Annotated in this window: 53 protein-coding genes (1 of these 53 running past the window's edge); 27 read left to right on the top strand and 26 right to left on the bottom strand. The window is 59.9% G+C overall.

All coding sequences use genetic code 11. The features are described from left to right. Nucleotides 1-425, bottom strand: partial view of a hypothetical protein gene (locus ACIPIZ_RS18275; RefSeq protein ID WP_401166494.1) — the start only. It extends 2914 nt beyond the left edge of the window; 425 of the gene's 3339 nt are visible here — the first part of the coding sequence; it begins with the start codon at nt 423-425; the stop codon falls past the left edge of the window. A 304-nt stretch (nt 426-729) separates the two neighbouring features. On the opposite strand from ACIPIZ_RS18275, the gene urtA reads away from it, so the two are divergent. The 11 genes from urtA (at nt 730) to ureC (ending at nt 11455) form a co-directional block, all read left to right on the top strand. Then, on the top strand, nt 730-1995 hold the full coding sequence (gene urtA, locus ACIPIZ_RS18270) for an urea ABC transporter substrate-binding protein (RefSeq protein WP_064388716.1): 1266 nt from the start codon (nt 730-732) through the stop codon (nt 1993-1995). 373 nt (nt 1996-2368) lie between these two features. Continuing rightward, entirely contained in the window at nt 2369-3871 is a 1503-nt protein-coding gene (urtB, locus tag ACIPIZ_RS18265; RefSeq protein ID WP_064388714.1) for an urea ABC transporter permease subunit UrtB, read from the top strand. Further along, nucleotides 3871-4950 carry an urea ABC transporter permease subunit UrtC gene (urtC, locus tag ACIPIZ_RS18260; protein WP_064388712.1) on the top strand — a complete coding sequence of 360 codons (1080 nt, stop codon included), beginning with the start codon at nt 3871-3873 and terminating at the stop codon, nt 4948-4950. Before urtB ends, urtC begins: the two co-directional genes overlap by 1 nt. Next, nucleotides 4947-5816: an urea ABC transporter ATP-binding protein UrtD gene (urtD, locus tag ACIPIZ_RS18255; protein WP_007918913.1), complete on the top strand. Its 870-nt coding sequence runs from the start codon at nt 4947-4949 to the stop codon at nt 5814-5816. The genes urtC and urtD overlap by 4 nt, the downstream gene beginning before the upstream one ends. 135 nt (nt 5817-5951) lie before the next feature. Continuing rightward, complete coding sequence (gene urtE, locus ACIPIZ_RS18250; protein ID WP_064388710.1) at nt 5952-6650, top strand: urea ABC transporter ATP-binding subunit UrtE; 699 nt, start codon at nt 5952-5954, stop codon at nt 6648-6650. 43 nt (nt 6651-6693) lie between these two features. Next, the gene (locus ACIPIZ_RS18245) at nt 6694-7533 is read left to right on the top strand and encodes an urease accessory protein UreD (protein WP_253480462.1); all 840 of its coding nucleotides are present in this window, start codon (nt 6694-6696) and stop codon (nt 7531-7533) included. A 330-nt stretch (nt 7534-7863) separates the two neighbouring features. Continuing rightward, nucleotides 7864-8166 carry an urease subunit gamma gene (gene ureA, locus ACIPIZ_RS18240; protein WP_016984788.1) on the top strand — a complete coding sequence of 101 codons (303 nt, stop codon included), beginning with the start codon at nt 7864-7866 and terminating at the stop codon, nt 8164-8166. Between the two features lie 9 nt (nt 8167-8175). Beyond that, nucleotides 8176-8709, top strand: coding sequence for a GNAT family N-acetyltransferase (locus ACIPIZ_RS18235; protein ID WP_401166487.1), 534 nt, complete (start codon nt 8176-8178; stop codon nt 8707-8709). A 5-nt stretch (nt 8710-8714) separates the two neighbouring features. Then, nucleotides 8715-9248 (top strand): GNAT family N-acetyltransferase, encoded by a 534-nt coding sequence (locus ACIPIZ_RS18230; protein WP_064388704.1) that lies wholly within the window; start codon nt 8715-8717, stop codon nt 9246-9248. Continuing rightward, the gene (locus ACIPIZ_RS18225; RefSeq protein ID WP_085685038.1) at nt 9248-9553 is read left to right on the top strand and encodes an urease subunit beta; all 306 of its coding nucleotides are present in this window, start codon (nt 9248-9250) and stop codon (nt 9551-9553) included. The genes ACIPIZ_RS18230 and ACIPIZ_RS18225 overlap by 1 nt, the downstream gene beginning before the upstream one ends. Before the next feature lie 201 nt (nt 9554-9754). Then, nucleotides 9755-11455 (top strand): urease subunit alpha, encoded by a 1701-nt coding sequence (gene ureC / locus ACIPIZ_RS18220; RefSeq protein WP_064388701.1) that lies wholly within the window; start codon nt 9755-9757, stop codon nt 11453-11455. 143 nt (nt 11456-11598) lie between these two features. Here ureC and ACIPIZ_RS18215 read toward each other — a convergent pair whose 3' ends face one another. Together ACIPIZ_RS18215 and ACIPIZ_RS18210 are read right to left on the bottom strand one after the other, a co-directional pair. Beyond that, complete coding sequence (locus ACIPIZ_RS18215; protein WP_053116834.1) at nt 11599-11904, bottom strand: chaperone modulator CbpM; 306 nt, start codon at nt 11902-11904, stop codon at nt 11599-11601. 23 nt (nt 11905-11927) lie between these two features. Further along, complete coding sequence (locus tag ACIPIZ_RS18210) at nt 11928-12878, bottom strand: DnaJ C-terminal domain-containing protein (RefSeq protein WP_064388699.1); 951 nt, start codon at nt 12876-12878, stop codon at nt 11928-11930. A gap of 291 nt (nt 12879-13169) precedes the next feature. Between ACIPIZ_RS18210 and ACIPIZ_RS18205 the strand changes: the two genes are divergently transcribed. Further along, the gene (locus ACIPIZ_RS18205; protein ID WP_064388696.1) at nt 13170-14444 is read left to right on the top strand and encodes an Hsp70 family protein; all 1275 of its coding nucleotides are present in this window, start codon (nt 13170-13172) and stop codon (nt 14442-14444) included. A 135-nt stretch (nt 14445-14579) separates the two neighbouring features. On the opposite strand, the gene ACIPIZ_RS18200 is transcribed toward ACIPIZ_RS18205, so the two are convergent. The 3 genes from ACIPIZ_RS18200 to ACIPIZ_RS18190 form a co-directional block, all read right to left on the bottom strand. Continuing rightward, nucleotides 14580-15593 carry an AI-2E family transporter gene (locus ACIPIZ_RS18200; protein WP_064388695.1) on the bottom strand — a complete coding sequence of 338 codons (1014 nt, stop codon included), beginning with the start codon at nt 15591-15593 and terminating at the stop codon, nt 14580-14582. Between the two features lie 306 nt (nt 15594-15899). After that, the gene (locus ACIPIZ_RS18195) at nt 15900-16205 is read right to left on the bottom strand and encodes a PsiF family protein (RefSeq protein WP_064388692.1); all 306 of its coding nucleotides are present in this window, start codon (nt 16203-16205) and stop codon (nt 15900-15902) included. 63 nt (nt 16206-16268) lie between these two features. After that, nucleotides 16269-17063 (bottom strand): helix-turn-helix transcriptional regulator, encoded by a 795-nt coding sequence (locus tag ACIPIZ_RS18190; protein WP_105705832.1) that lies wholly within the window; start codon nt 17061-17063, stop codon nt 16269-16271. 96 nt (nt 17064-17159) lie between these two features. On the opposite strand from ACIPIZ_RS18190, the gene ACIPIZ_RS18185 reads away from it, so the two are divergent. Continuing rightward, nucleotides 17160-18047, top strand: a complete 888-nt coding sequence (locus ACIPIZ_RS18185; protein ID WP_122855508.1) for a DMT family transporter — start codon at nt 17160-17162, stop codon at nt 18045-18047. 109 nt (nt 18048-18156) lie between these two features. Here ACIPIZ_RS18185 and ACIPIZ_RS18180 read toward each other — a convergent pair whose 3' ends face one another. The 3 genes from ACIPIZ_RS18180 to ACIPIZ_RS18170 all read right to left on the bottom strand — a co-directional run bounded on the left by ACIPIZ_RS18180 (nt 18157) and on the right by ACIPIZ_RS18170 (nt 20071). Beyond that, a complete protein-coding gene (locus ACIPIZ_RS18180) occupies nt 18157-19035 on the bottom strand; it encodes an esterase/lipase family protein (protein WP_401166478.1) in 879 nt (292 codons plus the stop codon). Nucleotides 19036-19126: 91 nt separating this feature from the next. Continuing rightward, a complete protein-coding gene (locus ACIPIZ_RS18175) occupies nt 19127-19432 on the bottom strand; it encodes a multidrug efflux SMR transporter (RefSeq protein WP_064388685.1) in 306 nt (101 codons plus the stop codon). Further along, a complete protein-coding gene (locus ACIPIZ_RS18170) occupies nt 19433-20071 on the bottom strand; it encodes an FMN-dependent NADH-azoreductase (protein ID WP_401166475.1) in 639 nt (212 codons plus the stop codon). A 120-nt stretch (nt 20072-20191) separates the two neighbouring features. Here ACIPIZ_RS18170 and ACIPIZ_RS18165 point away from each other — a divergent pair, with 120 nt between their 5' ends. Beyond that, nucleotides 20192-21127, top strand: coding sequence for a LysR substrate-binding domain-containing protein (locus ACIPIZ_RS18165; protein ID WP_122661051.1), 936 nt, complete (start codon nt 20192-20194; stop codon nt 21125-21127). Nucleotides 21128-21225: 98 nt separating this feature from the next. Further along, nucleotides 21226-21759 carry a bacterioferritin gene (locus tag ACIPIZ_RS18160; RefSeq protein ID WP_034151608.1) on the top strand — a complete coding sequence of 178 codons (534 nt, stop codon included), beginning with the start codon at nt 21226-21228 and terminating at the stop codon, nt 21757-21759. A gap of 93 nt (nt 21760-21852) precedes the next feature. Here the strand turns inward: ACIPIZ_RS18160 and ACIPIZ_RS18155 are convergent, their stop codons facing one another. Beyond that, nucleotides 21853-23928 (bottom strand): AsmA family protein, encoded by a 2076-nt coding sequence (locus ACIPIZ_RS18155; protein WP_401166472.1) that lies wholly within the window; start codon nt 23926-23928, stop codon nt 21853-21855. 385 nt (nt 23929-24313) lie between these two features. Here ACIPIZ_RS18155 and ACIPIZ_RS18150 point away from each other — a divergent pair, with 385 nt between their 5' ends. The 7 genes from ACIPIZ_RS18150 (at nt 24314) to ACIPIZ_RS18120 (ending at nt 29623) form a co-directional block, all read left to right on the top strand. Beyond that, nucleotides 24314-24820, top strand: a complete 507-nt coding sequence (locus ACIPIZ_RS18150) for a hypothetical protein (protein ID WP_105705851.1) — start codon at nt 24314-24316, stop codon at nt 24818-24820. A 155-nt stretch (nt 24821-24975) separates the two neighbouring features. Next, on the top strand, nt 24976-25608 hold the full coding sequence (locus ACIPIZ_RS18145; protein WP_064117221.1) for a TetR family transcriptional regulator: 633 nt from the start codon (nt 24976-24978) through the stop codon (nt 25606-25608). 301 nt (nt 25609-25909) lie between these two features. Further along, nucleotides 25910-26410: an urease accessory protein UreE gene (gene ureE, locus ACIPIZ_RS18140; RefSeq protein WP_064388675.1), complete on the top strand. Its 501-nt coding sequence runs from the start codon at nt 25910-25912 to the stop codon at nt 26408-26410. Then, nucleotides 26407-27081 carry an urease accessory protein UreF gene (locus ACIPIZ_RS18135; RefSeq protein WP_064388673.1) on the top strand — a complete coding sequence of 225 codons (675 nt, stop codon included), beginning with the start codon at nt 26407-26409 and terminating at the stop codon, nt 27079-27081. Before ureE ends, ACIPIZ_RS18135 begins: the two co-directional genes overlap by 4 nt. Before the next feature lie 11 nt (nt 27082-27092). Further along, nucleotides 27093-27707, top strand: a complete 615-nt coding sequence (ureG, locus tag ACIPIZ_RS18130) for an urease accessory protein UreG (protein WP_007915910.1) — start codon at nt 27093-27095, stop codon at nt 27705-27707. A gap of 27 nt (nt 27708-27734) precedes the next feature. Next, on the top strand, nt 27735-28307 hold the full coding sequence (locus tag ACIPIZ_RS18125; protein WP_105705855.1) for a HupE/UreJ family protein: 573 nt from the start codon (nt 27735-27737) through the stop codon (nt 28305-28307). 182 nt (nt 28308-28489) lie between these two features. Next, entirely contained in the window at nt 28490-29623 is a 1134-nt protein-coding gene (locus ACIPIZ_RS18120; protein WP_401166466.1) for an AGE family epimerase/isomerase, read from the top strand. Between the two features lie 122 nt (nt 29624-29745). Here ACIPIZ_RS18120 and ACIPIZ_RS18115 read toward each other — a convergent pair whose 3' ends face one another. The 9 genes from ACIPIZ_RS18115 to ACIPIZ_RS18075 form a co-directional block, all read right to left on the bottom strand. Continuing rightward, the gene (locus tag ACIPIZ_RS18115; protein ID WP_122661055.1) at nt 29746-30651 is read right to left on the bottom strand and encodes a cation diffusion facilitator family transporter; all 906 of its coding nucleotides are present in this window, start codon (nt 30649-30651) and stop codon (nt 29746-29748) included. Between the two features lie 174 nt (nt 30652-30825). Further along, nucleotides 30826-31590 carry an SDR family oxidoreductase gene (locus ACIPIZ_RS18110; RefSeq protein WP_007915905.1) on the bottom strand — a complete coding sequence of 255 codons (765 nt, stop codon included), beginning with the start codon at nt 31588-31590 and terminating at the stop codon, nt 30826-30828. An 839-nt stretch (nt 31591-32429) separates the two neighbouring features. After that, nucleotides 32430-33146, bottom strand: coding sequence for an ABC transporter ATP-binding protein (locus ACIPIZ_RS18105; RefSeq protein WP_064388664.1), 717 nt, complete (start codon nt 33144-33146; stop codon nt 32430-32432). Further along, nucleotides 33143-34015 carry an ABC transporter ATP-binding protein gene (locus ACIPIZ_RS18100; RefSeq protein ID WP_401166462.1) on the bottom strand — a complete coding sequence of 291 codons (873 nt, stop codon included), beginning with the start codon at nt 34013-34015 and terminating at the stop codon, nt 33143-33145. Before ACIPIZ_RS18100 ends, ACIPIZ_RS18105 begins: the two co-directional genes overlap by 4 nt. Further along, nucleotides 34012-35313, bottom strand: coding sequence for a high-affinity branched-chain amino acid ABC transporter permease LivM (gene livM / locus ACIPIZ_RS18095; RefSeq protein ID WP_064388662.1), 1302 nt, complete (start codon nt 35311-35313; stop codon nt 34012-34014). Before livM ends, ACIPIZ_RS18100 begins: the two co-directional genes overlap by 4 nt. Nucleotides 35314-35316: 3 nt before the next feature. After that, nucleotides 35317-36231: an ABC transporter permease subunit gene (locus ACIPIZ_RS18090; protein WP_064388660.1), complete on the bottom strand. Its 915-nt coding sequence runs from the start codon at nt 36229-36231 to the stop codon at nt 35317-35319. 240 nt (nt 36232-36471) lie between these two features. After that, nucleotides 36472-37605 carry an ABC transporter substrate-binding protein gene (locus ACIPIZ_RS18085; RefSeq protein WP_007915892.1) on the bottom strand — a complete coding sequence of 378 codons (1134 nt, stop codon included), beginning with the start codon at nt 37603-37605 and terminating at the stop codon, nt 36472-36474. A 368-nt stretch (nt 37606-37973) separates the two neighbouring features. Further along, complete coding sequence (locus ACIPIZ_RS18080; protein ID WP_401166457.1) at nt 37974-39257, bottom strand: NAD(P)/FAD-dependent oxidoreductase; 1284 nt, start codon at nt 39255-39257, stop codon at nt 37974-37976. A gap of 147 nt (nt 39258-39404) precedes the next feature. Beyond that, nucleotides 39405-40895 (bottom strand): aldehyde dehydrogenase family protein, encoded by a 1491-nt coding sequence (locus ACIPIZ_RS18075; RefSeq protein ID WP_008078287.1) that lies wholly within the window; start codon nt 40893-40895, stop codon nt 39405-39407. Nucleotides 40896-41059: 164 nt separating this feature from the next. Here ACIPIZ_RS18075 and ACIPIZ_RS18070 point away from each other — a divergent pair, with 164 nt between their 5' ends. From ACIPIZ_RS18070 to nadE, 3 genes are all read left to right on the top strand, one after another. Further along, on the top strand, nt 41060-41956 hold the full coding sequence (locus ACIPIZ_RS18070; protein WP_401166454.1) for a LysR family transcriptional regulator: 897 nt from the start codon (nt 41060-41062) through the stop codon (nt 41954-41956). Nucleotides 41957-42154: 198 nt separating this feature from the next. Beyond that, nucleotides 42155-43378, top strand: coding sequence for a nicotinate phosphoribosyltransferase (gene pncB, locus ACIPIZ_RS18065; protein WP_401166451.1), 1224 nt, complete (start codon nt 42155-42157; stop codon nt 43376-43378). Between the two features lie 4 nt (nt 43379-43382). After that, the gene (gene nadE / locus ACIPIZ_RS18060) at nt 43383-44210 is read left to right on the top strand and encodes an ammonia-dependent NAD(+) synthetase (protein ID WP_122661059.1); all 828 of its coding nucleotides are present in this window, start codon (nt 43383-43385) and stop codon (nt 44208-44210) included. Between the two features lie 147 nt (nt 44211-44357). Here the strand turns inward: nadE and azu are convergent, their stop codons facing one another. Beyond that, nucleotides 44358-44801, bottom strand: a complete 444-nt coding sequence (gene azu / locus ACIPIZ_RS18055) for an azurin (RefSeq protein WP_122661060.1) — start codon at nt 44799-44801, stop codon at nt 44358-44360. 340 nt (nt 44802-45141) lie between these two features. On the opposite strand from azu, the gene ACIPIZ_RS18050 reads away from it, so the two are divergent. Beyond that, complete coding sequence (locus ACIPIZ_RS18050) at nt 45142-45729, top strand: TIGR00730 family Rossman fold protein (protein WP_064117208.1); 588 nt, start codon at nt 45142-45144, stop codon at nt 45727-45729. A gap of 67 nt (nt 45730-45796) precedes the next feature. After that, nucleotides 45797-45994 carry a hypothetical protein gene (locus tag ACIPIZ_RS18045; RefSeq protein WP_064388648.1) on the top strand — a complete coding sequence of 66 codons (198 nt, stop codon included), beginning with the start codon at nt 45797-45799 and terminating at the stop codon, nt 45992-45994. 209 nt (nt 45995-46203) lie between these two features. On the opposite strand, the gene ACIPIZ_RS18040 is transcribed toward ACIPIZ_RS18045, so the two are convergent. From ACIPIZ_RS18040 to ACIPIZ_RS18015, 6 genes are all read right to left on the bottom strand, one after another. Next, nucleotides 46204-47094 carry a transglutaminase family protein gene (locus tag ACIPIZ_RS18040; protein WP_064388647.1) on the bottom strand — a complete coding sequence of 297 codons (891 nt, stop codon included), beginning with the start codon at nt 47092-47094 and terminating at the stop codon, nt 46204-46206. Continuing rightward, on the bottom strand, nt 47094-49580 hold the full coding sequence (locus tag ACIPIZ_RS18035; protein WP_253480672.1) for a circularly permuted type 2 ATP-grasp protein: 2487 nt from the start codon (nt 49578-49580) through the stop codon (nt 47094-47096). Before ACIPIZ_RS18035 ends, ACIPIZ_RS18040 begins: the two co-directional genes overlap by 1 nt. Nucleotides 49581-49668: 88 nt before the next feature. After that, entirely contained in the window at nt 49669-52944 is a 3276-nt protein-coding gene (locus ACIPIZ_RS18030) for a DUF2126 domain-containing protein (protein WP_401166446.1), read from the bottom strand. Between the two features lie 534 nt (nt 52945-53478). Beyond that, nucleotides 53479-55791 carry a YgiQ family radical SAM protein gene (locus ACIPIZ_RS18025; protein WP_064388640.1) on the bottom strand — a complete coding sequence of 771 codons (2313 nt, stop codon included), beginning with the start codon at nt 55789-55791 and terminating at the stop codon, nt 53479-53481. A gap of 186 nt (nt 55792-55977) precedes the next feature. Then, entirely contained in the window at nt 55978-57375 is a 1398-nt protein-coding gene (gene dnaB / locus ACIPIZ_RS18020) for a replicative DNA helicase (protein ID WP_008078305.1), read from the bottom strand. 120 nt (nt 57376-57495) lie between these two features. Beyond that, nucleotides 57496-57671, bottom strand: a 176-nt coding sequence (locus ACIPIZ_RS18015) for a 50S ribosomal L9 C-terminal domain-containing protein (RefSeq protein WP_401166544.1), incomplete at its 5' end; no start/stop codon positions are given.

The following is a 57671-nucleotide window of genomic DNA, read 5'->3' as shown; positions in this document are numbered from 1 at the left end:
GAAAGGTACGCTGTCATTTGCTCATTGAGCAGAAATCGCAGTTGCGGCGCATTGAACATCAGCAAACTGGTGATGGCCTGGGCTCGTTGCCAGCCATGGTTGGCGACAACTTGCACATCGAGCATCGACAGTGCCACATGGGAATAGAAGAAACTGTGCAAGGTGTGCTGCGGCGCAAAGATCGCCTTGCCCTCTGCGTCCTGCGGATACAGCAGACGGTTGTCCAGAGATTCTGCGGTGATTGCCAGCGGCTCGCTCACCACAAAGCGGCCATCGTCGCGCTTGAAAATACAACTGCCGTAGCCGCGATCCCGACGTGTGCCAACGCGCTCATGGGCGTAACGAGCGGCGTCATCCGCCGACATAAATGCGCCACTCAAGGCCGGACCGGTAGCCGCCCGAACGTGCGGAAAAACTGCTGTCATTGAAATCATCCCTGTTTCAGTTCTAGAGGTACGTCGACCCCGTAGCCTGCCCGTGCCGCGAGCCTCAGTGGCGGTACATAGTTATCGTTTTCGCGATCCCTGCGCTCGCTAGCCCCATACAAGTGCAACGACGTGCCCGCGACCGCTCAGAGTGCCCGACACTGGTGCAGGACGCGTTACGTAGGCCACCCGCCAGTGCTTCAGACCGGGCCTCGCCCGCCTTAGGCACAGCCCTTGCTAAAGCCCCTTCAGTCGTCCGCATCTGCCAACCAAAAAAACTTCAAATGTTCATGGAGATCGCACAATGAAGCGTCGCAGTTTGATCAAGGCTTTCACACTCACGGCATCCATTGCCGCGATGGGCATGACCTGGACTGTCCAGGCCGCCGAGACCATCAAGGTCGGGATTCTGCATTCGTTGTCCGGCACCATGGCGATCTCCGAAACGTCGCTCAAAGACATGGCGCTGATGACCATCGACGAGATCAACGCCAAGGGCGGCGTCAACGGCAAGATGCTTGAGCCGGTGGTGGTCGACCCGGCGTCGAACTGGCCGCTGTTCGCTGAAAAGGGCCGGCAGTTGCTGACTCAGGACAAGGTTGCCGTGGTGTTCGGCTGCTGGACGTCGGTGTCGCGTAAATCGGTGCTGCCGGTGTTCGAAGAGCTCAACGGTCTGCTGTTCTACCCGGTGCAATACGAAGGCGAAGAGATGTCGCCAAACGTTTTCTACACCGGTGCCGCGCCGAACCAGCAAGCGATCCCGGCGGTTGAATACTTGATGAGCGAAGAAGGCGGCAGCGCCAAGCGCTACTTCCTGCTCGGCACCGACTACGTCTACCCGCGCACCACCAACAAGATCCTGCGCTCGTTCCTGCACTCCAAAGGCGTGGCCGACAAGGACATCGAAGAGGTCTACACGCCGTTCGGTCACAGCGACTATCAAACCATCGTCGCCAACATCAAGAAGTTCTCTGCTGGCGGTAAAACAGCGGTGATCTCGACCGTTAACGGCGACTCCAACGTGCCGTTCTACAAAGAGCTGGCCAACCAGGGCCTGAAGGCGACCGACGTACCGGTCGTGGCGTTCTCGGTCGGCGAAGAAGAATTGCGCGGGATCGACACCAAACCGCTGGTGGGCAACCTCGCGGCGTGGAACTACTTCGAATCCGTCGAGAACCCGGTGAACAAGAAATTCGTCGCTGACTGGAAGGCCTACGCGAAGAAACACAACTTGCCGGGCGCCGACAAAGCGGTGACCAACGACCCGATGGAAGCCACTTACGTCGGCATCCACATGTGGGCGCAAGCGGCTGAGAAAGCCAAGTCCACCGATGTCGACAAAGTCCGCGAAGCCCTCGCCGGCCAGACCTTTGCCGCGCCGTCCGGCTACACCCTGACCATGGACAAGACCAATCACCACCTGCACAAACCGGTGATGATCGGCGAGATTCAGGCGGACGGTCAGTTCAACGTCGTGTGGCAGACCGAAGGTCCGGTCCGTGCGCAACCGTGGAGCCCGTTCATTCAGGGCAACGACAAGAAGCCCGATTATGCGGTGAAGAGCAACTGAGGCGGATTCAGTTTTTGAGGTGGGCTTTAGATTTCCCCCTCATCGGAACGCCGCCCGCCCAGCCCTCTCCCTCAGGGAGAGGGGAAAGGGAGCCGATCTTCATGTTTTTCAAAGCCTGAGTTCGGCTCGAATTCGCGGGTCGCAGCACATCGTCCAGACACCTCGGCCAGCCCCCTCTCCCTCCGGGAGTGGGGGAAGGGAGCAGATCTCTATGGCTTTCAGATCCTGAGTTCGACGCAGGAATGTCAGGTCGGTGTTGGATGACCTGACAACTCGGTCAGTCCCCTCTCCCTCTGGGAGAGGGTTAGGGTGAGGGGCGGATTCACAGCCGGACACCGCTCCATCGGCCACCGCAAGAAAGGAAACACCACTAATGCCCACTGCCATACACCGCTTTCTCATAGCCATCGCACTATTGCTGCCGATGCTGGCCCACGCCGGCGACGCCGAAGACTTCGTCGCGGCCAATCCTGTGCAGCAAGCCAAACTGCTGGAAACCTGGGCTGCGCAGCCCGACCCGGCACGTATCGAATTGATCAACGCCCTGCAACAAGGCGAACTGACCATCGACGGCCAAGCGAAAACCCTGCGCCTGAACAATCGCCTGCGGGGTCTGATCGACACCGCCATGGCCAGCCACCAATTGCTCGCCGCCGACGCCAAAATCCGTCTGAGCGCCGCGCAGCAATTGCAGAAAAGCGCGAAACCCGCGCAGCTGAAATTCCTCGACCAGCAACTCGTTGGCGAAAAAGATGAAAGCGTTCACGCCGCCCTGAGCCTGGCGCTGGCCAATCTGCAACTGGTCGACACTGACCCGGCGGTGCGCCTCGCCGCGGTGCGACTGCTCGGCGAAACCGGCGATCCACTCGCCCGTACGCGCCTCGAAGGTTTGCTCCAACCCGGCGTCGAAGCCGATGCCAACGTGCGCACCGCCGCCGAAACCAGCCTCGCCCAGGTCAAACGCAAACTGCTGATCGGCGAGATCCTCGGTCAGGCCTTCAGCGGCATGTCCCTCGGTTCGATTCTGCTGTTGGCGGCCCTCGGTCTGGCCATCACCTTCGGCCTGCTCGGGGTGATCAACATGGCCCACGGCGAGATGTTGATGCTCGGCGCCTACTCGACGTATGTGGTGCAGTTGATGTTCCAGCGCTATGCGCCACAAGCGATTGAGTTCTACCCGCTGATCGCGCTGCCGGTGGCGTTCTTTGTCACGGCCGCAATCGGCATGGCGCTGGAGCGCACGGTGATTCGTCACCTCTACGGCCGCCCGCTGGAAACCCTGCTCGCGACGTGGGGCATCAGCTTGATGTTGATCCAGCTGGTGCGTTTGTTGTTCGGCGCGCAGAACGTTGAAGTGGCCAACCCGGCGTGGCTGTCCGGCGGTATTCAAGTGCTGCCCAATCTTGTGCTGCCGTACAACCGCATCGTCATCATTGCTTTCGCCTTGTTCGTGGTGGTGCTGACCTGGCTGCTGCTGAACAAAACTCGCTTGGGCCTCAACGTTCGTGCCGTCACCCAGAACCGCAACATGGCCGCTTGCTGCGGTGTGCCGACCGGTCGTGTGGACATGCTCGCCTTCGGCCTCGGTTCGGGCATCGCCGGCCTCGGCGGTGTGGCGCTCAGCCAGATCGGCAACGTCGGCCCGGACCTCGGTCAGAGCTACATCATCGACTCGTTCCTGGTGGTGGTGCTCGGCGGCGTCGGGCAACTCGCCGGCAGCGTGCTCGCGGCATTCGGCCTGGGCATCGCCAACAAGATTCTCGAACCGCAGATCGGTGCGGTGCTCGGCAAGATCCTGATCCTCGCGCTGATCATTCTGTTTATTCAGAAACGTCCGCAAGGCCTCTTCGCACTGAAAGGACGGGTGATCGACTGATGAACCAGCCTCTGCTTGTTACCGCTACACAAAAGGCCGGGCCGAAAGTCACGATCGCCGTCGGCGCAGTGATCCTCGCCCTGCTGATCGCCCTGCCGCTGCTGTCACTGCTGCCAGCGGACAATGCCCTGTCGGTCTCGGCGTACACACTGACGCTGGTTGGCAAAATCCTCTGCTACGCCATCGTCGCCCTGGCGCTGGATCTGGTCTGGGGTTACGCCGGTCTGCTGTCGCTGGGCCACGGGCTGTTCTTCGCCCTCGGCGGTTATGCGATGGGCATGTACCTGATGCGTCAGGCTGCCGGCGATGGTCTACCGGCGTTCATGACCTTCCTGTCGTGGAGCGAATTGCCGTGGTACTGGACCGGCACCAGCAGCTTTGTCTGGGCCATGTGTCTGGTGGTCTTGGCGCCGGGGTTGCTGGCGCTGGTGTTCGGTTTCTTCGCCTTCCGTTCGCGGATCAAAGGCGTGTATTTCTCGATCATGACCCAGGCCCTGACCTTCGCCGGCATGCTCCTGTTTTTCCGCAACGAGACCGGGTTTGGCGGCAATAACGGCTTCACCAATTTCCGTACGATTCTCGGTTTCGGCATCACTGAACCGGGCACCCGCGCGGTGCTGTTTCTGGCCACGGTGTTGTTGCTGGTGGCGAGCCTGTTCATCGGCTGGCGCTTGGCGCAGAGCAAGTTTGGCCGCGTGCTGACCGCGTTGCGTGATGCGGAAAACCGCTTGATGTTCTGCGGCTACGACCCGCGCGGTTTCAAGTTATTCGTGTGGGTGTTGAGCGCGGTGTTGTGTGGTCTGGCCGGCGCGTTGTATGTGCCGCAAGTCGGGATCATCAACCCGAGCGAAATGTCGCCGACCAATTCGATTGAAGCGGCGGTCTGGGTGGCCCTTGGCGGGCGCGGCACACTGATCGGCCCGTTGCTCGGCGCCGGTGTGGTCAACGGCATGAAGAGCTGGTTCACCGTGGCCTTCCCCGAATACTGGCTGTTCTTCCTCGGCGCGCTGTTCATCGTCGTGACGCTGTACCTGCCCAAAGGCGTGATCGGTCTGCTGAAGAAACGAGGTGAACAATGAGAGTCACGGCGAGCGCTGAATTCATGCTGGAACCGGCCTTCTTTCCTGTCGAGCCGAACAAGGACGCCGGCACCAGCCGCGACTCGATCGGCCTCGGCCAACGCGTCGGCCCGGGTCTCGATACCCGTCACGGCACGATCCTCACACTGGAAGACATCAGCGTCAGCTTCGATGGCTTTCGCGCGCTGAACAATCTCAATCTGTACATCGGCGTCGGCGAGTTGCGCTGCATCATCGGCCCCAACGGTGCGGGCAAAACCACGTTGATGGACGTGATCACCGGCAAGACTCGCCCGAGTCACGGCAAGGCGTGGTTCGGCGAAACGCTGGATCTGACGCAAATGAGCGAAGTGCAAATCGCTCAGGCCGGCATCGGTCGCAAGTTTCAAAAGCCGACTGTGTTCGAGGCTTTGAGCGTGTTTGAAAACCTCGAACTGGCGCAAAAGACCGACAAGTCGGTGTGGGCCAGTTTGCGCGCGCGGCTGAGTGGCGAGCAGAAGGATCGGATCAGCGAAGTACTCGAAACGATTCGCCTGACCACCTCGGTCAATCGTCAGGCCGGGTTGCTCTCTCACGGTCAGAAGCAGTTTCTCGAGATCGGCATGTTGCTCATGCAGGACCCGCAATTGCTGTTGCTCGATGAACCGGTGGCGGGCATGACCGATGCGGAAACCGAGTTCACCGCAGAACTGTTCAAGAGCCTGGCGGGCAAGCATTCGCTGATGGTAGTGGAGCATGACATGGGGTTTGTTGGCTCGATTGCCGACCATGTGACCGTGTTGCACCAGGGCAGCGTGCTGGCCGAAGGCTCGCTTGAGCAGGTGCAGGAAAACGAGCGCGTGATCGAGGTCTACCTCGGCCGGTGAAGACCTGGATCGTTCCCACGCTCTGCGTGGGAATACCGCCATGGACGCTCTGCGTCCGCCGTCATGTGACGCAGAGCGTCACGGGATGCGTTCCCACGCAGAGCGTGGGAACGATCATCGAGGGAGATTTTGGAAATGCTGCAAGTCGACAAGCTGCACCAGTACTACGGCGGTAGCCACATCCTGCGTGGCCTGTCTTTCGACGTGAAGGTCGGCGAAGTCACCTGCCTGCTCGGACGTAACGGTGTGGGAAAAACCACTCTGCTCAAATGCCTGATGGGCCTGTTGCCGGCCAAAGAAGGCACGGTGAACTGGGAAGGCAAACCGATCACCACGTTCAAGCCGCATCAGCGGGTTCACGCCGGGATCGCCTATGTGCCGCAGGGCCGCGAGATCTTCGGACGCCTGACCGTGGAAGAGAATCTGTTGATGGGCCTGTCGCGTTTTCCCGGCAGCGAAGCCAAAGAAGTCCCAGGTTTCATTTATGAATTGTTCCCGGTGCTGCTACAAATGAAGCAGCGTCGCGGCGGCGATCTGTCTGGCGGTCAGCAACAGCAGTTGGCGATTGGCCGCGCATTGGCCAGCCGCCCCCGTTTGCTGATCCTTGATGAACCCACCGAAGGCATTCAACCCTCGGTGATCAAGGAGATCGGCGCGGTGATCAAGAAACTCGCGGAACGTGGTGACATGGCGATTCTGCTGGTCGAGCAGTTCTACGATTTCGCCGCGGAACTGGCCGATCAATACCTGGTGATGTCGCGGGGCGAGATCGTGCAACAGGGGCGCGGTGAAAATATGGAGGCCGAGGGTGTACGCGGGCTGGTAACGATCTAGTACAACGAACTAATCTGTAGCCTCCTAACGATAATTACACACCATGAATTCGACTGTTGCACCTGCCCTGTTTACCCCCAGCTGGCACGCCGAGCTGGAACTCGCTTACGCCCGTTTCGGCGACTGCACGCGCCCGGTCATGCGCCGCCACCTCGGCCCGCTGCGGGTGCAAAAGCACCTGTACGCCGAAGGCCCCGAGGTCTGCCAGCACATCATCGTCCACCCACCGGGCGGGATTGCCGGCGGTGATCGGCTGGACATCAGCGCCCGCGTCGAACAACACGCCTGGGCGCAGATCACCAGCCCAGGCGCGGCCAAGTGGTATCGCGCCGGTGGACCGGCTTATCAGAAACTTGACTTGAAAGTGGCTGCCGGAGCGACCCTGGAATGGCTGCCGCAGGAGACCATCGTCTACAGCGCCGCGCAGGCTGAGCTGACCACTTCGATTGAACTTGAGGGTGATGCGCGGCTGTTCTACTGGGACGTGGTGGCGTTGGGTCGCCCGGCCAGTGGCGAACGTTTTGACCGTGGGCATTTTCAGGCGCATTTGGATATTCGCCGTGATGGTCGATTGCTCTGGCATGAACGTCAGCGCATTGTCGGTGGTGACGGTTTGCTTGATTCGCCGATTGGGATGGATGGCAATCCGGTGTTTGCGACGTTGTTGGTGACCGGTGAGATTGAGGCTGAGTTGCTGGAGCGTTGTCGTTCGCTGGGCCATGACGTGCGCGGGGATTTGACCCAGTTGCCGGGGTTGTTGGTCGCCCGTTGTCTGGCGTCGGAAGCACTGCTCGCCCGCGCATGGCTTATCGATTTATGGCGCTTGCTCAGACCGGCGCTGCTCGGTCGCGCGGCGGTATCTCCGAGAATATGGAGCACCTGAAAGCGACCCTCACCCCCCGCCCTCTCCCGGAGGGAGAGGGAGCCTGACCGAGTCGCTTGAAATGAATTTAACTGCCTGAACGAATACTGCTGATTGAACCGGCCATTGAAAACAGCCGAGATCAGTCCCCTCTCTCTCGAAAGAGAGAGCCTGACCGAGTCGCTTGAAGTGAATTTAACTGCCTGAACGAATACCGCTGACTGAACCGGCCATTGAAAACAACCGAGATCAGTCCCCTCTCCCTCGGGAGAGGGCTAGGGTGAGGGGCTGTTCCAACTGGCACCCCTCGCCCGCAAGAACCTCACAAAACTGCCCTGACGGAACCCCACAATGGACCTGACCCCACGCGAAAAAGACAAGCTGCTGATCTTCACCGCCGGCCTCGTCGCCGAGCGGCGGTTGGCACGCGGTGTGAAACTCAATTACCCGGAAGCCATGGCCTACATCTCCGCAGCCCTGCTCGAAGGCGCCCGTGACGGCCAGACGGTGGCCGAGCTGATGCACTTCGGCACCACCCTGCTCAGCCGCGAACAAGTGATGGAAGGCATCGCGGAAATGATCCCGGAGATTCAGGTCGAAGCGACGTTCCCCGACGGCACCAAACTGGTCACCGTCCACCAACCGATCGTTTGAGGCCGCGCCATGACCTACTCCATTCGCGATGCCCTGCATGCCGATCTGCCGGCGATCCGCGATATCTACAACGATGCCGTGCTCAACACCACGGCGATCTGGAATGAACAAGCCGTCGACCTCGGCAACCGTCAGGCGTGGTTCAGCGCGCGTCAGGCCCAGGCCTATCCGATTCTGGTGATCGTTGACGGCGACAACACTGTGCTCGGCTACGCTTCGTTTGGTGACTGGCGGCCGTTCGATGGCTTTCGCCACACCGTCGAGCACTCGGTGTATGTGCGCAGCGACCAACGCGGCAACGGCCTCGGCCCGAAACTGATGGCTGCGCTGATCGAACGGGCAAGGACCTGCGACAAGCACGTGATGGTCGCCGCCATCGAAAGCGGCAACGCTGCTTCGATTCGTCTGCACGAACGCGCCGGTTTCATCACCACCGGGCAAATGCCGCAAGTCGGCACCAAGTTCGGCCGCTGGCTGGACCTGACCTTCATGCAACTGACCCTCACCCCTGGCGCGGAGCCGCCTGAAGCCATCAAGGAGTGACACCGATGAACGCCGCCCAACTGCGCCGCGTCAATGCTGAAAGTTTTGCCCACTACCGTCAGGGCCTGATCGATTTGCTGCTCGATGCCGTGGGTTACGGCGCCAGTGTCGGCTTCATGGCCGATCTCGATGCGGCGCAGGCTCACGCCTATTTCGATGACGTCCAGGACAATGTGAACAAGGGCAGCGTGCTGCTCTGGGTGGTGGTCAAGGACGAGCAGGTGTTGGCCAGCGTGCAATTGGGGTTGTGCCAGAAAGCCAACGGCCTGAATCGTGCCGAAGTGCAAAAACTGCTGGTGCGCGAACACGCCCGTCGCCGTGGCCTCGGTCAGCAATTGATGAGCGCGCTGGAGCTGGAGGCCCGCCATCACAAGCGCGGCATGCTTTACCTCGACACCGAAGCGGGTTCGCCGGCTGAAGATTTCTATAAAGCGTTGGGTTACAGCCGTGCCGGCGAAATTCCTGATTACGCCTGCGACCCGAACGGCACGTATCGCCCGACCGCCCTCTATTACAAGATTCTGCAAGGAGCCCAGTGATGATTCCTGGCGAGTACCAGATCCAGCCCGGCGACATCGAACTCAACGTCGGCCGCCGCACCATCAGCCTGAAAGTCGCCAACAGCGGCGACCGGCCGATTCAGGTCGGTTCGCACTATCACTTTTTTGAAACCAACGACGCGCTGACTTTTGATCGCGCAGCGAGCCGTGGCATGCGCCTGAATATTCCGGCGGGCACGGCGGTGCGTTTTGAACCGGGGCAGAGCCGTGAGGTTGAGCTGGTCGATTACGCCGGGCATCGGCGGGTGTTCGGCTTTGCCGGACGGGTCATGGGTGACCTCTGACATCTGCGTGCACCGCTGCCCCTCACCCCAGCCCTCTCCCGAGGGAGAGGGAGCCGAATGGGGGCTTTTCCGATCCTGAGTTCGACTCGATATTTCAGGTCGATGTATGTCGAAAGAAACCCGCGATCAGTCCCCTCTCCCTCTGGGAGAGGGCTAGGGTGAGGGTCGATGGCTCACCACTATTTTCCTGAAGGACGCTGCATGAAAATTTCCAGACAAGCCTACGCCGACATGTTCGGCCCCACCGTCGGCGACAAGGTGCGCCTGGCCGACACCGAGCTGTGGATCGAGGTCGAAAAAGACTTCACCACCTACGGCGAAGAAGTCAAATTCGGTGGTGGCAAAGTCATCCGCGACGGCCAGGGCCAAAGCCAACTATTGGCCGCCGAAGTGGTCGACACGCTGATCACCAACGCGCTGATCATCGACCATTGGGGCATCGTCAAAGCCGACGTCGGCCTCAAGGACGGCCGCATCGCCGCCATCGGCAAGGCCGGCAACCCCGACGTGCAACCCAACGTCACCATCGCCATCGGCGCCGGTACCGAAGTGATTGCCGGCGAGGGCATGATCCTCACCGCCGGCGGCATCGACACGCACATTCACTTCATCTGCCCACAGCAGATCGAAGAAGCGCTGATGAGCGGCGTCACCACCATGATCGGCGGTGGCACGGGGCCTGCCACCGGCACCAACGCCACCACTTGCACCTCCGGGCCGTGGCACCTGGCGCGCATGCTCCAGGCGGCCGACGCGTTCCCGATGAACATCGGCCTCACCGGCAAGGGCAACGCCAGCCTGCCGGAGCCATTGATCGAACAGGTCAAGGCCGGCGCCATCGGCCTCAAGCTGCACGAAGACTGGGGCACCACGCCGGCGAGCATCGACAATTGCCTGAGCGTCGCTGATCAGTTCGACGTGCAGGTGGCGATCCATACCGACACCCTCAACGAATCCGGTTTCGTCGAAACCACCCTCGGCGCGTTCAAGGGCCGCACCATTCACACCTATCACACCGAAGGTGCCGGCGGCGGTCACGCGCCAGACATCATCAAGGCCTGCGGCTTTCCTAACGTGCTGCCAAGTTCGACCAACCCGACCCGGCCGTTCACGCGCAACACCATCGACGAACACCTCGACATGCTGATGGTCTGCCACCACCTCGACCCGAGCATTGCCGAAGACGTCGCCTTCGCCGAAAGTCGCATCCGCCGCGAAACGATTGCCGCCGAAGACATCCTCCACGACCTCGGCGCGTTCTCGATGATCAGCTCCGACAGCCAGGCCATGGGTCGTGTCGGCGAAGTCATCACGCGCACCTGGCAGACCGCCGACAAGATGAAAAAACAGCGCGGCCCACTGCCGCAGGACGGCGAAGGCAACGACAATTTCCGCGCCAAGCGCTACATCGCCAAATACACCATCAACCCGGCGATCACCCACGGCATCAGCCATGAAGTCGGTTCGATCGAAGTCGGCAAGTGGGCGGATCTGGTGCTCTGGCGTCCGGCGTTTTTCGGCGTGAAACCGACACTGATCCTCAAGGGTGGCGCGATTGCCGCGAGTCTGATGGGCGACGCCAACGCGTCGATCCCGACCCCGCAACCGGTGCACTACCGCCCGATGTTCGCCAGTTACGGTGGCTCGTTGCACGCCACCAGCCTGACCTTCATCAGCCAGGCGGCGCAGGAGGCCGGGTTGCCGGAAGCGTTGGGGTTGAAGAAGAAAATCGGCGTGGTGAAGGGATGCCGGGATGTGCAGAAAACCGATCTGATTCACAACGACTATCTGCCGAACATCGATGTTGATCCGCAGACGTATCAGGTCAAGGCTGATGGTGTGCTGCTGTGGTGTGAGCCGGCGGAAACATTGCCCATGGCACAGCGGTACTTTTTGTTCTAACCAAAAAAGGCCCTTCGAGACCCGCGAGTACAAGGGCCTGCGTATACCGATCCCTGTAGGAGCTGCCGAAGGCTGCGATCTTTTGATCTTGTTTTTTAAGATCAACATCAAAAGATCGCAGCCTTCGGCAGCTCCTACATGGGTTATTCGATTACCAAGCGTGCCAGGCGTTGTTTGAGCATACGGTTCTCGGCACGCAACTCACGCACCTCCTCCAGCAGATCCAGCGCCAGCGCAACCCCTTCCCACTCCAGCTCCAGATCCCGGCGCAACTTCGCCGCACGCTTGGCCAGGGCCAATTCGTAATCGGTGAAGCGCCATTCCCGGGGCTGTGCGCCCTGAGGTTCGAGGATGCCGTGTTCGACGATTTCGATCACGTAGACGTCCGACAAATCGGCCGCCTCACAGAATTCTGCCAGGTCCAGTTGAACGATCAGGGGGCTGCTCATGATGGGCTACTCCGTCGTCGGTTTCAGAAGTTCTCTCGCGGATTGAAAGCGGCTTTCTTCGCCAGTTCCTGCCACAGCGCCTTTACCTCGTCGTCGGCCGCTTTCGGCATCACCGCTTTGAGCTGCACAAACAAGTAACCGCGCTCACCAGCCTTGTTTTTCAAGCCATGCCCCTTGGCGCGCATGCGCTGGCCATTCTGGCTACCGGCCGGCACCTTGAGGTTGATCTTGCCGGTCAGGGTCGGCACGGCTACTTCCGTGCCCAATGCCAATTCCCAAGGCGCCAGCGGCAAGGTGATGATGAGGTTTTCACCTTCGACATCGAATTTCGGGTGCGGCGCAAAACGAATGGTCAGGTACAGATCGCCATTCGCCCCGCCACCGATGCCCGGCGCGCCCTGGCCTTTGAGGCGAATGCGCTCGCCGTCGGTCACGCCCGCCGGGATCTTCACGTTCAGGCTCTTGCTGGTGTTGCTGACGTGCTGGCCGTTGGCGTTGTATTGCGGCACCTGGAAGGTGACTTTCTTCGATTCGTTAGCGAGCGTCTCCTCGAGGAAGATCGGCAGTTCCATTTCCACGTCTTGCCCTCGGCGCCCTGCACTGCGTTGTTGCCGACCTTCGCCGCCACCGAAACCGGGGCCGCGATTGCCGAAGATCGAACTGAAGAAGTCCGAGAAGTCGCCGGTGTCGCCACCGCCACCGCCAAAGCCGCCTCGGCTCTGCCAGCCCGGTGGCCCCTGGAACGGCTGACCGTGCTGGCCATAGCGGCGCAGCTCGTCGTACTCGGCGCGTTTGTCGGCGCTTTTCAGCGCTTCATAGGCTTCCGAGGCGTCTTTGAATTTGGCCTCGGCGTCCTTTTCCTTGCTGACATCGGGGTGGTATTTGCGCGCCAGCTTGCGATAGGCAGCCTTGATTGCCTTGTCGTCTGCTGTCGGCTCCACGCCGAGTATCTTGTAATAGTCTTTGAAGTCCATTGAAGGAATCACCATCCGTTATCGATTTCGCGCCGATGCCAGCATGCGCCGATTCGCGCGTGCCAGGTTGACCGATCTCAAGGTTGTGACCGGGTGGCGCAGCAGAAGTTTATCGGCAGTGGACGGCGGTTCTTGCGACCGCCGGTGGTTCTGCCGGCCCATGCCAGCAAGTTTGGGGCAAAGCTGCGAGTTTCAAGCAGTTTAGTCGTGAAATAGCAGATGACCGGCCTTCGAATCTGGCGCGCACTGACATACACTGCGCGGCCGTTTTTTTGACCGGAACCGAAAGACATGAAAGACGCCTCTCCAGCCCGTGCCTGCGGTATCGACTTCGGCACGTCCAACTCCACCGTCGGCTGGCTGCGCCCCGGCATGGAAACGATGATCGCGCTGGAAGACGACAAGATCACCCTGCCGTCGGTGGTCTTCTTCAACATCGAGGAACGCCGCCCGGTTTACGGTCGTCTGGCGCTGCACGAGTACCTGGAAGGTTATGAAGGCCGGCTGATGCGCTCGTTGAAGAGCCTGCTCGGTTCCAAGCTGATCAAGCACGACACCAGCGTGCTCGGCACGGCGATGCCGTTCAAGGACTTGCTCGGCCTGTTCATCGGCCAGTTGAAGAGCCGTGCGGAAACCGCCGCCGGTCGGGAATTCGAACAAGTGGTGCTCGGCCGTCCGGTGTTCTTCGTCGATGACGATCCGCTGGCCGACCAGGAAGCCGAAGACACCCTGGTCGACGTGGCCAGGAAGATCGGTTTCAAGGAAGTCTCCTTCCAGTACGAGCCGATTGCAGCGGCCTTCGACTACGAGTCGACCATCGAGAAAGAAGAGCTGGTGCTGATCGTCGACATCGGCGGTGGTACCTCCGACTTCTCGCTGGTGCGCCTGTCGCCGGAGCGTCGCGGTTTCGATAACCGTCACGATGACATTCTCGCCACTGGCGGCGTGCACATCGGCGGCACCGACTTCGACAAACAGCTGAGCCTGCAAGGCCTGATGCCGCTGTTCGGCTACGGCAGCCGCATGAAGAGCGGCGCCTACATGCCGACCAGCCACCACATGAATCTGGCAACCTGGCACACCATCAACTCGGTGTACTCGCAGAAATCCAGCCTGGCGCTGGGCAGCATGCGCTACGACATCGAAGACACCGGCGGCATCGATCGCTTGTTCAAGTTGATCGAACAACGCGCCGGGCACTGGCTGGCGATGGAAGTGGAAGAAACCAAGATCCAGTTGACCCACACCGACAGCCGCCATGTGCCGCTGGATCGCATTGAACCCGGGCTGAGTGTTGAACTGACTCGCGCGCTGTTTGAATCGGCGATCGATGCGTTGCTGGAGCGAGTGCGTGGCAGTGTTACGCAGCTGTTGAACGATGCCGGTGTGGCGGTGGATCAGGTTGATACCGTGTTCTTCACCGGTGGTTCGAGCGGGATTCCGGCGCTGCGCAACAGCGTCTCGGCGATGCTGCCGAAGGCGCGGCATGTTGAAGGGAATATCTTTGGCAGCATTGGTAGCGGACTGGCGATTGAAGCCATGAAACGCTATGGCGCCATGGCCTGACCTGAAATCGGCGTCGCGCCATTCGCGAGCAGGCTCGCTCCCACACTGGATTGCATTTCAACTGAAGGAATGCGCTCAAAATGTGGGAGCGAGCCTGCTCGCGAAGAGACCCATTCAAGCGCTACAAGGCTTGGATCAAACCATCCCGCCCAGCTTCAACTCACTCTTCAGATACGCATAATAAATCGGCCCCGCCACCACCCCCGGCAAGCCGAATGCGGCCTCGAACACCAGCATCGCCAGCAGCAACTCCCACGACTTGGCACTGATCTGCCCGCCGACAATCCGCGCGTTGAGGAAGTACTCGAGCTTGTGGATAAAGATCAGATAACCCAGCGCGGCAATCGCCACCCAGATCGACAGTGACAGGCCGACGATGGTGATCAGCGTGTTCGACATCAGGTTGCCGATTACTGGCAGCAGGCCGAGCAGGAAGGTCAGCACAATCAGGGTTTTGGTCAGCGGCAGCTTGATGCCGAACATCGGCAGGATCACCGCGAGGAAGATCCCGGTGAAGAAGGTGTTGAGCAGGGAAATCTTGATCTGCGCGAAAACGATGTTGCGAAACGCCTGCACCAGCAGGTGCAAACGGTCGAACAGCGCGGCGGCCAGCGGTTTGCGTTTGGTCACGTCGGGGATGCGCTGCAAGGCGATAATTGCACCGAGGACCATGCCGATCAGCAGCGTCACGAACATGTGCGCCGCGTCCTTGCCGACCAGTTGCAGGTCGGACAGGTGCTTGCTCATCCACTCGCCGATCGCCACGCGAAATTCCGCAGCACTGGCCGGCAGATAAGCATCGATGAACGGCGGCAATTGCCCGCGCGCGCGGTCGACCACACCCATGAATTTATCGAGGGAAGCGCCGGGATTTTCTGCTTCGTGCAGGAGAAAACTGATCGCGCCGGCGAAGATCAGCGCCAGCACACTCACCACCAGCGTGCCGAGCAAGGCCACCGCCAGCCAACGCGCGCGGCGGCCTTCGATCAGCCGTTGCAACTGCGGGGTGAGCATATTGACCAGCTCATAGACCAACAGACCGGCCAACAGACTGGGCAACAAGCGCAGCGGCAGCACCAGCAGCAAACCGCCGAAAATGATGATGCAACTGACCCAGAACACTACATGACGCTCAGAAAACGTTGGCATACAGCCTCAAAACGAACCGCGTAAAAGGATTGGCAGTCTGCCAGCGTTCCGGGGTGAGCACTAGAAATATGCGGTGCTTCAGCCCCCCTCACCCTAGCCCTCTCCCAAAGGGAGAGGGAACCGATTGGGGGATGCTCTGGATATCCAGTGACCTGAACCGGCGACATGGAATCCATAATCAACCGGTTTTTTCAGGTCGACGAATGTCTTGAAACACCGCGGTCAGTTCCCTCTCCCTCTGGGAGAGGGTTAGGGTGAGGGCAAATCTCAAGCGGACGCGTCGACCAGGTACCCCACCGAATCCAGTTATTTTTTCTTCAGGCAATCACTCATAAACGCCTTGCGCGCATCGCCGGTCAGCGCCTTGGTTTTCGCATCGGCGTTGCAGGTGGTCATTTTCTGCTGCTGCGGGGTCAGGGCCTTGGCATCGTTGGCCGCTGGCGCTGCCTTGAGGCAGGTGCTCATGAAGGTTTTGCGCTCATCGCCTTTCAGGCTCTTGGCGGTCGCATCGGCATTGCAAGTGGTCATTTTGTTCTGTTGCGCCGTGGCGGCGAAACCCTGGGAACACAGGAGCAAACCAATCATCAACAACGGCACACGCAACATCTTCATGGAGTTTTCTCCTTGTCGCCGCACCGATGGGGGCGGCCTCTGCTGGAGTGTAGCCAAATCTTGTTACACCTTCCTGCCTTCGAGATGGCTACGGCGATACTGCTCCGGCGTACACCCCGCCTGCCGGGCGAACATGGCGATAAATGCCGAACCGCTGCTGTAACCGAGGTCGAAGGCAATTTCCTGCACGCTGCGGGTAGTTTCCAGCGCCTCGATCGCGGCGAGATAGCGCAGACGCTGACGCCACTCGCCGAAACTCATTCCCAGTTCCCGAACGAATTGCCGGGCCAGCGTGCGTTCGCTGACGTGCACCTGCAGCGCCCAATGCGCCAGCGGCTGATTGTTGCCCGGCTCGGCCTGCAAGGTTTCGAGGATTGCCAGCAATCCGGAGCTGCTCGCGTACGGCAGATAACACTCATGCACCGGTGCCTGCTGCAATTGATCGACCAGAACCTGCGCCAGCCGTTGATCGGCATCAAGTTCGGGAATCTTCACGTCGCGGGCGGCGAAATCTTTGAGAATCGCCTTGAGAATGTCGCTGATGGCCAAGGTGCACGCGCGCCGGGGCAAATCGGCGCAGACCTTGGGATCAAGACACACCGCGCGATAGTTGACCGGTTGATGGCTGTAAAAACTGTGCTCGACCTGCGGCGGCACCCACACCGCGTATTGTGGCGGTGACATGAAGCGGCTGCCGTCGACGTCCATGTGCAGCACGCCGTGCGCCGCGTATTCCAGCGTGCCCCACGGATGACGGTGCGGTGCGGCGAATTCATGGGCGTTGAAATCGGCGTAACGGAAGTACACCGCCGACGGCAGCTCGCTGAAATCCAGCAGATCGATGTGTTTACTGTTCATGCTGTCCGGTTTCAGAGGCAGGTTGTCCGGTTCGAAGTATAGGCTTGCATCCAGACAACGGATAATTGCCTTTCATTAACGTACTGGTTTCAACTCATGCAATACGCGTTTCCGCTGCTGGCGATTTTTATCTGGGCCGGCAATACCGTGATCAACAAACTGGCGGTCGGGGCGATTTTCCCCGCCGAGATCGGTTTCTACCGCTGGCTGCTGGCCGGCTTGTTGTTCACGCCTTTCATGCTCAAATCGGTGATCGCGCACTGGCCGCAGATCCGTCCGAACCTGGGCAAAATCTTCGTACTGGGCGTGTTGGGCATGGCGGTGTATCAGAGCCTCGCCTACTTCGCCGCAACCCTGACCACCGCGACCAACATGGGCATCATTCTGTCGCTGATGCCGTTGATGTCGCTGGCCATGGCGATCATCAGCCTTGGGCAGCGCCTGACTGCCGGCGCATTGGTGGGCGCGGTGCTGTCGTTTGCCGGCGTACTGGTGGTGGTGTCGTCCGGCAGCCTCGGCGCGTTGCTGCAGCACGGCGTGAACATGGGTGATGCGATGATGCTGATCGCGACCCTGGCCTATGCGATCTACAGCACGCTGCTGAAAAAATGGCAGTTGCGCCTGCCGCCGCTGGTGTTGCTGTATTTGCAGGTGCTGGTGGCGATTGTCGTGCTGTTTCCACTGTATGCCGCTTCGCCGAAGACCGGTTTGACCCTGCAGAACATTCCGCTGGTGTTGTATGCGTGTCTGTTGGCGTCGATGCTCGCGCCGCTGGCGTGGATGCAGGCTGTACAGCGTCTGGGGCCGAGCCGCACGACGTTGTTTTTCAATCTGCTGCCGTTGATTACTGCGCTGATTGCGGCGGTGGTGTTGAAAGAGCAGTTGGCGATGTATCACCTGGTGGGCGGGTTGTTGACGTTGGGTGGGGTGATTCTTTCCGAGCGCTGGACCACCGTGATGGGCCGCCGAGTCAGCGTTGCCTGATGGAAAAGATCGCAGCCTGCGGCAGCTCCTACATGAGTTCGGGGCGTTCACAAAATTTGTGTTCGACACCGAACCTGTAGGAGCTGCCGAAGACTGCGATCTTTTGATCCTAAAGGCCTGCAGCCTCAAGCCGCGCCGCATGCTCGACAAACAGCCGCACCGGATCCGCACCCTTGCCAACCAGCCCCAGCGACTGGTTGACGATGTCGAAGTGATCCAGCGGATAGTCATCGCCAATCACCGTGCCCAGATGCGAGCTATACCGCCCGACCATCCCATCGCACTGCCCCGGCTCACGCACGAAGGTTTTCGCAAACAAGCGACAACTTCGATTGGTCCCGTCGAACAAATTCCCGCCGCGATCAGTCTTGCCTGGCTGCAACGTTCCCGACCATGAGTAATAACGTACGCCATTGACCTCTTCCGGCCCATGCCCGCCCCACGTTTCCGGCAAGCCCTGTGGACAACGCTGATTGAACAGCGCCACGCCCTCAGTGGTCAGCGATTGGTGCGAGGCGTGAATATCCACTGGCAGTTTCGGCCCGTGATAACCGGTTTCCAGCAGCGCCATCAGCCACCCGACAAAACGCAGCAGCGCTTCAAGAATCCGCCCTTTGGCGCTGTCCGCCGGGTAATGTTTTTGCAGATAGTCAGCCAGTTCCGAGCCGTGATTGGGCCCGGCCACCGACGTGACGGACGCCACCAGATCCGGCCGTTTCGCCGCCGCATAGCGCGCCGTCAGCGAGCCCTGACTGTGGCCGAACAGGTTGACCTTTTGCGCCCCGGTCTCACGCAATATCTCATCGATGCGTGCGAGCAACTGTTCGCCGCGCACCTCTGTGGAATTGAGCGGCGATACCTGCACCGCAATCACCGTTGCACCACCACGGCGCAACGCGCCGATGATGCCGTACCAGTACGGATAAAGAACCAGCCGGATAAACCCGAGCATGCCGGGCACCAGCACCAATGGATAACGCGTCGACATGGGCAAACATCCTTGTGTTCGGTGAGTGGATGCAAGGCGTGCAAAACGCCCGCCAAGCCTCCTCCATGATCATGACAACTCGACCATCAGCCTACTTCAGGCCCACCACCCCCGCCACAATCAGCCCGACCGAAACCAGTTTGACCAGGGTCAGGCTCTCGCCGAGCAGGGCAAAACCGAGAAACACCGTGCCCAGAGAGCCAATCGCCGTCCAGATCGGGTAGGCAATGCTCACCGGCAATTCACGCATCGCCAGGGTCAGAAAATAAATCCCGCCGACGGCCGCGACCACGGTGATCAACGACGGCCACAGTCGGGTGAAACCTTCGGCGTACTTCATGCCCATGGCGAAGGTCACTTCAAAACCGGCGGCGATCAGCAGGAACATCCAGGCCATTTAGAACACCCGGGCGAGCTCGAGCAAACGCTGCTCGGCCTCGGCCACCGACACCGCGAAGGTGCGTTCAGCGGACTCTTCGCCTTCGGCCGCGACCACGCTGACGTCATTGATGCCGATGAAACCCAGCGCCGTGCGCAGCCATGGATCGGCATGATTCAAAGCCTCCAGCTCGCCGCCCGGACCAAAACCGAAGCCGCCGCGACTGGTCACGATCAAGGCTTTCTTGCCCTGCAGCAAAGGCGTGTATTGAGCAACGCCATTGTCCAGCGTGTGATCGAAGGTCAGGCCCAGGCGTACGATCTGATCGACCCAGGCCTTAAGACCGCTGGGCACGCTGAAGTTGTACATCGGCGTGGAAATCAGCAGCAGGTCGTGATCGAACAACTCGCCGACCAGTTGATCGCTCAGGGCCAGATCGGCCTGCATCGACAGTGGTCGGGCCTCAGGCTGTGGATGAAACGCGGCAGCGACAAAGGCTTCGTTGACCGCCGGAATCAGCGCCCGCCCGACCTCGCGGCGAGTCACTTGCGCCTGCGGATGGCGCACCTGCCAGGCACTGAGAAAACTTTCCGCCAAGCGCCGCGAGTGAGAACGGTCACCACGGGGGCTGGCGTGGATCGCAAGAATTTTGCTCATCTGAAACTCCTTGAGGCTAGACTTTGATTGCTGTGCCGCTGCAGATTGCAGGCAGCACACCATTGCCTCAAATGAGCAAAAATCAGTCGGGATGAATTAATTTCATCCATGGAGCGTTGAATGTTTGCTTCACTGCCACTCACCGCCCTGCGCGCCTTTGAATCGGCATCACGACTGCTCAGTTTCAAGGCTGCCGCCGAAGAGCTGTCAGTCACGCCCACGGCGATTTCGCATCAAATTCGCTCGCTGGAAGACTGGCTCGGCGTTGCATTGTTCGAACGCCTGCCGCGCCAGGTGCGCCTGACCGAGGGCGGCGAGCGCTTGTTCCGCAGTCTGCACGGTGCCTTGCTGGAGGTGGCGCAAAGCGTCGACACCCTGCGCCCGCAGCGCAACGCCAGTACGCTGACGCTATCGACCACCGCCGCCTTCGCCGCGCTGTGGCTGGTACCGCGCCTCGGGCGCTTTTATGCCCGGCACCCGAACATCAACGTACGCCTCGATACTCACTGTGAAGTCATCGATCTGCATCAGGACGCCAGCGTCGATCTGGTGTTGCGCTACAGCCTCGACGACTACCCGAACCTTTATGGCCTGTGCCTGTTCGATGAGTCGTTCGGGGTTTACGGCTCACCCGAGCAAGTGGCGCTGGCCGCGAGACGCACACCGACGTTGATCAGCGTGCGTTGGCACAACTCGAAGCTCTACGCCCATGGCTGGGAAGCGTGGTGCGCGAAGGCCAGCGCAAACTGGCTGAACCAGCAACCGGCCATCCGCGAATACGATGAAGAGCATTACGCCCTGCAAGCGGCGATTGCCGGACAAGGGCTGGTACTGGCGAGCAATATCCTGGTGTCGCAGAGCGTTGCCAGTGGCTTGCTGGTGCCGTTCATGGGTCAGGTTCAAGTCGATGGCGCCGGGTACAGCGCGTTGTGTGTGCCGGGGCGCGAACGGCATCCGCCGGTGCGGGCGTTTTTTGCCTGGTTGCGCGAGGAAGCAGTTTTGTCCGGGCTGGCGCCAAGATCGCAGCCTTCGGCAGCTCCTACAGGGGTTGCGTAAACCGATAAAACTTTTTGCAACGCTCATGACTCACAGCTTAGGTACCGACCGCGTCCGCAGAACGTGGCGACAATCGGATTAGCCTCCAGGAGATCGAAATGAGCGACGACCTGCATCTGTCAGATGTTCAAACCCTGCGCGACCGTGCGCGCCAACACGTCGAGAACGGCGCCGTCACCGAGGGCTACAGCGCCGACCGTGAAGAGGTGCTGCGCTTGCTCAATGAATCGCTGGCCACTGAACTGGTCTGCGTGCTGCGCTACAAGCGCCACTACTTCATGGCCAATGGCGTGAAAGCGCATGTGGCCGCCGAAGAGTTTCTCGAGCATGCTACCCAGGAAGCCCAGCACGCCGACCGCCTGGCCGAGCGCATTGTGCAATTGGGCGGCGAGCCTGAGTTCAACCCCGACCTGCTGTCGAAGATGTCCCACGCGCAATACGTGGCCGGCAATACCCTGAAAGAGATGGTCTACGAGGACTTGGTGGCCGAGCGCATCGCCATCGACAGCTATCGCGAGATCATTCAGTACATCGGCGAGAAAGACCCGACTACGCGGCGTATCTTTGAAGATATCCTCGCGCAGGAAGAAGAGCATGCCGATGACATGGCTGACATCCTGAACGACCTCTAACCCCTATCGCGAGCAGGCTCACTCCTACATTTGGAATGCGTTCCCATGTAGGAGTGAGCCTGCTCGCGATGGCGTCTTTATAAGCGCTGAAGATTACTTGGTAGGTTTAACGGTAACCGGCGCCTTGCCCGCCTTCATCTGCTCCAGCAACGGCGCACACTGATTCGGCTCACCGCCACTCGGCGCCACCAGCGCCAACAGCCCCGCCGCTGGCGCCGCAATCACGCCCAACGCCACCATCCCCGCCCCGCGCAACATCAACGGCACAGCCTTCACACCCGCATCTGGCTTGATGAACTTGCCACGCACATACAGCGGTGAACGCAGGGAAATCAAACGCCAGCCCTTGGATTCCGGCGTCACGGTCAGATCCAGCTGCTCAGTGGCCATGTTCGCCGTGCCGTCGATATAGATGATCGCGTTCTCGGTATCGAAGACAAACAGCTGCGTGGTCGCCAGACCGGTCTTGATGTCGAAGTCCGCCGCCGCGCAGTTGATCTTCACTTCCTTGTCGCCAAAGATCTTGCCGACCACATAATTGCCGACGTTGAGCCCGGCCAGTTCCATCAGCTCACGGCTGATCGCGCCGTCGTTGATCAACATCTTCAATTTGCCATTGGCGCCGCCCAGCAGCTTGGCGACCGAGTTGCCACGCCCAGTGATATCGGCGTCGCCATTAAGCTCGCCGAAACTGGTCTTCATCGGCTCGAAGGTCGGGAACAGCTCCTTGAGTTTGAAGCGGCGCGCCGTCAATTTGGCCCGGCCTTCCAGCGGTTCGGTGCGGCCGTTGAGGCGGATCTGCGCATCGAGATTGCCGCCCGCCACGCCGAAACGCAGTGGCTCGAGGCTAAGTTCGCCGTCGTTGAGTTTCAGATGGGTATAGAGGTCGTTGAACGGCAGCTTCTCGCTGTGGACGATGCGCTTGCCGGTGAACTCGACATCGGCGTCCATTGCGCGCCAGCGATCAGTCTTGAACTCTTCCACGGGCAGCACTTTATCGGCCGGCTGTTTGCTCTCGCCGCTGCGGGCCTTTTGCTTGTCATTGGAGTCGGCGCCGATCAGTGGCGCGAGGTCGGCGAACAGCAGTTGATTGGAGAGCAGCGCGCCGCTGAGCTTTGGCCGTGGCTGACTGGCGACGTAGGTCAGGTCGCCATGGATATCACTGCTGCCGATCTTGCCGTTGAACTGCTCATAGGTGAATTTCGCGCCGGCCGCGTCATGCAGCTTGGCGATCAAATGGCCGTCGGTGGAGTACGGCGGTGTATCGGGCAGGGTCACACCGGTTAGCGGATAGAGATTGCCGAGGCTGGCGCCGGCCAGTTTCAGGCGCAGATCGAGGGCGCCAAGGTTAAGCGGGTCGGTCAGCGTGCCGGCCAGTTCGATGCTGGTGTCGCCAATCTTCGCCTGGGCCTGCAACGGGAACGGCTTGCTCGCGTCCTGCAATGCCAGCAGCCCGCCGATCTTGCCTTGGCCGGTGAGGTTCTGAGCGTGGTATTGGCCTTTGACCTTCAGCGCAAACGCATAATCCTGCGGTGCACCGCCCTTGTCCTGCGCGGTTTTCGCCGCTTTGGCACCGACGATGTCGCTGTACGGAATCGGCTTGCCCAGTGGATCGATCAAGACATCAAGGTTGGTCTTGAGCGTCTGATCGTCAAGGGTAACGTGGCCCTTATCGAACCCGATGGCGCCGATGTCGACCACCCAGTTCGACGGCTCGGCGTTCGGATCCTTCGGATCGAACTTGAACGTCCAGTTGGCGCGGCCATCGGCCAGGCGTTGCAGCTCGGCGTTGGGTTCGGTCAGGTCAATACGCGGGATCACCACGCGTTGCGCCAGCAGCGCCAGAGGCGAGATGCGCAGTTCCACGCGTTTGAGCGTGACCATCTGCGGTTGCTTCGACCAGTCCGGGTTGCCCAGGCTCAAATCCTCAGCGACCACGTGCGGCCACGGCACCCACGCGCGCCAGCCACCCTCGTCCGGCTCGCGCTGCCAGATCACCGCGAGGTTGCCGTTGATGGCAAACGGTCGGTGCAGTTCTTCCGAGACTTTGGCGTTGAGCGGTGGTTTGATCCGGTTCCAGTCGAAGAACACGATGATCAATACCAGCACGGCCAGTAGCAGCACGAGGATGGCGAAGGTCCAGCTGAAGATTTTTCCAGTGCGCGTCATGCACAAAGCTCCTGATCACGACCGCACGCAAAGACTGCGGCGCACGGCTGAAACGGCGGGCCAAAGCGGCCCTCATGAAATCTACGACTGGCAAACCAGCCGCAGGTTTAATCGAAAGGTCGATTAAGGCGCAAAAAGTCGCGCGAATTCTGACCGATCAGTCGAACAGTGTTACCGCGACCCGCACTTTTGCGAGGCGCGAGTGAGTCGGAAATACCCACCCCGGTGCAAAACCGTCGTCCGGAAAAGCCCGATCTAGAGCCTCCGGGCAGAACAATCAATTCTGTTGATTATTACCATTGCGTTTATGAACTTTTATATCGACTTATCGAGAGTAGCATTGCCCTCGTACCCACTTTATCGCCCTCCCAAGGAGCAACCCATCATGAAACGCCAATTACTGCTCAGTCTTACCCTGTCGATGCTAGCCAGCACTGCTTTCGCCCTGCCCGCTGCCGACCAAGCCACTCCGCAAGTGAAATCCAGCCACTCGGTATTCAGCCAAACCGTAGCTGCTGACGGCGGCGACCGCACTCCACAGGGCCAGACCCTGGCTGAAAACGGCCGCAACCGCCTGGAAGAAAAAGGCCTGGTGCAAGATGGCTATGACAAGACTCCACAAGGTCAGACCGTAGCCGAAGGTGGCCGTGATCGCCTCGAAGAGAAAGGTCTGGTGCAAGACGGTTCCGATCGCACTCCACAGGGTCAAACCCTGGCGTCTGATGGCAGCGACCGTACACCACAAGGTCAAACCCTGGCTTCCGATGGCAGCGACCGTACACCACAAGGTCAAACCCTGGCTTCCGATGGTAGCGACCGCACTCCCCAAGGCCAGACCCTCGCTGAAGGCGGCGGTGATCGTGTGATCGAACGCAACAGCGCTTTGAGCTAAGCCCATGGCGGCCTCGAAAAAAAGCCCAATCACCCGATTGGGCTTTTGACTTTTCAACCCCGCTGAAATCCTCCTCCGTATCTCCTCCCGTTCGACGCCGACAAAGCCGATTTGCTAGAGTGCCGCGCTTGTCCTGCCGAAAGACACACCCTGCGATGCTGCCCCGCGCCGAACAGAAACAACAGACCCGCAACGCCCTCATGGACGCTGCCCGCCACTTGATGGAAAGCGGCCGAGGATTCGGCAGCCTGAGCCTGCGTGAAGTGACGAAAACCGCCGGCATCGTGCCGACCGGTTTCTACCGGCACTTTGCCGATATGGACGAACTGGGCCTGGTGTTGGTCAGTGAAGTAGGCCAGACCTTCCGCGAAACCATCCGTCTGGTGCGGCACAACGAATTCGTCATGGGCGGCATCATCGATGCGTCCGTGCGGATCTTCCTCGACGTGGTCAGCGCCAACCGTTCGCAATTCCTGTTTCTCGCTCGCGAGCAATACGGCGGTTCGCTGCCGGTGCGTCAGGCCATTGGTCGCCTGCGCGAGAACATCAGCTCCGACCTGGCTTCTGACCTGACGATGATGCCCAAGCTGCAGCATCTGGATGCCGCAGGCCTGAGCGTAATGGCTGACCTGATCGTCAAATCGGTATTCGCCACCCTCCCCGACATCATCGATCCGCCCGCCGAAGCCCTGCCGGAGCATCTGACGCCACAGGCGAAGATCACCCAGCAGTTGCGCTTCATCTTTATCGGGCTCAAGCACTGGCAAGGGCTGGGCAGTACCGAGTAACACCCCTCTTCCTTACTGATACATCCGGTCCCCTGTAGGCCTTCGCCTGCTCGCGATTGCGGTTTATCAGCTACATATTTGCTGACTGACACTCCGCTATCGCGAGCAAGCTCACTCCTACAAAGGTGCGGCGTCACAGCCTCCATTTGGTGCATTAAAAAATCTTCACGCACCAAAACCTTCCATATTCCCGCAACATCTTGAAACATCCACTACGCTCCGACAGGGATTTCCTACATCTCGTCCGATTGGCAAGGCCCTTGCTCTAGCCAGAGTATTGTCCATAGCTGGAAGCTTTCCGATGCTGGTGATTCACCGCAGAACCGACCCTCAACCCGTCTGGGCCGCCGAGTTGCACCTGACCTTCGAAGCGCGGAGCAAAAGCCGTCTGCGCTGTTTCAGTGCCGAAGGCGAAGACGTCGGGTTGTTTTTGGAGCGCGGTCAGCCGCCGCTGTATGACGGCGAATGCCTACAGGCTGAAGACGGCCGAATTGTCCGCGTCTGCGCCCGCCCTGAGCAATTGCTGCACGTCACCTGCGCCAATGCTTTCGAGCTGACTCGTGCGGCTTATCACTTGGGTAATCGCCACGTCGCCCTGCAAGTCGGCGATGGCTGGCTGCGTCTGCTCGACGATTACGTGCTCAAAGCCATGCTCGAACAGCTCGGCGCACAGGTCGTAGCCATCGAGGCACCGTTCCAGCCGGAACACGGCGCCTATGGCGGCGGCCATCACCACTCACGCCACGGCGACGAAGACTTCAACTACGCACCGAAACTCCATCAGTTCGGCGTACGCCTGTGAATCCGGCCTGGGCGCTACTGCGCCTGGCCAGTCCGCAATTGCCGATTGGCGGCTACAGCTATTCGCAAGGCCTGGAAATGGCTGTGGATAATGGCCGCGTCGATAACCCGCAAAGCGCCCGGCGCTGGATCAGCGATCAATTGCTGCTCAACCTCGCCCGCTTCGAGGCGCCGCTGCTGCTCGCGCATTGCCAAGCGGCGGCGGATGAACAATGGGCGGAGTTGCTGAGCCTCTGCGAAAGCCATCGCGCCAGTCGCGAGACCCGCGAGTTGCATCTGGAGAGCCGGCAGATGGGCTATTCGTTGCAGCAACTGCTCAACGGCCTACCGGAACTCGACGCGCCCGCCCGCGATTTTCTCGATCAATGCCCCGAACCGCATTTGGCCTTGTGCTGGGCGCTGGCCGCGCGCGCCTGGGGCATCAGCCCGCAGGACGCCCTCGCCGCGTGGCTGTGGAGCTGGCTGGAAAACCAGCTCGCCGTCTTGATGAAAACCCTGCCGCTGGGCCAGCAAGCCGCGCAACGCCTGACCAGCGAATTGCTGCCGCTGCTGCAACAAGCACAGCAGGACGCCAGCCGAATCAATCCCGACCACATGGGCAGCGCCGCGTTCGGCCTGTCCCTGGCGTGCATGGCCCACGAGCGCCAGTACAGCCGCCTCTTCCGTTCTTAGGAGAAACAACCATGAACACACAACCTCTGCGCGTCGGCATCGGCGGCCCGGTCGGTTCCGGCAAAACCGCTTTGACCCTGGCCCTGTGCCTGGCCCTGCGCGAGCGCTACAACCTCGCCGTGGTGACCAACGATATCTATACCCGCGAAGACGCCGATTTCCTCGTGCGTAACGAAGCCCTCGCGCCGGAGCGGATCATCGGCGTGGAAACCGGCGGCTGCCCGCACACGGCGATCCGCGAAGACGCCTCGATCAACCTGGAAGCGGTCGATCAACTGAACCGACGTTTTCCGGGGCTGGATTTGATTCTGGTGGAGTCCGGTGGTGACAACCTCTCGGCGACCTTCAGCCCCGAACTGTCCGACCTGACCATCTACGTGATTGACGTTTCGGCCGGCGACAAGCTGCCACGCAAGGGCGGGCCGGGGATCTGCAAGTCCGACCTGCTGGTGATCAACAAGATCGACCTCGCGCCGCTGGTTGGCGCTTCGCTGGAAATGATGGACAGCGACACAAAGCGCATGCGCAACGGCAAGCCGTTCGTCTTCAGCAACCAGAAAACCGGTCAGGGCCTTGAGCAAATCATCGCCTTCATCGAACGCCAGGGCCTGCTGACTGCAGCCTGATTCACTTTTCAACAAGGAAGCTTATCCATGACACTCAAACGTATTCTTGGCGCCGTGGCGCTGCTGCTGACGCCAGCGCTGGCATTCGCTCACCCGGGGCATGGCGACAGTGGTTTGATCGCAGGCATCAGCCACCCGATCGGCGGCCTCGACCATTTGCTGGCGATGGTGGCTGTTGGCTTGTGGGCCGCGCAGCAGCAAGGTGCGGCGCGCTGGGCGCTGCCGTGCACGTTTGTCGGCACCATGCTGATGGGCGGCCTGCTCGGGTTTGAAGGGCTGCAATTGCCGGCGCTGGAAAGCGGGATTGCTGCGTCGGTGCTGGCGTTGGGTCTGGCGGTAGCGCTGGCGGTGCGTCCGCCGTTGGTCATGGCGGTGGTGGCGACGGCGGTGTTTGCGTTGTTCCATGGTGTGGCGCATGGCTTGGAACTGCCGGACATGAGCAGTCCTTGGGCGTATGCGGCGGGTTTTGTGGCCGCGACAGCTGCGCTGCATGCGGCGGGTTATGCCGTGGTGCGTTTCCTGCCTCAGGCGGCTGCGCCGCTGGTGCGCTTGGCCGGAGCGGCTTCGGCAGTGACCGGGGCCTGGTTGCTGGCCGGCTGATCTTTTAGCGCCTGCACTGGCCTCTTCGCGAGCAGGCTCGCTCCCACAGGTTTTGTGTACGCTGCAAATCCACTGTGGGAGCGAGCCTGCTCGCGAAGGCGGTCTGACAGACACCACATCGCTCAGGCCGGTCTCTCTGCTACCATGTCGCGCAATCGCCCCAGCCGTGACGACGTCCGCCCATGCCCCACGCTTCCCGCTCCACCTCCCTGCCCGAATTGACCACCCTGTTCGGCGCTGTTCAAAAGCACTTCGTCAACGTCATAGTGCCGCTCTGGCAAGGCCCGGGCTGGAACGCCGACATGGCGCTGCCTTTTGAGGCGCTGGACGCCGCGCATCAGCCGCTGCCACCGCAGCGCTATCGGGCGATGGCCTGTGCGCGGCAGCTGTATCTGTTTTCCAGTCTGATCGGGGTTGTGGATAACGCTGAAGTGCGTGCGGCGGTGCTGTTCCGCTCCTTGCAACGGCACTTTCATGACGCCGAGCACGGCGGCTGGTTCTACAGCATCGATGCCCAAGGCAAGCCGCTGGATCAGCGCAAGGATCTCTACACCCACGCCTTTATCCTGTTCGCTTGCGCGCATTACTGGGCAAAGTCTGGCGATCCGCTGGTCGAGTCGACGTTGAATGCGGCGCTGGAAATCATCGGCCGGCGCTTTGCCACCGGCGATGGTTTGTACGAAGCGTGCCTGGAGCGCGACTGGCTCACCCTGCAAACTGGGCCGCTGCAGAATCCGTTGATGCATCTGGCCGAAGCGTTTCTCGCCACCCTGGCGGTTCGCGAAGATGCCCAGACGCAGAAAGCATTGCTGGAGTTATGCACAGCCATGCACAAACGTTTCGTCGATCCGCAACATGGCGTGTTGATGGAGAAGCCGCTCGGGGCTGTGGATAACTGGTATGAGCCGGGGCATCAGTTCGAATGGTATTTCCTGCTCGAATCGTCGCCGTTGTTGCGCGGTTCGAAATTGCACGCGGCGCTCGACCGCGCGTTTGCCTTCACCGAGCAATACGGTGTGGTGCAGTCATCGGGCGCGGTGAGGGCGATGCTCGATCTGGAAATGGACGGACGCCCGCGAGATTCGACTCAGCGGATCTGGGCGCAGGCGGAATACCTGCGGGCGCTGACGTTGCGTCAGGGCAGTGAAGCCGTAGTGCTGCACCAGTTGCAGGCGTTGCAGCAGCGGTTTCTGCATGCCGGTGGCTGGCATGAGTGCCGGGATGAATTGGGCGAGGTGAGTCGCAAGGACATGCCTTCTACCACGCCGTATCACTTGGCGACTTGCTACCACGGTCTGGCTGAATATCTTCGCTGATTTATAGATCGCTTTCGCGAGCAGGCTCGCTCCCACAGTTGATTTGTGCTGCTCACAAATAGTGTGTTCAACGCAATTCAATGTGGGAGCGAGCCTGCTCGCGAATGGCCGTTATAAGGTCTCTAGGCGATCCACTTCTTGTCCCCGGTAAAGCTGATGGTCAACCAGCGCGCCGCATCCGGCTTGCCCAGCTTCGCCGAAATCTCCTCACGCAACGTATCCAGCTGACTGACACTGCTCAGCGCATAATCCGCCGGCAACACCACATGAATCTCGATAAACCGTGCCCGCCCATGCTTCTGCACGTACGACACATAGTCATCAAAACCATGCTCGGTTTTCGCCGCATCCATCACTTGGCGCACCTGATCATCCAGCGTGTCCGGCGCGATCCCCAGCACATCGCGTAAGGCCGGGCCAAGGATCTTGAACGCCGGTGGCAGCATGGTCAGCGCCAGTACAATCAGGATCAGCGGGTCGACATACACTGCCCACTGGCCATAACCCTGCGATTTCAACAGCAACGCCGCGAGGAAGCTTATCAACAGGCCCACGGATAGCATCGCGTCCACCAGCCAGCTGATGTTGTCGAACTGGATCAGGCTGGATTTGAGCGTGCGGTTACGGTGCCGTACGTAGAAGAAGTAGGCGAATTCGACCACGGTAAACACCGCTGCATAAATGATCACCAGTCCTAGCTCGATGTCGCGGCCACCGTTGATGATGCCGAACACTCCGTTGAGAAACGCGTAGATCGCGATCAACATCAGGAAGCTGCCTTCGATCAGCAGCACCATCGGCTCCAGGTGCCAGAAACCGAACTGGAAACGGTGGTTGCTTTCCTTGGCGATCAGCTTGGCAGTGATCAGCATCAGGACTTTGATGAACGTTGCGATCAGCGAGAAAAAACCATCGAAAAGGATGGATTGGGAACCTGAAACAAAACCGGTGACAATCCCGGCAATCGCCACAGCCAACATCAGAATGGTCGATTGTTTGAGCAGTGCCTGCTCACCTCGGTTACTCACTTTGACTCCTCGAAAACCCTGAAAACCGCGGGGTGCGGTTGGGTTGTTGCGAAGGGAGTTTACCTTATCGCCCTGTTTTGGCCGATTTGCCTCCTTCGCGAGCAGGCTCGCTCCCACTTTGAAATGCATTCCAATGTGGGAGCGAGCCTGCTCGCGAAGAACGATGACGCGGTGTCAGGCCTTGTTCCGCTCGATGGCAAAACCCGCCCAGGTCTGGCTCACCGGCATCAACTCCAGGCTGTTGATGTTGATGTGCGCCGGCGCATTCATCACCCAGAAAATCGTCTCGGCGATGTCCTGCGGCTGGATCGGCTCGGCACCGGCGTAAGTCGCGTTGTAGCGCTCCTGATCGCCAGCGAAACGCACCAGCGAGAATTCGCTTTCGCACAGGCCCGGCTCGATGTTGCTGACGCGCACGCCGGTGCCCTGCAAGTCGCAACGCAGGTTCAGCGAGAACTGTTTAACGAACGCCTTCGTCGCGCCATACACATGGCTGCCCGGATAAGGATAGTTACCGGCGATGGAGCCGAGGTTGACGATGCCTGCGCCACGACCATGGGCGATCAGGCGCGGCAGCAGCAGGCGGGTTGCGTACATCAGGCCTTTGACGTTGGTGTCGACCATGGTGTCCCAATCGTCCAGATCGCACTTCGGCGCAGGATCAACGCCCAGTGCTAAACCTGCGTTGTTGATCAGTCCGCGCAGCTTGGCGAACGACGGCGGCAGGTTGGCAATCGCCTCTTCCATCGCCTTGCGATCACGCACGTCGAGGACCAGGCCGTGCACTTCGGTCTGCTTCGACAACTCGGCGCACAACGCATTGAGGCGTTCTTCACGACGGCCGGTCAGCACCAGTTTCCAGCCAGCCTCGGCAAAACGGCGGGCGCAGGCTTCACCAAATCCGGACGTCGCGCCGGTGATAAACAGGGTGTTGGACATCGTGTTCTCCTTGCTTCGGCCACCGCAGCAGCCCTTGGAATAGAAAATCAGCAGGCAGCATGCCCGCCCGCGCATTCACGGGCAACACCCACAAGCGGTACAAAAAACAACCAACTCTGTCGACGCCACAGCCCCCGTGGCCTGTAGCCATGTGCGCGCATGTTATCCACAGTCCCTTCCACAGTTTCCGGGGGCAAGTGCAAACGCGCAAAGCCCCGCCACACAAGGCTTTGCGGGCGAAATAGAAAGTTTTTTGCTTGACCCTGAAGTGGCGGATGTGCCGGACATGGCATTTTGCACGAAGGGACGTTCAGCACAGTGATTGCGCGAGGCCAGTAATTACGGCGCTCAGCGCGGTCTTTCCAGAGTTTAATCACAGACTTATCCACAGACTTGACCATCTGGAACTGGCTGAGTGGCGATACCCAGAAAAAGGTTGACAACGACGTCTTCAGCTCCCGCAAAACCTCCTGATCAAAAAACAACCACACACTTGCAGGCCACGGTTTACAAGGCGCCCAGCCAGATACACCCACGTTATTCACAGCCAGCTCCACAGCAAACGGGGACAAGTCAAAACTGTGGAAAAACAGCCATTTGCAGCGTCTATATGTCGCGCTTTGGCAGCTTCGGGAATTTGTTTTCCACAATTCTGGAATTCGGCGCAGATCAACTGTAGGAGCGAGCCTGCTCGCGATAGCGGTGTATCAGTCACCGGTGATGGCGAATGGGAAACCGCGATCGCGAGCAGGCTCACTCCTACAGGGGTTTGCGGTGAATTTTGGATATAAAAAAGCCCCGGGACTTGCGTCGCCGGGGCTGTGCATAACGTGGAAGAATCAGTGCCCGCCCAGATAGGCGTTACGCACTTCCTCGTTCACCAATAGCTCTTTTCCCGTGCCAGTCAGGCGAATCTCGCCGTTAACCATCACATACGCCCGATCCGACAGTTTCAGCGCATGGTTGGCGTTCTGCTCGACCAGGAAGATGGTCATGCCGGTTTTCGCCAGTTCCCGCAGGGTCGCGAAGATCTGCTTCACCACAATCGGCGCCAATCCGAGGCTCGGCTCATCAAGCAGCAACAGCTTCGGCCGGCTCATCAATGCGCGGGCAATGGCGAGCATTTGCTGCTCACCGCCAGACATGGTCATCGCCCGCTGGTTACGTCGCTCTTCAAGCCGTGGAAACAGCTCGAACATACGCTGCATATCCTCTTTGGCGTACTTGTCGCCAATCGGGATGGTGCCCATCAGAAGGTTTTCCTCGACGGTCATGTCAGGGAACACCCGCCGCCCTTCCGGCGACTGCGCAATGCCGTTGGAGGCGATGTAGTGCGAGGACTTGTGGGTGATGTCGACGCCTTGATAAAGGATCTGCCCGCCCGCCGCCCGTGGCTGGCCGAAGATCGACATCAGCAACGTCGATTTGCCGGCGCCGTTGGAGCCGATCAGGCTGACGGTTTCCCCTTCATTGATTTGCAGCGAAACACCTTTGAGCGCCTGGATCGGGCCGTAGAACACGTCGAGGTCTTTGAGTTCGAGGATCGGTTGCGTCATACCAGCTCCTCTTCGTCGGCGCCCAGGTAGGCGGCAATCACTTTCGGGTCGTTGCGAATGGCTTCAGGCCCGCCTTCGGCGATGACGATGCCGTGGTCCAGCACCACGATGTGGTCGGAAATACTCATAACCATGCCCATGTCGTGTTCGATCAGCACCACGGTCAGATCGTGCTCGTCGCGCAGCAGCCGGATCATCGCGCTCAGCGCTTCGGTTTCCTGAGGATTGAGGCCGGCGGCCGGTTCGTCGAGGCAGATGATCTGCGGCCGCGTGCACATGGCCCGGGCGATCTCCAGACGGCGTTGCTGGCCGTACGAGAGCTCACCGGCGAGACGGTTGGCGCAGTCGACCAGATCGACCACTTCCAGCCAATAGAACGCGCAGTCCAGCGCATCGCTTTCGGCCTTGCGATAGCCCTTGGTGTTGAGGATGCCGGCGAGCATGTTGCGGTTGACCCACATGTGCTGGGCCACCAGCAGGTTTTCCAGCACCGACATTTCCTTGAACAAACGAATGTTCTGGAAGGTTCGCGCCAGGCCTGCACGGTTTACCAGGTGCGTGCCGCCGAACATCTTGTAGTACATGCGGCTGAGGAAAGATTTCGGCGAGACGAAGTCGGTCGGTTTGAACGACTCGCCGAGCAACTGGATGACGTTGGTCTGCTGGCCGCGCACGTTGAGTTCGATCTTGCCGCCGGAAGCTTTATAGAAACCGGTCAGGCAGTTGAACACCGTGGTCTTGCCGGCGCCGTTGGGGCCGATCAGGGCGAATATCGTGTTGCGTTTGACCTTCAGGCTGACGTCGCTCAAGGCCTTGATGCCGCCGAAATGCATCATCTGTGTTTGACGAGCGCGTCCGACTTCACTCATGGCGCAGTCCTCTCATAGTGAATGGCACCTTTGCGTGGAGTGACCCCGGTACGGCTGATGCGGATCAGCCCGCGTGGTCGCCAGATCATCATCAAGACCATCAGGATGCCGAACAGCAATACGCGATATTCGGCGAAGCCGCGCAGCAGTTCCGGAGCGACGGTAAGCACGAACGCGGCGATTACCACACCGATGGTCGAGCCCATACCGCCAAGCACAACGATGGCGAGGATCAGCGCCGATTCGAAGAAGGTGAACGAGGTCGGGTTGACGAAGCCTTGGTAGGTCGCAAAAAACACACCGGCGAGGCCTGCGGTCGACGCACCGATGGTGAACGCCGAAAGCTTGACCAGCACGTGGTTAAGGCCCATCGAGCGGCAGGCAATTTCATCTTCCCGCAAGGCTTCCCAGGCGCGGCCCACCGGCATCTTCACCAGACGATGCTTGATGTACAGCACGGCCAACACCACCAGGAACAACACCGCGTAGATGAAGTAGTACTTCACATCCGGGTTGTAGGCGATACCGAAGAACTCGTGAAACGGCACCCCGCCATCCTTTGCCCGTTTGCCGAACTCCAGACCGAAAAACGTCGGCAGCGGTGCCGGCATACCGTTCGGGCCGCCCGTCAGCGACAACCAGTTGTTGAGGATCAGGCGAATGATTTCACCGAAGCCCAGGGTCACGATCGCCAGATAGTCGCCGTGCAGACGCAGCACCGGAAAACCGAGGATGCAGCCGGCCAGCCCGGCCGTGATGGCTGCCAGCGGCAGCACCGTCCAGAAACCCAGACCGAGGTATTGATAACCGAGCGCCAGACCGTAGGCGCCGATGGCGTAGAACGCCACGTAACCAAGGTCGAGCAGACCGGCCAGACCGACCACGATGTTCAGCCCCAGCCCCAGCAACACGTAGATCAACCCGAGGATGACCACGCCCAGCAGATAGGAGTTGGAGACAAACGGAACAATGACGGCCAGCACAATCAGCAGCGGGATGATCCAGCGCAGCGAGGATTTATGATCGGCAGGCAACACATGCACACCGGAACCGGTGCTCTCGAATCCGTCGAGAATTTTCAGGCCTTTGGGCGTTTGCAGGAACAGGCTGAGGGCAAAGCGACCGAGCATGACAACGCCAATGATCCAGGCCACGCGGGTCGGTTCGAGGTTGAAGCTGTATCCCTCGAGCACGACGCCGACAATCGGGCCGAAAACAATCAGGGCAATCAGGCCGGCAAGAATCGCCTCAACCAGGCTTTTTTTGATATCGATGGATTTTTGAGTGGTTGAAGACATCGCTTACACCTTCGACACAAGAGGACGGCCCAACAGACCTTGTGGTCGGAAGACCAGAACAAGTACGAGCAGCGAGAAGCTGAACACGTCTTTGTAGTCGGAGTTGACCAGACCGGAGAACAGCGACTCGGAAATGCCGAGGATGATTCCGCCGAGCATCGCGCCAGGCAGCGAACCGATTCCGCCCAATACCGCTGCGGTAAATGCCTTGATGCCAATGATGAAGCCGGCATAGAAGTCGAAAGTGCCGTAGTTCATGGTGATCAGCACACCGGCCAGCGCCGCCATGGCTGCACCGATGATGAACACGTAGGAAATGACCCGGTCGGTGTTGATGCCGAGGATCGATGCCATCTTGCGGTCTTGCTGGGTCGCGCGACACATACGACCGAGCTTTGTGTACTTGATGATGTAGGTCAGCAGCCCCATGCCGACAAACGCGGCCACCAGAATAAAGACTTTGGTGTAGGTCAGTTGCACGAAACCGGTACCGATTTCGACACGCCATGCACCGGTCAGCAGGGTGGGTACGCCCTGTTGTTTGGCGCCTTGAGCGATCTGTGCATAGTTTTGCAGGATCAGGGAAATACCGATGGCGCTGATCAGCGGTGCCAGTCGGGTGGAGTTGCGCAGGGGTTTGTAAGCGACTCGCTCGATGACCCAGCCATACACCGCCGTAACGACGATGGTGAAGATCAGGGTGCCGAGCATCAGCAGCGGGAAGGATTCAATACCGAAGTAAGCCAGCAGAGCCAGACTGATTGCCGCCAGGTAAGCGGAAATCATGTAAACCTCGCCGTGGGCGAAGTTGATCATGCCGATGATGCCATAGACCATTGTGTAGCCGATGGCGATCAGGCCATAGACCGACCCGAGGGTCAGGCCGTTGACCAGTTGCTGCAGGAAAATACCATCCATAACGCAATCTCACGCAGTGAGAACCTGCACGCCTGTGGACGTGCGGCTCTTCTAAGGAAAATACAGATTTACGTCGGAGCAATGTCAGCCACGATTCACCCGTCACCACCGCCCCCTGTAGGAGTGAGCCTGCTCGCGATAGCGGATTAACATTCAACACATGTGTTGCCTGTAACTCCGTCATCGCGAGCAGGCTCACTCCTACAAAGGAACCGTGGGATCAACTGATCGCGTCAGCCCTTACTTCTGTTTTTCCAGCTGGTGATATTTGCCGTCCTTGTCCCACTGGTAAACCACGTAGTCGGAGACTTTCAGGTCGCCCTTGGAGTCCCAGGTTTTTTCACCCATGACGGTTTTCACCGGATTTTTCTTCAGCCAGGCCGCAGCCTCTTCACCCTTGTTGGACTTCGCGCCATTGAAGGCAGCAGCCAGGGTCTGCACCGAAGCGTAGGCGTACAGGGTGTAGCCCTCAGGTTCGGTACCGGCCTTGCGGAAAGCATCTACTACGGTCTTGCTGTCTGGCAGCAGGCGTGGGTCGGCGCCGAAGGTCATCAGTACGCCGTCGACGAATTGCGGGCCACCGGCGGTGGTCACCAGTTCGTCAGTCACGATGCCGTCATCGGACATGAACTTGACGTCTTTCAGGCCTTGTTCACGCAGTTGGCGAACCAGCGGGCCGGCCTCCGGGTGCAGACCGCCGAAGTAGACGACGTCGGCGCCGGCGCCACGGATCTTGGTGACGATGGTGCTGAAGTCTTTTTCACCACGGGTCAGGCCTTCGTACAACACGGGCGTTACGCCGCGCTTGACCAGTTGTGCCTTGGTGGCATCCGCCAGGCCTTGGCCGTAGGTGTCTTTGTCGTGCAGCACGACGACTTTCTTGCCCTTGAGCACATCAACGATGTAGTCGCCGGCAACGATGCCCTGTTGGTCGTCACGCCCGCACATACGGAACATGGCGCTGAGACCGCGCTCGGTGACTTGCGGGTTGGTCGAACCCGGGGTGATCGCGATGATCCCGGCTTCGTCGTAGATTTCCGACGCTGGAATGGTCGAAGAGGAGCAGAAGTGACCGACCACGCCGGCGACTTTCTGGTTGGTGAGGTCCTTGGCGACCGTCACGGCCTGCTTCGGTTCGCAGGCGTCATCGCCTTTGACCAGAACGATTTTCTCCCCGTTGACGCCACCTGCCGCGTTGACTGCGTCAGCTGCCGCCTGTGCACCCTTCATGTACTGCTCGCCAAATGCCGCGTTGGCGCCCGTCATCGGACCCGCTACACCGATTTTCACATCAGCTTGAGCAAACGCAGAAACACCCAACGCAGTAGCCACTGCGAGGGCCAGAAAGCCTTTCTTGTAAAACGTCTGGGACATGAGGTGGTGCTCCAAGGTTTTTTTTAGTTGGCACTGCGACTTCACTTCACTGAATGCTCAGAGCAAGGGCCGTGCCATCGGTTTTTTATTCTTCAAAAAGTCGCTGCTTTCTTGTTATTTCGACTGTTTCGTTCCCATTTTCATTGGGCGTGCAACCGTCTAAACCGCGGAAGGTGAAACCATTTATTTTTTCAGGCGCAACCCGCACGCGCCATCATTGCAACCGCGGCGCCAAACAACGTGCAACCAGCCTGTAACAGCCCGCGTCACCGAACTGCACACTGCTGGTGCGGGACTGCTACAACCCGCACCATTACAGGCTAGTCGCTGCATCGAAAAGCGCTGCTTCCGGCAACATATTTCAACACTCAAATGACGATGCGCAGGCACTGGCCCGCGTGATACAGCGAGAACCCGGCCTCGTACAGGCAACTGCGCAAGCCCACGCCGGCCAGGGGCTGCATCGGTGCGAAAGGAATCGGCAGCGCCCCGGGATTACCATTACACAGGTAATCGGCGAAGGCTTTGCCGACCACCGTACCGGTAGTGACGCCCCGACCGTTGTAGCCCGTGACGGCAACCAGTCCGGGAGCAGGTTCAAACAAACGCATGAGGTGGTCGGGCGTAAACGCAATGCGCCCGGTCCAGGTGCATTCCCATTCAACCGGTTTCAAATTGGGGAAATAATGCTGCTGCACGCGGTCGGCCCAGGCTTTGAGAAACCAGGCCGGCTTTTGATTGCCGTTGCCAAGGCTGCCGAGCAATAACCGTCCTTCTTTGTCGCGGCGAATGCTGCTCAGGACTTGGCGGGTGTCCCACGAGCCCTGCCCGCCCGGAAGAATTTGCTGCGCGGCGTCTTCGGTCAGCGGCACCGAGGCGACCTGATAGTAGTAACCGGGGAAGAAGTTGCGTTTGAGTTCGGTCCAGTCGCCTTCGGTGTAAGCGTTGGAGGCGATGACCACTTGTTCGGCGAGCACCGAGCCGTGCTCAGTTTGCACCGACCAGTTCGCGCCCTGACGTTCGAGTTGGGTGACCGGGGAATGGTCGAACATCTGCCCGCCCAGACCGATGACGGCATGCGCCAGCCCGGTGACGTAAGCCATCGGGTTGAGTGTGCCGGCGCGGCGATCGAGCAAGGCGGCGGCGATTTTTTGTGTACCGGTGGCCTGTTCGCAGGCTTTGCCGGTCAACAGCTCGACCGGTGCACCACGACGTTTCCATTGTTGCTCGCGACTGCGCAGATCCGCCTCGCCCTTGGCGTTATGCGCCATATGCAGCGTGCCTTCGCGGCGTAACTGGCAATCGATGTTGTATTTATCCACAAGGCTGAACACCAGCGCCGGCGCGGCCCCGAGCATGCGGTTGAGCTGACTGCCGACCGCTTCACCGAAACCGGCCTCGATCTCGTCCGGCGGGATCCACATGCCGGCGTTGACCAGCCCGACGTTGCGCCCGGAACCGCCGTGACCCGCGCGATGGGCTTCCAGCACGCAGACGCTTTTGCCTTTTTCCAACAAGTGCAGCGCCGCCGACAACCCGGTGAACCCGGCGCCGATCACGCAGACATCGACTTTGACTTCGCCCTTGAGCGCGGTGTTATCCGGCCTTTGTGGCGTGAGTTTTTCCCACAGACATTCTTCGCGTAACGGCATTGCCAGACTCCAACAGAAACCTAACCAAATGCGCTTGTGGGGCCGCCAAAAGATCGCAGCCTTCGGCAGCTCCTACAAAACCGCAGCCTGGCGCCACCTATGTAGGAGCTGCCGAAGGCTGCGATCTTTTCAGCTTTTCCTCCATCCTCAGTCGAAGGTGATGCCCTGCGCCAGCGGCAACTCCAGCGAGTAGTTCACGGTGTTGGTCTGACGGCGCATGTATCCGCGCCATGCATCGGAACCCGATTCACGCCCACCACCCGTTTCCTTCTCACCACCAAACGCACCACCAATCTCCGCGCCGCTCGGGCCGATGTTGACGTTGGCAATCCCGCAATCGCTGCCCACCGCCGACATGAACTGCTCAGCCTCGCGCACGTCCGTGGTGAAGATGCACGACGACAACCCTTGCGGCACCGCGTTGTTCAGGCGCAGCGCTTCCTCGAAATCGTTATAGCCAACCACATACAGAATCGGCGCGAAGGTTTCGCTGCAGACCACATCACTCTGTTCGGGCATTTCAACAATCGCTGGCGACACGTAGTAGGCGTTGGGGAACTGATCTTCCAGTTGACGCTTGCCGCCAAACACCCGACCACCCTCGCTCAATGCCTGCTCCAGCGCATCCTGCATGTTTTCAAAGCTGTGCTTGTCGATCAGCGGGCCGACCAGATTGCCTTCCAGTGGGTTGCCGATGCGTACTTTCGAATAAGCAGCCTTGAGGCGGGTGACGATTTCTTCCTTCACCGATTCATGGGCGATCAGACGACGCAACGTGGTGCAGCGCTGACCGGCGGTACCGACGGCGCTGAACAGAATCGCGCGCACGGCCATGTCGAGGTCGGCGCTTGGGCCGAGGATCATCGCGTTGTTGCCGCCCAGTTCCAGAATGCTGCGAGCAAATCGCGCGGCAACTTTCGGCGCTACTTCGCGGCCCATGCGCGTGCTGCCGGTGGCGCTGATCAGGGCGACACGCGGGTCATCGACCAGCGCTTCACCCGCGTCGCGACCACCGATGATCACTTGGCAAAGATTCGCCGGCGCATCGGTAAAATTCTTCACCACACGATCAAACAGCGCCTGACAGGCTAGTGCGGTCAGCGGAGTTTTTTCCGACGGTTTCCACACCACCGGGTTACCGCAGACCAGCGCCAGCGTGGTGTTCCACGCCCACACCGCGACCGGGAAGTTGAACGCGCTGATCACCCCGACCACGCCCAGCGGATGCCAGGTTTCACGCATGTGGTGGCCCGGACGTTCGGAGGCGATGGTCAAACCGTAGAGTTGGCGAGACAGACCGACAGCGAAGTCGCAGATGTCGATCATCTCCTGCACTTCACCCAGACCTTCCTGGGTGATTTTGCCCGCCTCCCACGAAACTAGTTCGCCGAGGTCGGCTTTGTATTCACGCAACACTTCACCGAACTGACGCACCAATTCGCCGCGACGCGGGGCCGGAATCTTGCGCCATTGCTCGAACGCATGATCTGCGCGACTGATGTGCTGCTCGACTTCGGCCGGGCCTTCCCAGTTCACAGCGGCGATGCGGCTGCCGTCGATCGGCGAATGCACCGGCACTTTGCCGTTCTGATACAGGGCCGGGTTCACACCTAGACGATCAAGCAATGCGGCAACCATGGGTCACTCCTCAAGCAAAAAACTGAATGTGTGCGGCCGCTGTTTGCACGACCGGGCAGGCCTTTAGTTGTAGCGTCACATTGGCAAGGCAACAAACGACCTTTACGCGAGATATCATTCCGTTTATTCATGCTGAGCACAGAAAGACAAGAAAAGGATCGGCCATGCTGAACAAACGCCACTTGCCCTCGATCACTGCCCTGCAGTGCTTCGAAGCCGTGACCCGCCACCTGAGCTTCACCCGCGCCGCCGAGGAACTGAACCTGACCCAGAGTGCGGTGAGCAAGCAGGTCGCGCAGCTTGAGGAATTGTTACAACACTTGTTGTTCCTCCGCGTGCGCCGACGTTTGCAGATGACCCCGGCCGGGGATTTGTACTTGGTTGAGGTGCGAAAAATCCTCACGCAAGTGGAGATGTCGACGCATTACCTGCGTTCCTACGGCGGCGAAACTGAAGTCCTGCGCGTATCTACTCCATCGACCTTCGGCGCGCGCTGGCTGGTGCCGCGCCTGAAAGGCTGGCGGCTACGTCATCCGTCGATTCATCTGGACTTGTGCAACGAGCAGGAAGCGGATGATCTGCTGCAGGGGCGCAGCGATCTGGCGTTCTATTTCGGCCAGGGTTCGCGGCCCGGCACGGAATGCCTGAAGTTGTTCGGCGAAGAGCTGGTGCCGGTGTGTGCGCCGGGCAGCCTGCCGGAGAAGCCGTTTACTGATCCGACGCAACTCAGCGATCTGGTTCTGCTGCAAAATGCCTCGCGCCCGCAGGCCTGGCACGACTGGTTCGACAGCCAGGGCTACCAGACCGAACACAGCTATCACGGGCCACGGTTTGAAACCTTCTATATGTGCATTCGTGCCGCGCAGGTCGGCTGTGGTGTGGCGCTATTGCCACGGTTTCTTGTGGAGGAGGAATTGGCCGACGGCAAACTGGTCATTCCCTGGCAGCATGCAATGCCGAGCACCGACGCTTATTACCTGGCGTACCCGGAGCATGCGGCGGAAGTGCCGAAGGTGCGCGATTTCGTCAAATGGATGCTCGAACAGATCGACAATCCCTGACCGACCTCTCCGTAGGAGCTGTCGAGTGCAACGAGGCTGCGATCTTTTGATCTTGAAAACCAACATCAAAAGATCGCAGCCTGCGGCAGCTCCTACAGAAGCCCAGCAGAAATTGCTGGCAATCCCCACCGCTGATATGCGCCACTAGCGCCATTGATTGAGACCGCGCCACAGCGCGGCGCACCTGGAGACCCCGTTATGAGCGAGAGCGTGTTTGCCGATCGCATCGTGCAGAACCTGCTCGACACCGACTTCTACAAATTGACGATGATGCAGGCGGTGCTGCACAACTACCCCAACGTCGAAGTCGAATGGGAGTTTCGTTGCCGTAACAGCGAGGATCTGCGCCCGTATCTGGCCGAGATCCGCTATCAGATCGAACGTCTGGCCGAGCTGAGCCTGAGTGCCGATCAACTGAGTTTTCTTGAGCGCATCAGCTTCCTGAAACCGGACTTCCTGCGTTTCCTCGGGCTGTTCCGCTTCAACCTGCGCTATCTGCACACCGGTATCGAGAACGGCGAACTGTTCATCCGTCTGCGCGGACCGTGGCTGCACGTGATTCTCTACGAAGTGCCGTTGCTGGCGATCGTCAGCGAAGTGCGCAACCGCTATCGCTACCGTGAAACCGTGCTCGAACAGGCGCGCGAGCAGCTCTATCGCAAGTTCGACTGGCTGACCGCCAACGCCTCGGCCGATGAGCTATCGCAACTGCAAGTCGCCGATTTCGGCACGCGCCGGCGGTTTTCGTACGGCGTGCAGGCTGAAGTGGTGAACGTGCTCAAGCACGATTTCCCGGGGCGTTTCGTCGGCACCAGCAACGTGCACCTGTCCCGTGAACTCGACATGAAGCCATTGGGCACCATGGCTCACGAGTGGATCATGGCGCACCAGCAACTCGGTCCACGGCTGATCGACAGCCAGATTGCTGCTCTTGATTGCTGGGTGCGTGAATACCGGGGCTTGCTCGGCATTGCGCTCACCGACTGCATCACCACCGATGCTTTCCTCGGCGATTTCGATCTGTTCTTCGCCAAGCTGTTCGACGGTCTGCGCCACGACTCCGGCGATCCTGTGGTGTGGGGCGAAAAATGCATCGCGCACTATCACAAGCTCGGCATCGACCCGATGAGCAAGACCCTGGTGTTCTCCGACAGCCTGACCCTGCCCAAATCGCTGGAGATCTTCCGCGCGCTGCACGGTCGGATCAACGTCAGCTTCGGCATCGGCACCAACCTCACCTGTGACATTCCGGGTGTCGAACCGATGAGCATCGTGCTTAAAATGACTGCCTGCAACGGCCAACCGGTGGCGAAGATCTCCGACGAGCCAGGCAAGTCCCACTGCAAAGACCCGAATTTCGTCGCCTACTTGCGGCACGTGTTCCAGGTTCCTGCCGATTCCAGTCTATCTAGCAAGGAGTGAATTCATGCAAGCCGTACAGCGTGAGATTGCGCAGCAGCTCAAGGTGCAACCGCCGTTCGTCGACTACCAGGCCCTGCAGGCCGAAGTCGCCCGGCGCATTACCTTCATTCAGGATTGCCTGGTCAATTCCGGGCTCAAGACGCTGGTGTTGGGTATCAGCGGTGGCGTCGATTCGCTGACCGCAGGTCTTCTGGCCCAGCGCGCAATGCGTGAGCTGCGCGATCAAACCGGCGACAACAGCTACAAATTCATCGCCGTGCGCCTGCCATATGAAACCCAGTTCGACGAACACGACGCGCAGGCTTCGGTGGACTTCATTGCTCCGGACGAGCGCCACACGGTCAACATCGGCCCGGCGGTGAAATCACTGGCCAGTGAAGTGGCGGCGTTTGAAGGCAAGCACGCGGTGTCGGTGGACTTTGTGCTCGGCAATACCAAGGCACGCATGCGCATGGTCGCCCAATACACTATCGCCGGCGCGGCGCACGGTCTGGTGATCGGCACCGATCACGCGGCGGAAGCGGTGATGGGCTTCTTCACCAAGTTTGGTGACGGCGCCTGCGATCTGGCGCCGCTCAGCGGTCTGGTGAAAAACCAGGTTCGGGCGATTGCCCGCAGCTTTGGTGCGCCGGAGTCGCTGGTGGAGAAAGTGCCAACGGCGGACCTTGAGGATCTGTCGCCGGGCAAACCGGACGAAGCGTCCCATGGCGTGACGTATGCCGAGATCGATGCGTTCCTGCATGGCGAATCGGTGCGTCAGGAAGCGTTCGACATCATCGTCGCGACTTACAACAAGACCCATCACAAACGCGTGATGCCGTTTGCGCCGTAAGTTGCAAGCCCCAGTAGGAGCTGTCGAGTGAAACGAGGCTGCGATCTTTTGATCTTCAAAAACAAAATCAAAAGATCGCAGCCTTCGGCAGCTCCTACAGAAAACAAAAAAGCGTCCCGAGGGACGCTTTTTTTATGCCTGACTCAATTACTTGACGGTAATCGTGCCTTTCATCATCGAGATGTGGCCAGGGAACGAGCAGAAGAAGCCGTAGCCGCCGTCTGCAATCTTCGCCACGTCAATGGTCAGCGAATCAGTTTCCTTCGCGCCAATGATCTTGGTGTGAGCGATGATGCGTGCGTCACCTTCCGGCAGGTAGTTCTTGTCGATACCAGCAGCCAGGCCAGCGGTAGCGATCGACTGCATGTCAGCTTCTTTACTGATCACCAGGTTATGGCCCATGACGTTCTTCGGCAGGTTGCCGGAGTGGGTCAGCTCAACGGTGAAGGTCTTGCAGCTCTTGTCGATCACGATTTCCTTGGTGTTGAAGGACATCTGATCGGTGGAGTCAACGGTGGTTTTGCACTCGGCAGCCATCAATTGGCTGCTGGCCAGCGCCAGCAGGGATACCGCAACAACTTTGGAAAACATGGTGAATCTCCAAGGCAGGGTTAACAAAAACACTAATGGTGGAAAGACTGCCTGAAATCTTCGCAAGTTCCTATGACTTGAGTCAAAAATTGTATACAACTTTCAGGCTATGACACTCATCGAGACAATCTAACGGCCAGATTCCCCGGCCCGCCCTATGATCGGCGCATCTACTGAGACGGAGTGCCTGTCATGTTCTTTAACGGTCTGTTGTGCAGTTTGCTCGCCGCCTACGCCTGTGGCGCCAGCGGTACCTTTGAATCGCCTGAACGCGAAGTTTAGGCCTTGGATCGAGGCGTGCCAGCCATTACCCTGTGACGGATTGACCCAGGAGGAAGGCATGTCTCTGAAATCCGTGTGTGTATTTTGTGGCGCCAATGCTGGCACTGATCCGGCTTACACCGAAGCCGCCATTGCCCTTGGCCGTGCTTTGGCCGAGCGCAAACTGACCCTGGTCTACGGCGGCGGCGCCGTAGGTTTGATGGGGATTGTCGCTGATGCTGCGCTGGCCGCTGGCGGTGAAGTCATCGGCATCATCCCGCAAAGCCTGATGGACAAGGAAATCGGCCACAAGAGCCTGACGCGGCTGGAAGTGGTCGATGGCATGCACGCACGCAAGGCGCGGATGGCTGAACTCAGCGACGCATTCATCGCCCTGCCCGGCGGCCTCGGCACGCTGGAAGAGCTGTTCGAAGTCTGGACCTGGGGTCAGCTCGGTTACCACGGCAAACCCTTGGGATTGCTGGAAGTGAACGGTTTTTACAGCAAACTCACTGCATTTCTTGACCACATCGTCGGCGAAGGCTTCGTTCGCGCGCCACACCGTGACATGCTGCAAGTGAGCGAATCACCGCAAACGCTGCTCGATGCCCTGGATAACTGGAAGCCGACCGTTACGCCAAAGTGGGTCGATCAAAAACCCGGCTAACCACCGGGCACCGATACAGGGCAGAATACGCGCCGCTCAACCTCACCTTCGACCAAGAGGAACGCCCATGGCCAAACCCAATTACTCCTTCGCCAAACGTCAACGAGACCTGGCAAAGGAACAGAAGAAAGAGGAAAAGCTTCAGCGCAAGAAACAAACCGCTGAAGAAGCAGCACTGAACCCTGAGGGTGAAGTGGCAACGGAAGATGATGTTGATGCAATCGATGCAACTGAAGCACCGAAAGATCAGGCGCCCGACGCCTGAGCCCCACCGGGTTTGATGATCGAATCAGACCCTGCGGATTTGTGACGGGGCTGGCAGTTTCACTGCCGGCCCTCACAGCCTTTCCCCTCGAGTACACCCCAAATCCCTTGTAGGAGTGAGCCTGCTCGCGATAGCGGTGTGTCAGTTGAAATATTTGCTGCTGACTCACCGCTATCGCGAGCAGGCTCACTCCTACAGTTTGATCGGCGTCAGTCCAATGGCATCACGGTGACCCGCACTTCGGGATCGTGATTGCCGCCGCCGAGGATTACCCCGCGTAGCGGTGACACATCGGAAAAATCCCGCCCCCACGCCAGAGTGATGTGCTCCAGCGCCGGCTGCACATTGTTGGTCGGATCAAAATCCACCCAACCCAGCACCGGGCAAAACACCGATACCCAGGCATGCGACGCATCGGCGCCGATCAAACGCGGCTGCCCCGGTGGCGGCTGAGTCAGCAGATAACCGCTGATGTAACGCGCAGCCAATCCCCGTGAGCGCACGCAAGCGAGCATCAGATGGGCAAAGTCCTGACACACCCCGCGCCGCCGCTCCAGCACCTCCACCAGCGGTGTCGCCACCTGGGTCGCCTCGGCATCGAAAGTGAATTCGCTGAAAATCTTCTGCATCAAGTCCTGCACGCACAGCAGTAGCGACTGGCCCGCTGGAAAACAGCTATCGGAAAACTCGACGAAGCTGCGCTTCAAATGCACATAGGGTGACTGGAACCGATACCGACAGGCTTCCAGCAGATCGGCGGACAGCGGCTGACTGCTGTAGGTCAGCGCATCCCGTGTCAGCTCCCAGGCCGGGGACTGGTTGAAATCCAGCGTCGGGCGCGCGAGCACCTCAATAGTGAGCCGCGCATTGACCTGCAACTCATCATGCGGGCGTTCGAAGGCCAAGCGCGTCAGCGGATTGCCGAACACGTCCAGCTCATCGCGGCGCGCGGTCGGCTCCGGGCTGATCAGCAATTGCTGCTCGGTGCAGCGCTGCCACGTGCACTCGCGGGGCCAGAGATGCGCCAGTTGCTGCGCCAAAGACACCGGGCTGTCGTAGTGATAACAGGTGTCGTGAAGGATCTGGTAATGCGCGCTCATCAGACGGACACCGTACGCTGGCTGACATCATCGACGTGAGCGAAATGGCGCAGGGCCAGACGATCCGAGACCTGACCGCTGGCCTCGGCGATTTCCTGAAGCAAATCCGCCAGACCATTGAGCGCCGCGCGTACGCTGGATTCGCCGAACAGCGGATTCTCCAGACACCCCAGATCGAACTGCGCCAGACGTTCGACCAATCGTGGCAACCCGGCCTCCCGCGGGACGCCGAAATCATCGTTCAAACGCTTCAACGTACGAGTCACCAGTTTCAACTGGAACAACACCGCGTGGGGGTTCTGCTCGTCGAGCAACAACAGGTCGAGGACCGGAATCAATTGCGCCACCGCCAGATAACGTGAGCGGTAGGTGATGCTGCTGTTGCCCAGTTCCAGCAGCCACTCCAGACCGGCCTGATCAAACGCCCCGGCACCGCGCAGAAACGCCGCCAGACTGCTGCTGAGAAACTGCAGACGCTCGATACGCCGGCCAATCATCAGAAAACGCCAGCCCTCATCACGGGTCATGTCGTCGAGGGCAAAACCGGACAGCGCCGCCAGCGACATCACCAGGCGATTGAGGAAATCCAGCAACTCGCCGAAATCCGGTTCATCGGTGTCCAGTTCCGTTGCTTCACGCTGCAATTCGACCAGCGCCTGCCAGTTTTCCCGTGAAAGCTTGCCGCGCACCTGCGAGGCCGCCCACTGCAGACGTTGCAGGTTGGAGCGCAGGCTGAACGACCAGTCATCGCCGAGCAGCGCGGCCAGCAAGCGCTCTGGCAACTCACCTTCATCCGGCAACAGCGTCAGTCGCTCGCCAAGGTCGACCGCCGCTTGCAAGGCTTGCGGGTCATCGCCATCGACATAGCGCGCGAGCATGATCCGCAGCAGCCGTGCACTGTCATCGCAGCGTTCGCAGTAGCGGCCAAACCAGAACAGGTTTTCCACCACCCGCGAGGGCAGATAAGGATCGCGGCGGACGAGATCATGCACGCCGACATTGCGTTGGGTTTTCCACTGTTCGCCGCTTGGCGGACGATCACCCAGCACCCAGGTGTCCTTGCTCGCGCCGCCGCGTTGCATCGACACCACCTCGGCATCGGCCTCGGCGGCCACGCGGGTCAGACCGCCGGGCAATACTCGATAACCCTCAGCACTGGCAACGGCATACATGCGCATGCCAATCGCCCGCGGTTGAAGCAGGCCGTTTTCGGCCTGCCAGATCGGCGCATGAGAGAGTTGCGCCAATTCTTGCGCAACATAGGCATAAGGCCGCGCCTGCATGCGCTCAGCTAGATTCTGACGCTGTTTTTCACTCAGATTACGACCAAACACAGGGGCGAAGGTTTGCGAGGGAAAGGCCGGTTTGATCAACAGCTCCGGCAGTTTTTCCAGCGCCTGCGCCAGCACCGGCGCTTCGCCGCACCACCATGTGGCGATAGACGGCAGGATCAGTTCTTCGCCGAACAGGTATTGGTTGATCTTCGGCAGAAACCCCAGCAACCCCGGCGACTCCAGCACGCCGCTACCCAACGCGTTAGTCACCAGCACGCGGCCCTGACGCACCGCTTCAAGCAGACCGGGCACGCCGAGCGCCGAGTCCGTGCGCAGCTCCAACGGATCGCAGAAATCGTCGTCGAGCCGGCGCATGATCGCGTGCACCCGACGCAGGCCACTGAGGGTTTTCAGATACACCGTAGCATCGCGCACGGTCAGGTCACCGCCCTCGACCAGGGGATAACCGAGCTGGCGGGCGAGATACAAATGTTCGAAGTAGCTTTCGTTGAAGCGCCCCGGCGTGAGCAAGACCACCAGCGGCGCGTCATCGCCGCTCGGCGCCTGACGCACGAGGGTTTCCTGCAAGGTGCGGAAGAAACCGGCCAGGTGCTGCACCTTCAGGTCGCGGTACAGCTCGGGAAAGGCGCGGGAGACAATGGTGCGATTTTCCAGCGCATAACCGGCACCCGAGGGTGCCTGGGTGCGATCAGCCGTCACCCACCAGCGGCCGTCTGGCGTGCGCGCCAGATCCACCGCGTAAAGATGAAGAAAAGCCCCTTCCGGTGGGGCAATGCCCTGACACGGCCAGAGAAAATTGTTGTGGCCGAAGACCAGTTCCGCCGGCAGCAACCCCTCACTGATCAGCTTTTGTGGGCCATAGAGATCCGCCAGCACGGCATTGAGCAGTCGCGCACGCTGAGCGATCCCGGCCGACAGCTGTTGCCATTCATCAGCTGCAATCACATGCGGCAGCAGATCCAGTTCCCACGGCCGATCGGCGCCTTTCGGATCGGCGTAAACGTTATAGGTGACACCGTTTTCCTGAATCTGCCGCGCCAGCAACGCCTGGCGCTGCACCAGTTGCGCCGGAGTGCTGCGCTGCAACTGATCGAACAGTCGCTGCCAATGCGGGCGCACCGCGCCACTGCTGTCGAGCAGTTCATGATAAGTGCCCGCCGTCAGCGGGTAGCGGTCTAGCAGGTCAGGCATGGAAAGCTCGGCAGACAGCAGGGAACGGTCAGACTAACGCAGGCACATGACGCGCGGATATACGAAAAATCCGCGTGTCGTGCAGGACTTAGAAACGTCGTAAATCGATTGTCATCGGCAGCTCGTCACTGATTTCCACATTCGGTACAGGAAGTTTCCCCGGCGTGTGTCCAACGCGGAAGAATCGCGCCATCCGCCGGCTCTCGGCCTCATTGGCGTTGACCGGCAGTGTTTCGTAATTGCGCCCGCCGGGATGGGCGACGTGGTATTGGCAGCCGCCCAGCGAACGGCCCATCCAGGTGTCGAGCAAGTCGAACACCAACGGGGCGTGCACCGGAATCGTCGGCTGCAAGCAGTTGGCCGGTTGCCACGCCCGGTAACGCACACCGGCAACGAATTCACCTACACGCCCGGTCGGATGCAACGGCACCGCCACGCCATTACAGGTCAGCAGATAGCGCTGCGGCGGCAGCCCTTTGAGCTTGACCTGCAGACGCTCCAGAGATGAGTCGACGTAACGCACCGTGCCGCCTGCCGCGCCCTCCTCACCCAGCACATGCCAAGGTTCCAGCGCCTGACGCAGCTCCAGTTCGATGCCATTGACGGCGTAATCGCCAACCTTGGGGAAACGAAACTCCAAATGCGCGGCGAACCATTCGGCCCGCAATGGATAACCAGCATTGTTGAGTTCGACGATGACGTCAGCGAAGTCCTGCTCGATAAAGTGCGGCAGCAAAAAGCGATCGTGCAACTCAGTGCCCCAGCGCGCCAGTTTCGGCGGCGCATAAGGTTCACGCCAGAATCGTGCGACCAGCGCCCGTAACAACAACTGTTGAGCGAGGCTCATACGCGCATGCGGCGGCATTTCAAAAGCACGCAGCTCCAGCAGACCGAGACGGCCAGTGGCGCCGTCCGGCGAGTACAGTTTGTCGATACAGAATTCGGCACGGTGAGTGTTGCCGGTGACGTCGATCAGCAAGTTGCGCAGCAGTCGATCGACCAGCCACGGTGCGCATTCCTCGCCGGGTTCGGGCATCTGCGCAAAGGCGATTTCCAGTTCGTACAGCGAATCATTGCGCGCCTCGTCGACTCGCGGCGCCTGTGACGTCGGGCCGATGAACAATCCGGAAAACAGATACGACAACGACGGATGGTTGTGCCAGTAACTGATCAGGCTGCGCAGCAGGTCCGGGCGACGCAGAAACGGCGAGTCCGCCGGTGTCGCTCCGCCGAGCACGAAATGATTGCCGCCGCCGGTGCCGGTGTGGCGGCCGTCGATCATGAATTTTTCGGTGGTCAGGCGGGTCTGGCGCGCCTCTTCATAAAGAAACTCAGTGCGCTCGACCAATTCGTCCCAAGTCGCCGAGGGCTGCACATTGACCTCGATCACGCCAGGGTCGGGGGTAATTCGGAAATTATTCAGGCGTTGATCGCTCGGCGGCTCGTAGCCTTCCAGCAATACCGGGCAATGCAGTTCTTCGGCGGTGGCTTCGATGGCGGCCACCAGTTCCAGATAGTCTTCGACCCGCTCCAGCGGCGGCATGAACAAGTACAAACGCCCTTCGCGGGCCTCAGCGCAGAATGCGGTGCGGGTCAGCCAGTCGGCGGATTCGTCGATTTTCGGCACGCGTTCGTCAGCCGTCGCCGCTTCACCCGGGCTATTGAGCTGTGCCATTTCCGGCAGCTCAGGGAAGTCCTGATTTTGATCCTGCGGATGAACAAACGGGTATTCGGCGGCCTTCACCCACGGCTGCGAACCCAACGGCAGGCGATAGCCCAGCGGCGAATCCCCCGGGACGAGTCGGCAATGCTCGTCTCGCAGGTACCAGCGCCCGCTCTGCCATTGATCGCCCTTGGCCGTACGTGCCAGCGGCAGCACTTGGCCGATCACCTTGTTCAACCCCTGACTGAAGACCTTGCGCAGTCGCGCACGCTCCAGCGGCTCCTGCAGACGCGAATCTTCGGCGCTGACATTGCTCGGCAACGTGCCCTCGCGCCAGAGGTAATAGAAATTGTCCTCGTAGGCCGGAAACACAAAACGCGTAGGCAACTTCAGTCGCTCGGCGACACTGGCGAGGAAGCGTCCGGCCAATTCGCCATCGGCGCCGTAACCCTGTTGCTCGTCGGCGATCAAAGCATCGTTGTGCCAGATCGGCACGCCGTCACGGCGCCAGTAGCAATTGAGCGACCAGCGCGGCAGTTGCTCGCCGGGATACCACTTGCCCTGGCCAAAATGCACCAGGCCTTTCGGCGCGTAATGCTTGCGCATGCGCTGGAACAGTTCGGCGGACAGTCGACGCTTATCATCACCCAATGCGGCGGTGTTCCACTCGGCGCCGTCAGGATCATCGATGGAAACAAAGGTCGGTTCGCCGCCCATGGTCAGGCGCACGTCATCCGCCAGCAGATCGGCGTCTATCTGGCGACCGAGCGCCTGGATCGCCAGCCACTGCTCATCGGTGTAAGGCTTGGTGACGCGCGGCGCCTCCCAAATCCGTTCCACTGACATTTCATGACTGAACACACATTCGCATGGCTCGACCAAGCCGCTGATCGGTGCCGCCGAGGACGGATCGGGACTACAGGCCAACGGGATATGCCCTTCACCAGCAAACAGCCCGGACGTGGCATCCAGACCAATCCAGCCAGCGCCCGGCAGATACACCTCGCACCAGGCGTGCAGGTCGGTGAAATCCACTTCGGTGCCGGACGGACCATCGAGGCTCTTCACATCGGCGGTCAGTTGAATCAGGTAGCCGGAGACGAATCGTGCAGCCAGGCCGAGGTTACGCAGCAGTTGCACCAGCAGCCACGCCGAGTCGCGGCAGGAACCGGAGGCGTGTTCGAGGGTGTGCTCCGGGGTTTGCACGCCCGGTTCCATGCGGATCAGGTAACCGATGTCTTCGCTCAGGCGTTGATTGAGCGCCACGAGGAAATCCACAGCAGGCAGCGGCGTGCGGTCGATGGCGTCCAGATAGGCTTTGAATTTCGGCGTCAGCGGCAGGGTTTCGAGGTACGGCGCCAGCTCCTTGCGCTCATCGGCGGCATAGGTGAAGGGGATTTTTTCGGCATAAGGTTCAAGGAAGAAGTCGAATGGATTGAACACCGCCATCTCGGCAAGCAGATCGACTTCGATGCGTAGCTCACTAGTCTTCTCGGGGAACACCAGTCGCGCAAGATAGTTACCCTGCGGGTCTTGCTGCCAATTGATGAAATGCTGCTCGGGCGAGACTTTCAGCGCATACGACAGAATCCGCGTGCGGCTGTGGGCAGCCGGGCGCAGGCGTACGATCTGCGGGCCGAGTTCGACAGCGCGGTCATAGCGGTAATGCGTGACGTGATGCAATGCGACATGAATCGACACGGCGTGCCTCCTGCGAGCCTAAGCGTATTCGAAAGCGCGCAAGACTTATGCCATGCACAGGCTTGGGCGCTTTCCCGGAATGCTCAGGGCAGTACAGCACCAAAATCGGGCGATGCGGGGAAATGGTTTGGGCTGATTGCACGTAAATGTTGCGAAGAGCCCCTCACCCTAACCCTCTCCCCGAGGGAGAGGGGACTGACCGAGGTGGATATAAGAGATACGCCGACTTGAAAGTTCTGAGTCGAACTCAGGTTTGAAAAGCATGGAGATCTGTTGCGAAGAGCCCCCTCACCCTAGCCCTCTCCCGGAGGGAGAGGGGATTGACCGAGGTGCATTTAAGAGATGCGCCGACTTGAAAGTCCTGAGTCGAACTCAGGTTTTGAAAGGCATGAAGATCTGCTCCCTTTCCCCCTCGCCCCCCTTGGGGGAGAGGGCTGGGGTGAGGGGGATGGATCTTGCGGCCTACATATATCCAACGGCAGAAATGCAAAACGCCAACCCGAAGGTTGGCGTTCTGTTCAGCTAAAAAGCAACTTAGCGCGGAACGACCGGCTTGCGGGTCGGCTTCGGCCCTTTGCCTTTCGCAGCGTCCTTGCGTTCCTTGGCCGCCTGCTGGTTACGGGCAAACGCCGCCGCCTTGGCCTGTTCACGCTTGTCCCAAGGGTTACCGCCGTCACTGGCACGCGGCGGCAGACCGGTGTGCTGAGTGAGGATCTTGGTGGTCTTCTCTTTGCCTTCCTTCGCCACTTTATGGCTGCCGGCCGGCGTCGAGTTCTTGCGACGAGCGCTCTGGTAGCTGTCGGTGGCCGGTTGATGCGTCGGGATCAACTGGTCCTTGCCCGGACCGATCAGGTCGCCGCGGCCCATGCGGATCAGCGCTTCGCGCAGCATCGGCCAGCCTTTCGGGTCGTGATAACGCAAGAACGCCTTGTGCAGACGACGCTGCTCTTCGCTCTTGACGATAGTCACGCCATCGCTCTTGTACGTCACCTTGCGCAGCGGGTTCTTGCCCGAGTGGTACATCGCGGTGGCGGTGGCCATCGGCGACGGGTAGAACGCCTGCACCTGGTCAGCGCGGAAGCCATTGCCCTTGAGCCACAAGGCCAGGTTCATCATGTCTTCGTCGGTGGTGCCCGGGTGCGCGGCGATGAAGTACGGAATCAGGTACTGCTCTTTGCCCGCTTCCTTGGTGTACTTCTCGAACATGCGCTTGAACTTGTCATAGCTGCCAATGCCCGGCTTCATCATCTGGTTGAGCGGACCTTCCTCGGTGTGTTCCGGGGCGATCTTCAGGTAACCACCGACGTGGTGGGTCACCAGCTCTTTGACGTACTCCGGCGATTCGACCGCGAGGTCGTAACGCAGGCCGGAGGCGATCAGAATCTTCTTCACACCCGGCAATGCACGGGCGCTGCGGTACAGCTGAATCAGCGACGAGTGATCGGTGTTCAGGTTCGGGCAGATGCCCGGGAACACGCAGGACGGCTTGCGGCACGCCGATTCGATTTCCGGCGTTTTGCAGGCGATGCGGTACATGTTCGCGGTCGGGCCGCCGAGGTCGGAAATGACGCCGGTGAAGCCTGGCACCTTGTCGCGGATCTCTTCGATTTCGCGAATGATCGACTCTTCGGAACGGTTCTGGATGATCCGGCCTTCGTGCTCGGTAATCGAGCAGAAAGTGCAGCCGCCGAAGCAGCCACGCATGATGTTCACCGAGAAACGGATCATGTCGTAGGCCGGGATCTTCTCCTTGCCATACGCCGGGTGCGGAACGCGCGCGTAGGGCATGCCGAACACGTAGTCCATTTCTTCAGTGGTCATCGGAATCGGCGGCGGGTTGAACCAGACGTCGACTTCGCCGTGCTTCTGCACCAGCGCGCGGGCGTTGCCCGGGTTGGTTTCCAGGTGCAGCACGCGGTTGGCGTGAGCATACAGAACGGCGTCGCCACGCACCTTTTCAACCGATGGCAGGCGGATCACGGTCTTGTCGCGGGTCATGCGCGGGCTGGCCAGAATCTGTACGACCTTGGCTTCCTGCGGATCTTCAACCGGACCTTTTTCCTGCTCGATGGCACAGGCCTGGGTGTCCTGGGTGTTCACGTACGGGTTGATGATCTTGTCGACCTTGCCCGGACGGTCGATACGTGTCGAGTCGACTTCGTACCAGTCTTTCGGCGTATCGCGACGAATGAACGCGGTGCCGCGCACGTCGGTGATGTCTTCGATCTTGTGGCCGTAAGACAAACGCTGGGCGACTTCGACAATCGCGCGTTCGGCATTGCCGTACAGCAGAATGTCGGCGCTGGCGTCGATCAGGATCGAGTTGCGCACGCGATCCTGCCAATAATCGTAGTGCGCGATACGGCGCAGGGAAGCTTCGATGCCACCGAGGACGATCGGCACATGCTTGTAAGCTTCCTTGCAGCGCTGGCTGTAAACCAGGCTCGCGCGATCCGGACGCTTGCCGGCCATGCCGCCCGGCGTGTAGGCGTCGTCGGAACGGATTTTCTTGTCGGCGGTGTAGCGGTTGATCATCGAGTCCATGTTACCGGCCGCGACGCCGAAGAACAGGTTCGGCTCGCCGAGCTTCATGAAGTCGTCTTTGGACTGCCAGTTTGGCTGGGCGATGATCCCGACGCGGAAGCCTTGCGACTCCAGCAGCCGGCCGATGATCGCCATGCCGAACGACGGGTGATCGACGTAGGCATCACCGGTGACGATGATGATGTCGCAGGAATCCCAGCCAAGCTGATCCATCTCCTCCCTGCTCATTGGCAGGAATGGCGCTGGCCCGAAACATTCGGCCCAGTACTTTGGATAGTCAAATAACGGCTTGGCTGCTTGCATGTCGATAACCGGTGTTGGCTTTCATTGAATTTCGCGGGCGCGGAATATAGCACAAATTTTGACCATTCCGACGGCTGTGGTCGGAAATTGGTGGCGACCCTATCGCTGGCAAGCCAGGTCCCACAGGACCGATGCGATCTCTGTGGGACCTGGCTCGCCAGCGATGGGACCCTTCAGGACGTTAAATTACTCGTCGTCGTCGAAGTTATAGCTGCCCGGCGCCAGGTTTTCGAAGCGGGTGTACTTACCGATAAACGCCAGGCGAATAAAGCCGATTGGCCCGTTCCGCTGCTTGCCGATGATGATCTCGGCAATGCCCTTGTGCTCGGTTTCCGGGTGATACACCTCGTCCCGGTACACGAACATGATGACGTCGGCGTCCTGCTCGATCGCTCCGGATTCCCGGAGGTCGGAGTTGATCGGGCGCTTGTTCGGCCGCTGCTCCAGGGAACGGTTGAGCTGCGACAACGCCACCACCGGGCAGTTGAATTCCTTGGCCAGGGCCTTCAAGGAACGCGAGATTTCCGAAATCTCGTTAGTCCGGTTGTCACCGCCGGAACCTGGAATCTGCATCAACTGCAGGTAGTCGATCATGATCAGACCGATCTCACCGTGCTCACGCGCCAGGCGTCGGGTACGCGCACGCATTTCCGACGGGCTGATGCCGGCGGTATCGTCGATGAACAGCTTGCGGTCATTGAGCAGGTTGACCGCCGAGGTCAGGCGCGGCCAGTCATCGTCTTCCAGTTGGCCGGAACGCACCTTGGTCTGGTCGATGCGGCCCAGCGAAGAAAGCATACGCATGACCAGCGATTCGCCTGGCATCTCGAGGGAATACACCAGCACGGCCTTGTCGCTGCGCAGTACGGCGTTTTCCACCAGGTTCATCGCAAAGGTGGTTTTACCCATCGACGGACGACCGGCGACAATGATCAAGTCAGCCGGCTGCAGGCCGCTGGTTTTCTCGTCGAGGTCGGTGTAGCCCGTGGACAGGCCGGTAATCGCGTTGTCAGTGTTGAACAGCGTGTCGATGCGATCAATGGCCTTGGTCAGCAAATCGTTCACACCCACCGGGCCACCGGTTTTCGGCCGGGCCTCGGCAATCGCGAAGATCTGACGCTCGGCTTCGTCGAGGATTTCCTCGGCAGTGCGGCCTTCCGGGTTGAAAGCGCTGTCGGCAATCTCGGTGCTGATGCCGATCAGTTGGCGCAACGTCGCACGCTGGCGGACGATCTGCGCATAAGCCTTGATGTTGGCGACGGACGGCGTGTTTTTCGCCAGCTCGCCGAGGTAACCGAGACCGCCGACTTGCGAGGTCTGACCTTCCTTGTCCAATTGCTCGGCAAGGGTCACGACGTCGATCGGCGAGTTCTGATCGGCCAGCTTGGCGATCGCACGGAAGATCAGGCGGTGGTCATGTCGATAGAAATCGCCGTCGGAGACTTGATCGAGCACGCGTTCCCAGGCGTTGTTGTCCAGCATCAGACCACCGAGCACAGCCTGTTCGGCCTCGATGGAATGCGGCGGCACCTTCAGGGCAGCGGTTTGCAGATCGTATTGCTCGGGAGCGGAGATATCGTTCATGGCCACTTGTGTTGTTTGGAAAAACGGGGAATTCAGAAAGACAAAGGGCACGACCTGTAAACAGGATCGTGCCCGATGTTAACCGTCTGACGGACAAGCCGCCAGCCGATCAGGTGTTGCTTAAGCTGCTACCACGACAACGCGTACGGTGGCTTCAACTTCGGCGTGCAGGTGCACAGCCACGTCGAATTCACCTACGTTGCGGATGGTGCCGTTCGGCAGACGAACTTCGCTTTTCGCAACTTCAACGCCGGAGGCGGTCAGTGCGTCAGCGATGTCGTGAGTACCGATCGAAC

The sequence above is a fragment of the Pseudomonas sp. NPDC087690 genome, from assembly GCF_044743175.1.
Classification (GTDB): Bacteria; Pseudomonadota; Gammaproteobacteria; order Pseudomonadales; family Pseudomonadaceae; genus Aquipseudomonas.
Note: the sequence above shows the minus strand (reverse complement) of the source record. Positions and strands in the feature narration are given on the sequence as shown.

Coding starts and splice junctions, on each gene's coding strand:
- ACIPIZ_RS18160 (WP_034151608.1), top strand. CDS start 21,226: ATGAGCGACGACCTGCATCTGTCAGATGTTCAAACCCTGCGCGACCGT.
- ACIPIZ_RS18210 (WP_064388699.1), bottom strand. CDS start 12,878: ATGGACTTCAAAGACTATTACAAGATACTCGGCGTGGAGCCGACAGCA.
- ureC (WP_064388701.1), top strand. CDS start 9,755: ATGAAAATTTCCAGACAAGCCTACGCCGACATGTTCGGCCCCACCGTC.
- ACIPIZ_RS18245 (WP_253480462.1), top strand. CDS start 6,694: ATGAATTCGACTGTTGCACCTGCCCTGTTTACCCCCAGCTGGCACGCC.
- ACIPIZ_RS18230 (WP_064388704.1), top strand. CDS start 8,715: ATGAACGCCGCCCAACTGCGCCGCGTCAATGCTGAAAGTTTTGCCCAC.
- ACIPIZ_RS18145 (WP_064117221.1), top strand. CDS start 24,976: ATGCTGCCCCGCGCCGAACAGAAACAACAGACCCGCAACGCCCTCATG.
- urtB (WP_064388714.1), top strand. CDS start 2,369: ATGCCCACTGCCATACACCGCTTTCTCATAGCCATCGCACTATTGCTG.
- nadE (WP_122661059.1), top strand. CDS start 43,383: ATGCAAGCCGTACAGCGTGAGATTGCGCAGCAGCTCAAGGTGCAACCG.
- ACIPIZ_RS18100 (WP_401166462.1), bottom strand. CDS start 34,015: ATGAGTGAAGTCGGACGCGCTCGTCAAACACAGATGATGCATTTCGGC.
- ACIPIZ_RS18125 (WP_105705855.1), top strand. CDS start 27,735: ATGACACTCAAACGTATTCTTGGCGCCGTGGCGCTGCTGCTGACGCCA.
- ureA (WP_016984788.1), top strand. CDS start 7,864: ATGGACCTGACCCCACGCGAAAAAGACAAGCTGCTGATCTTCACCGCC.
- ACIPIZ_RS18185 (WP_122855508.1), top strand. CDS start 17,160: ATGCAATACGCGTTTCCGCTGCTGGCGATTTTTATCTGGGCCGGCAAT.
- ACIPIZ_RS18105 (WP_064388664.1), bottom strand. CDS start 33,146: ATGACGCAACCGATCCTCGAACTCAAAGACCTCGACGTGTTCTACGGC.
- urtE (WP_064388710.1), top strand. CDS start 5,952: ATGCTGCAAGTCGACAAGCTGCACCAGTACTACGGCGGTAGCCACATC.
- ACIPIZ_RS18050 (WP_064117208.1), top strand. CDS start 45,142: ATGTCTCTGAAATCCGTGTGTGTATTTTGTGGCGCCAATGCTGGCACT.
- ACIPIZ_RS18155 (WP_401166472.1), bottom strand. CDS start 23,928: ATGACGCGCACTGGAAAAATCTTCAGCTGGACCTTCGCCATCCTCGTG.
- ACIPIZ_RS18085 (WP_007915892.1), bottom strand. CDS start 37,605: ATGTCCCAGACGTTTTACAAGAAAGGCTTTCTGGCCCTCGCAGTGGCT.
- ACIPIZ_RS18025 (WP_064388640.1), bottom strand. CDS start 55,791: ATGCAAGCAGCCAAGCCGTTATTTGACTATCCAAAGTACTGGGCCGAA.
- livM (WP_064388662.1), bottom strand. CDS start 35,313: ATGTCTTCAACCACTCAAAAATCCATCGATATCAAAAAAAGCCTGGTT.
- ACIPIZ_RS18200 (WP_064388695.1), bottom strand. CDS start 15,593: ATGCCAACGTTTTCTGAGCGTCATGTAGTGTTCTGGGTCAGTTGCATC.
- urtA (WP_064388716.1), top strand. CDS start 730: ATGAAGCGTCGCAGTTTGATCAAGGCTTTCACACTCACGGCATCCATT.
- azu (WP_122661060.1), bottom strand. CDS start 44,801: ATGTTTTCCAAAGTTGTTGCGGTATCCCTGCTGGCGCTGGCCAGCAGC.
- ureG (WP_007915910.1), top strand. CDS start 27,093: ATGAACACACAACCTCTGCGCGTCGGCATCGGCGGCCCGGTCGGTTCC.
- urtD (WP_007918913.1), top strand. CDS start 4,947: ATGAGAGTCACGGCGAGCGCTGAATTCATGCTGGAACCGGCCTTCTTT.
- ACIPIZ_RS18040 (WP_064388647.1), bottom strand. CDS start 47,094: ATGAGCGCGCATTACCAGATCCTTCACGACACCTGTTATCACTACGAC.
- ACIPIZ_RS18225 (WP_085685038.1), top strand. CDS start 9,248: ATGATTCCTGGCGAGTACCAGATCCAGCCCGGCGACATCGAACTCAAC.
- ACIPIZ_RS18035 (WP_253480672.1), bottom strand. CDS start 49,580: ATGCCTGACCTGCTAGACCGCTACCCGCTGACGGCGGGCACTTATCAT.
- ACIPIZ_RS18180 (WP_401166478.1), bottom strand. CDS start 19,035: ATGTCGACGCGTTATCCATTGGTGCTGGTGCCCGGCATGCTCGGGTTT.
- ACIPIZ_RS18080 (WP_401166457.1), bottom strand. CDS start 39,257: ATGCCGTTACGCGAAGAATGTCTGTGGGAAAAACTCACGCCACAAAGG.
- ACIPIZ_RS18170 (WP_401166475.1), bottom strand. CDS start 20,071: ATGAGCAAAATTCTTGCGATCCACGCCAGCCCCCGTGGTGACCGTTCT.
- ACIPIZ_RS18045 (WP_064388648.1), top strand. CDS start 45,797: ATGGCCAAACCCAATTACTCCTTCGCCAAACGTCAACGAGACCTGGCA.
- ACIPIZ_RS18070 (WP_401166454.1), top strand. CDS start 41,060: ATGCTGAACAAACGCCACTTGCCCTCGATCACTGCCCTGCAGTGCTTC.
- ACIPIZ_RS18175 (WP_064388685.1), bottom strand. CDS start 19,432: ATGGCCTGGATGTTCCTGCTGATCGCCGCCGGTTTTGAAGTGACCTTC.
- dnaB (WP_008078305.1), bottom strand. CDS start 57,375: ATGAACGATATCTCCGCTCCCGAGCAATACGATCTGCAAACCGCTGCC.
- ACIPIZ_RS18205 (WP_064388696.1), top strand. CDS start 13,170: ATGAAAGACGCCTCTCCAGCCCGTGCCTGCGGTATCGACTTCGGCACG.
- ACIPIZ_RS18190 (WP_105705832.1), bottom strand. CDS start 17,063: ATGAACAGTAAACACATCGATCTGCTGGATTTCAGCGAGCTGCCGTCG.
- ACIPIZ_RS18075 (WP_008078287.1), bottom strand. CDS start 40,895: ATGGTTGCCGCATTGCTTGATCGTCTAGGTGTGAACCCGGCCCTGTAT.
- ACIPIZ_RS18150 (WP_105705851.1), top strand. CDS start 24,314: ATGAAACGCCAATTACTGCTCAGTCTTACCCTGTCGATGCTAGCCAGC.
- ACIPIZ_RS18195 (WP_064388692.1), bottom strand. CDS start 16,205: ATGAAGATGTTGCGTGTGCCGTTGTTGATGATTGGTTTGCTCCTGTGT.
- ACIPIZ_RS18215 (WP_053116834.1), bottom strand. CDS start 11,904: ATGAGCAGCCCCCTGATCGTTCAACTGGACCTGGCAGAATTCTGTGAG.
- ACIPIZ_RS18120 (WP_401166466.1), top strand. CDS start 28,490: ATGCCCCACGCTTCCCGCTCCACCTCCCTGCCCGAATTGACCACCCTG.
- ACIPIZ_RS18090 (WP_064388660.1), bottom strand. CDS start 36,231: ATGGATGGTATTTTCCTGCAGCAACTGGTCAACGGCCTGACCCTCGGG.
- urtC (WP_064388712.1), top strand. CDS start 3,871: ATGAACCAGCCTCTGCTTGTTACCGCTACACAAAAGGCCGGGCCGAAA.
- ACIPIZ_RS18235 (WP_401166487.1), top strand. CDS start 8,176: ATGACCTACTCCATTCGCGATGCCCTGCATGCCGATCTGCCGGCGATC.
- ACIPIZ_RS18110 (WP_007915905.1), bottom strand. CDS start 31,590: ATGTCCAACACCCTGTTTATCACCGGCGCGACGTCCGGATTTGGTGAA.
- pncB (WP_401166451.1), top strand. CDS start 42,155: ATGAGCGAGAGCGTGTTTGCCGATCGCATCGTGCAGAACCTGCTCGAC.
- ACIPIZ_RS18165 (WP_122661051.1), top strand. CDS start 20,192: ATGTTTGCTTCACTGCCACTCACCGCCCTGCGCGCCTTTGAATCGGCA.
- ureE (WP_064388675.1), top strand. CDS start 25,910: ATGCTGGTGATTCACCGCAGAACCGACCCTCAACCCGTCTGGGCCGCC.